At 68.5% G+C, this 53,677-nt stretch carries 48 protein-coding genes (1 of these 48 cut by a window edge); 29 read left to right on the forward strand and 19 right to left on the reverse strand.

Going from position 1 to position 53,677, the window contains the following annotated elements:
• Positions 1-619 carry the 5' portion of an LPS export ABC transporter permease LptG gene (gene lptG, locus AX750_RS21775; RefSeq protein WP_066724891.1) on the reverse strand. 470 nt of this gene lie to the left of the window's left edge, so the window shows 619 of its 1,089 coding nt (coding positions 1-619); it begins with the start codon at positions 617-619; its stop codon lies off the left edge, out of view.
• Positions 619-1,812: an LPS export ABC transporter permease LptF gene (gene lptF, locus AX750_RS21780; RefSeq protein WP_245282484.1), complete on the reverse strand. Its 1,194-nt coding sequence runs from the start codon at positions 1,810-1,812 to the stop codon at positions 619-621. Before lptF ends, lptG begins: the two co-directional genes overlap by 1 nt.
• A gap of 159 nt (positions 1,813-1,971) precedes the next feature.
• Here lptF and AX750_RS21785 point away from each other — a divergent pair, with 159 nt between their 5' ends.
• The 4 genes from AX750_RS21785 (at position 1,972) to AX750_RS21800 (ending at position 4,641) form a co-directional block, all read left to right on the forward strand.
• The gene (locus tag AX750_RS21785; protein ID WP_066725010.1) at positions 1,972-3,465 is read left to right on the forward strand and encodes a leucyl aminopeptidase; all 1,494 of its coding nucleotides are present in this window, start codon (positions 1,972-1,974) and stop codon (positions 3,463-3,465) included.
• Between the two features lie 50 nt (positions 3,466-3,515).
• The gene (locus tag AX750_RS21790) at positions 3,516-3,968 is read left to right on the forward strand and encodes a DNA polymerase III subunit chi (protein WP_066724893.1); all 453 of its coding nucleotides are present in this window, start codon (positions 3,516-3,518) and stop codon (positions 3,966-3,968) included.
• The gene (locus AX750_RS27000) at positions 3,965-4,387 is read left to right on the forward strand and encodes a hypothetical protein (protein ID WP_245282485.1); all 423 of its coding nucleotides are present in this window, start codon (positions 3,965-3,967) and stop codon (positions 4,385-4,387) included. Before AX750_RS21790 ends, AX750_RS27000 begins: the two co-directional genes overlap by 4 nt.
• A 74-nt stretch (positions 4,388-4,461) precedes the next feature.
• Positions 4,462-4,641, forward strand: coding sequence for a hypothetical protein (locus tag AX750_RS21800; RefSeq protein ID WP_066724901.1), 180 nt, complete (start codon positions 4,462-4,464; stop codon positions 4,639-4,641).
• 95 nt (positions 4,642-4,736) lie between these two features.
• Here AX750_RS21800 and AX750_RS21805 read toward each other — a convergent pair whose 3' ends face one another.
• The 3 genes from AX750_RS21805 to AX750_RS21810 form a co-directional block, all read right to left on the reverse strand.
• Complete coding sequence (locus AX750_RS21805) at positions 4,737-5,081, reverse strand: hypothetical protein (RefSeq protein ID WP_066724903.1); 345 nt, start codon at positions 5,079-5,081, stop codon at positions 4,737-4,739.
• A gap of 8 nt (positions 5,082-5,089) precedes the next feature.
• Positions 5,090-5,497 carry a hypothetical protein gene (locus AX750_RS26290; RefSeq protein WP_156446656.1) on the reverse strand — a complete coding sequence of 136 codons (408 nt, stop codon included), beginning with the start codon at positions 5,495-5,497 and terminating at the stop codon, positions 5,090-5,092.
• Between the two features lie 72 nt (positions 5,498-5,569).
• Positions 5,570-7,444, reverse strand: a complete 1,875-nt coding sequence (locus AX750_RS21810) for an ABC-F family ATP-binding cassette domain-containing protein (RefSeq protein ID WP_066724904.1) — start codon at positions 7,442-7,444, stop codon at positions 5,570-5,572.
• 152 nt (positions 7,445-7,596) lie between these two features.
• On the opposite strand from AX750_RS21810, the gene AX750_RS27085 reads away from it, so the two are divergent.
• From AX750_RS27085 to dnaE, 7 genes are all read left to right on the forward strand, one after another.
• The gene (locus tag AX750_RS27085) at positions 7,597-7,719 is read left to right on the forward strand and encodes a hypothetical protein (RefSeq protein WP_280939919.1); all 123 of its coding nucleotides are present in this window, start codon (positions 7,597-7,599) and stop codon (positions 7,717-7,719) included.
• A gap of 117 nt (positions 7,720-7,836) precedes the next feature.
• Positions 7,837-9,921: a methyl-accepting chemotaxis protein gene (locus tag AX750_RS21815; RefSeq protein ID WP_066724906.1), complete on the forward strand. Its 2,085-nt coding sequence runs from the start codon at positions 7,837-7,839 to the stop codon at positions 9,919-9,921.
• 56 nt (positions 9,922-9,977) lie between these two features.
• A complete protein-coding gene (gene coaD, locus AX750_RS21820; protein WP_066725012.1) occupies positions 9,978-10,490 on the forward strand; it encodes a pantetheine-phosphate adenylyltransferase in 513 nt (170 codons plus the stop codon).
• Between the two features lie 122 nt (positions 10,491-10,612).
• On the forward strand, positions 10,613-11,944 hold the full coding sequence (proS, locus tag AX750_RS21825; protein ID WP_066724908.1) for a proline--tRNA ligase: 1,332 nt from the start codon (positions 10,613-10,615) through the stop codon (positions 11,942-11,944).
• Complete coding sequence (locus AX750_RS21830; RefSeq protein ID WP_066724911.1) at positions 11,941-13,239, forward strand: lipoprotein-releasing ABC transporter permease subunit; 1,299 nt, start codon at positions 11,941-11,943, stop codon at positions 13,237-13,239. The genes proS and AX750_RS21830 overlap by 4 nt, the downstream gene beginning before the upstream one ends.
• A 6-nt stretch (positions 13,240-13,245) precedes the next feature.
• The gene (locus AX750_RS21835) at positions 13,246-13,944 is read left to right on the forward strand and encodes an ABC transporter ATP-binding protein (protein ID WP_066724914.1); all 699 of its coding nucleotides are present in this window, start codon (positions 13,246-13,248) and stop codon (positions 13,942-13,944) included.
• Between the two features lie 355 nt (positions 13,945-14,299).
• A complete protein-coding gene (gene dnaE / locus AX750_RS21840) occupies positions 14,300-17,776 on the forward strand; it encodes a DNA polymerase III subunit alpha (RefSeq protein ID WP_066725015.1) in 3,477 nt (1,158 codons plus the stop codon).
• A 21-nt stretch (positions 17,777-17,797) separates the two neighbouring features.
• On the opposite strand, the gene AX750_RS21845 is transcribed toward dnaE, so the two are convergent.
• Positions 17,798-18,964: a GGDEF domain-containing protein gene (locus AX750_RS21845; RefSeq protein ID WP_066724916.1), complete on the reverse strand. Its 1,167-nt coding sequence runs from the start codon at positions 18,962-18,964 to the stop codon at positions 17,798-17,800.
• A 260-nt stretch (positions 18,965-19,224) separates the two neighbouring features.
• On the opposite strand from AX750_RS21845, the gene AX750_RS21850 reads away from it, so the two are divergent.
• The 14 genes from AX750_RS21850 to lpxB all read left to right on the forward strand — a co-directional run bounded on the left by AX750_RS21850 (position 19,225) and on the right by lpxB (position 34,397).
• Positions 19,225-20,235 (forward strand): 30S ribosomal protein S2, encoded by a 1,011-nt coding sequence (locus AX750_RS21850; protein ID WP_066724919.1) that lies wholly within the window; start codon positions 19,225-19,227, stop codon positions 20,233-20,235.
• 185 nt (positions 20,236-20,420) lie between these two features.
• The gene (tsf, locus tag AX750_RS21855; RefSeq protein ID WP_066724921.1) at positions 20,421-21,344 is read left to right on the forward strand and encodes a translation elongation factor Ts; all 924 of its coding nucleotides are present in this window, start codon (positions 20,421-20,423) and stop codon (positions 21,342-21,344) included.
• Positions 21,345-21,499: 155 nt separating this feature from the next.
• Complete coding sequence (gene pyrH / locus AX750_RS21860; protein WP_066725018.1) at positions 21,500-22,207, forward strand: UMP kinase; 708 nt, start codon at positions 21,500-21,502, stop codon at positions 22,205-22,207.
• Between the two features lie 157 nt (positions 22,208-22,364).
• Positions 22,365-22,928, forward strand: coding sequence for a ribosome recycling factor (gene frr / locus AX750_RS21865; protein WP_066725021.1), 564 nt, complete (start codon positions 22,365-22,367; stop codon positions 22,926-22,928).
• A gap of 59 nt (positions 22,929-22,987) precedes the next feature.
• Positions 22,988-23,746, forward strand: coding sequence for an isoprenyl transferase (locus AX750_RS21870; protein ID WP_066724923.1), 759 nt, complete (start codon positions 22,988-22,990; stop codon positions 23,744-23,746).
• Positions 23,743-24,570: a phosphatidate cytidylyltransferase gene (locus AX750_RS21875; RefSeq protein ID WP_066724925.1), complete on the forward strand. Its 828-nt coding sequence runs from the start codon at positions 23,743-23,745 to the stop codon at positions 24,568-24,570. The genes AX750_RS21870 and AX750_RS21875 overlap by 4 nt, the downstream gene beginning before the upstream one ends.
• Before the next feature lie 13 nt (positions 24,571-24,583).
• Positions 24,584-25,762, forward strand: coding sequence for a 1-deoxy-D-xylulose-5-phosphate reductoisomerase (gene dxr / locus AX750_RS21880; RefSeq protein ID WP_066724928.1), 1,179 nt, complete (start codon positions 24,584-24,586; stop codon positions 25,760-25,762).
• Positions 25,763-25,784: 22 nt separating this feature from the next.
• Positions 25,785-26,936: an RIP metalloprotease RseP gene (gene rseP / locus AX750_RS21885; RefSeq protein WP_066724931.1), complete on the forward strand. Its 1,152-nt coding sequence runs from the start codon at positions 25,785-25,787 to the stop codon at positions 26,934-26,936.
• A gap of 445 nt (positions 26,937-27,381) precedes the next feature.
• Complete coding sequence (gene bamA / locus AX750_RS21890) at positions 27,382-29,841, forward strand: outer membrane protein assembly factor BamA (RefSeq protein ID WP_245282486.1); 2,460 nt, start codon at positions 27,382-27,384, stop codon at positions 29,839-29,841.
• A 39-nt stretch (positions 29,842-29,880) separates the two neighbouring features.
• Positions 29,881-30,936: a UDP-3-O-(3-hydroxymyristoyl)glucosamine N-acyltransferase gene (gene lpxD / locus AX750_RS21895; protein WP_066724936.1), complete on the forward strand. Its 1,056-nt coding sequence runs from the start codon at positions 29,881-29,883 to the stop codon at positions 30,934-30,936.
• 99 nt (positions 30,937-31,035) lie between these two features.
• Positions 31,036-31,494, forward strand: a complete 459-nt coding sequence (fabZ, locus tag AX750_RS21900) for a 3-hydroxyacyl-ACP dehydratase FabZ (protein ID WP_066724939.1) — start codon at positions 31,036-31,038, stop codon at positions 31,492-31,494.
• Between the two features lie 46 nt (positions 31,495-31,540).
• On the forward strand, positions 31,541-32,350 hold the full coding sequence (gene lpxA, locus AX750_RS21905) for an acyl-ACP--UDP-N-acetylglucosamine O-acyltransferase (protein ID WP_066724942.1): 810 nt from the start codon (positions 31,541-31,543) through the stop codon (positions 32,348-32,350).
• On the forward strand, positions 32,347-33,210 hold the full coding sequence (gene lpxI, locus AX750_RS21910; protein ID WP_066724949.1) for a UDP-2,3-diacylglucosamine diphosphatase LpxI: 864 nt from the start codon (positions 32,347-32,349) through the stop codon (positions 33,208-33,210). The genes lpxA and lpxI overlap by 4 nt, the downstream gene beginning before the upstream one ends.
• Complete coding sequence (gene lpxB, locus AX750_RS21915) at positions 33,207-34,397, forward strand: lipid-A-disaccharide synthase (RefSeq protein WP_066724952.1); 1,191 nt, start codon at positions 33,207-33,209, stop codon at positions 34,395-34,397. The genes lpxI and lpxB overlap by 4 nt, the downstream gene beginning before the upstream one ends.
• Positions 34,398-34,400: 3 nt before the next feature.
• Here lpxB and AX750_RS21920 read toward each other — a convergent pair whose 3' ends face one another.
• The 3 genes from AX750_RS21920 to gltX form a co-directional block, all read right to left on the reverse strand.
• Positions 34,401-35,336, reverse strand: coding sequence for a tripartite tricarboxylate transporter substrate binding protein (locus AX750_RS21920; RefSeq protein WP_245282491.1), 936 nt, complete (start codon positions 35,334-35,336; stop codon positions 34,401-34,403).
• A gap of 200 nt (positions 35,337-35,536) precedes the next feature.
• Entirely contained in the window at positions 35,537-36,826 is a 1,290-nt protein-coding gene (gene gltA, locus AX750_RS21925; RefSeq protein WP_066724955.1) for a citrate synthase, read from the reverse strand.
• 276 nt (positions 36,827-37,102) lie between these two features.
• A complete protein-coding gene (gltX, locus tag AX750_RS21930) occupies positions 37,103-38,521 on the reverse strand; it encodes a glutamate--tRNA ligase (RefSeq protein WP_066724958.1) in 1,419 nt (472 codons plus the stop codon).
• A gap of 192 nt (positions 38,522-38,713) precedes the next feature.
• Between gltX and AX750_RS21935 the strand changes: the two genes are divergently transcribed.
• Positions 38,714-40,972: a ComEC/Rec2 family competence protein gene (locus AX750_RS21935; RefSeq protein ID WP_066724965.1), complete on the forward strand. Its 2,259-nt coding sequence runs from the start codon at positions 38,714-38,716 to the stop codon at positions 40,970-40,972.
• A 10-nt stretch (positions 40,973-40,982) separates the two neighbouring features.
• Here the strand turns inward: AX750_RS21935 and lexA are convergent, their stop codons facing one another.
• From lexA to AX750_RS21975, 8 genes are all read right to left on the reverse strand, one after another.
• Entirely contained in the window at positions 40,983-41,723 is a 741-nt protein-coding gene (gene lexA / locus AX750_RS21940) for a transcriptional repressor LexA (RefSeq protein ID WP_066724968.1), read from the reverse strand.
• 109 nt (positions 41,724-41,832) lie between these two features.
• Positions 41,833-43,044, reverse strand: coding sequence for a gephyrin-like molybdotransferase Glp (gene glp, locus AX750_RS21945; protein ID WP_066724971.1), 1,212 nt, complete (start codon positions 43,042-43,044; stop codon positions 41,833-41,835).
• A complete protein-coding gene (moaC, locus tag AX750_RS21950) occupies positions 43,044-43,541 on the reverse strand; it encodes a cyclic pyranopterin monophosphate synthase MoaC (protein ID WP_066724974.1) in 498 nt (165 codons plus the stop codon). The genes glp and moaC overlap by 1 nt, the downstream gene beginning before the upstream one ends.
• Entirely contained in the window at positions 43,538-44,365 is an 828-nt protein-coding gene (gene trpC, locus AX750_RS21955) for an indole-3-glycerol phosphate synthase TrpC (RefSeq protein ID WP_066724976.1), read from the reverse strand. Before trpC ends, moaC begins: the two co-directional genes overlap by 4 nt.
• A gap of 7 nt (positions 44,366-44,372) precedes the next feature.
• Positions 44,373-45,386 carry an anthranilate phosphoribosyltransferase gene (gene trpD / locus AX750_RS21960; protein ID WP_066724979.1) on the reverse strand — a complete coding sequence of 338 codons (1,014 nt, stop codon included), beginning with the start codon at positions 45,384-45,386 and terminating at the stop codon, positions 44,373-44,375.
• 54 nt (positions 45,387-45,440) lie between these two features.
• Positions 45,441-46,091 carry an aminodeoxychorismate/anthranilate synthase component II gene (locus AX750_RS21965; RefSeq protein WP_245282487.1) on the reverse strand — a complete coding sequence of 217 codons (651 nt, stop codon included), beginning with the start codon at positions 46,089-46,091 and terminating at the stop codon, positions 45,441-45,443.
• A 36-nt stretch (positions 46,092-46,127) separates the two neighbouring features.
• Entirely contained in the window at positions 46,128-47,639 is a 1,512-nt protein-coding gene (locus tag AX750_RS21970; RefSeq protein WP_066724985.1) for an ATP-binding protein, read from the reverse strand.
• 135 nt (positions 47,640-47,774) lie between these two features.
• On the reverse strand, positions 47,775-48,059 hold the full coding sequence (locus tag AX750_RS21975; protein WP_066724987.1) for a YARHG domain-containing protein: 285 nt from the start codon (positions 48,057-48,059) through the stop codon (positions 47,775-47,777).
• Positions 48,060-48,245: 186 nt separating this feature from the next.
• Here AX750_RS21975 and AX750_RS21980 point away from each other — a divergent pair, with 186 nt between their 5' ends.
• The 3 genes from AX750_RS21980 (at position 48,246) to AX750_RS21990 (ending at position 51,243) form a co-directional block, all read left to right on the forward strand.
• Positions 48,246-48,905, forward strand: coding sequence for an aspartate/glutamate racemase family protein (locus tag AX750_RS21980; protein WP_197426707.1), 660 nt, complete (start codon positions 48,246-48,248; stop codon positions 48,903-48,905).
• 81 nt (positions 48,906-48,986) lie between these two features.
• Positions 48,987-50,732: an ABC transporter ATP-binding protein gene (locus AX750_RS21985; RefSeq protein WP_066724989.1), complete on the forward strand. Its 1,746-nt coding sequence runs from the start codon at positions 48,987-48,989 to the stop codon at positions 50,730-50,732.
• A 118-nt stretch (positions 50,733-50,850) separates the two neighbouring features.
• The gene (locus AX750_RS21990; RefSeq protein ID WP_066724992.1) at positions 50,851-51,243 is read left to right on the forward strand and encodes a hypothetical protein; all 393 of its coding nucleotides are present in this window, start codon (positions 50,851-50,853) and stop codon (positions 51,241-51,243) included.
• A gap of 16 nt (positions 51,244-51,259) precedes the next feature.
• On the opposite strand, the gene AX750_RS21995 is transcribed toward AX750_RS21990, so the two are convergent.
• Complete coding sequence (locus tag AX750_RS21995; RefSeq protein ID WP_066724995.1) at positions 51,260-52,531, reverse strand: amidohydrolase family protein; 1,272 nt, start codon at positions 52,529-52,531, stop codon at positions 51,260-51,262.
• Between the two features lie 109 nt (positions 52,532-52,640).
• Complete coding sequence (locus AX750_RS22000; protein WP_066724997.1) at positions 52,641-53,378, reverse strand: GntR family transcriptional regulator; 738 nt, start codon at positions 53,376-53,378, stop codon at positions 52,641-52,643.
• Positions 53,379-53,677: the final 299 nt, after the last annotated feature.

The raw sequence follows: 53,677 nt of genomic DNA on the forward strand, positions 1-53,677 counted from the left end.
AGCCCGGATGGAGCACGGCCTGACGTGCATCGACCCGCTCGCTGAAACCGCCGCCCGGCGAGAAGCTGAAGATCGCCACATTGGCGAGGCCGTTGCCCTCGGGAAGGGAGCCGGCGGCCCGGATGATCGCCTGGCCGTCGATGCTGCGTTGCCGCAGCCAGATCTCGGGCGAATTGCTGGTCGCGGCCCCGCGCACGAAGAGCCGAGTCTCGAGCGCCGTCGCCTTGCGCTTCAGCTCGGCCGCGACGGGGTTGTAGATCAGGATCGAAACCAGCCCGATTGCTCCTGCGACCACGGCCGCCGGCTGCAGAAACTGCCAGGCCGAGACGCCGACCGAGCGGGCGACGACGAGTTCGAGCTTCCGGCTCAGCGTCAGCAGCGCGAACATGCCACCGAAGAGCACGGCGAAGGGGAAGATCTGTTCGGCGACGCTCGGCACGCGGAACAGGGCGAGCTGCACGATCAGCGGCGTGGTCGCGGCCGGAGAATCGCCGGCGCGACGCATCAGTTCTACGAAATCGAGTGTGCCGATCAGGAAGAAGAAGGTCCCGAACACCCCCAGGATGGAGCGCGTGAACTGCTTCGTGAGATAGCGGCCGAAAGTGGTGACGAGCAGCATCAGGCGCGCCTGAAACGGGCCGTCAGCCCTGCTAGGGGCAGCATCAGCGGGGCCGTCGCCCGCGCCAGCAGCGGCCGGACCGTCTGGCCGTGCAGAATGACCGCAGATGCGAGCGCGATCGCCCCGATCGGCAGAATGTAGAGCATGGCAGCGGCCAGCGGCGAGCGCACACTGGCGGTCCAGGCCATATAGGCCCCGATGCGCGTCGCCGCGACGATCAGGATGGCCGACTGGATCGCGAAGGCGCGGCCCTGGCGCGTGGTTCTCGCTTCTCCGATACAGGCGAATGCGATCAGCATGAAGGCCAGCGGATAGAGCGGCGCCGACAGCCGGTTATGCAATTCGGCCCGGAAGCGGCCCGCTTGCAGCTTGTAATAGGGCTCGTTCGGATCCTGGTTCAGCAGCTGCCAGGTCGTACGCTCGCGCGGCTTGTAGATCGCCTTGTCGCCGTCGCCTTCGCCGGCCCCTCCGGTCGGATCGCCGGACAGTGCCGAGAGATTGAGCGCATAGCGCTCGAAGGAGATGATCGAACTCGTATCCGTCCGTTTCGTCTCGCGCTGGATCGTGCCCTTCTCCAGCATCAGGAAGCTGTTGCCATCGACCTCGACGGTGCGCCCGCGCTCGGCGATGTAGATCGAGGGCTGGTTCGGGTCGCGCCGGTCCTGCATGAAGATGCCGACCAGCGCGTCGCCTGAGCGTTCGCGGTAGTGGAACGTCACGCCAGAATCGAGCGCGACGAACTGGCCCTCCTTGACGACATTGGCGACGAAATCGGCGCGGATCAGCGTGATCAGGTCGCGAAGCATGCGAAAGCCGGCGGGCATGACCGACAGTGTCATCCACCCGACCAGCAGCGAGGTCGCGATGGTCAGCACAATGAACGGCCGCGTCAGGCGCTGCGGCGCGACGCCGGCCGCGTTCATCACGATGAGTTCAGAATCGCTGTTCAGCCGGTTCAGCGTGTAGAGCGTCGCCATGAACAGGGCGACGGGCGCGATACCGGCGATCAGCGCCGGGAGCGATAGCAGTGTGACCGTGAAGAAGATCAGAACGGTCTGACCCTTGCCGGTGATGAGATCGACCTCCCGCAGCGCCTGCGTGACCCAGATCACGCTGGTCAGGCCGATCAGCAGCACGATGGCCGCGATCGTCGCCATCTTCAGGATGTAGCGGTCGAGACGCTGCAGCAGCACGCTTGTCGTTCCGGTGGGGCGGCGCGGGACGAAAATCCGCGTCGGTGTTCGCGCCGAACAACCCTATGGTATAGGCGCAATCAAGGCGCAAACAGGAATCGTTTGCGGCAGCCGCGTTTCGCCCGTTCCACGCCCCATCGCAAGATCGTGAGTCTCCTCATGTCGCAACGCCTGAAGCTCGAGAGCAAAGCCCTCGGCGAGATCACGGGTCAGGATCTCGTCATCCTGCTGTCGGACACGCTCGCTGTGCCGGCTGAGGCTGACGAATGGATCGATGCCGAGACGAAGGCCCTGCTGGCGCGCGCCGCCAAGGCCGAGCGCTTCGAGGGCAAGGCCTATGGCGCTCTGAACCTTCTCGCGCCCGAAGGCGCGGGCTTCGAACGGCTGATCGCCGTCGGGGTCGGGCCCGAGGCCGATCGCGATACGCTCGACTTCGTGAAGCTCGGAGGCGCCATCGCCGGCCGGCTCGGCCGCGGTCGCAGCGCCGATGTGGTGCTCGCCTTGCCGGAGGGCGAAATCTCGTCCCGGCAGGCCGCCGACATCGCGCTCGGCCTGCGCCTGCGCGCCTATGCCTTCGATCGCTACAAGACGAAGACGCGCAAGCCCGAGGACGCCGAGCCGCTGGCGGTGACTCTTCGGCTGCCAGACCCCGCCGCCGCAAAAAAGGCGATGAAGGTGGCCGAGGCGCTGGCAGGCGGCGTCGAGATCGCGCGCGACCTCGTCAACGAGCCGCCCAACGTCCTTTATCCCGAAGAGTTCGCCGACCGGGCGTCGAAACTCGCCAAGCTCGGCGTCGAGATCGAGATTCTCGATGAGAAGCAGCTCAAGAAGATCGGCATGCGTGCGCTGCTCGGCGTCGGCCAGGGCTCGCGGCGCGAGAGCCGCGTGGCGATCATGCGGTGGAACGGCGCCAAGGAGAGCGTCCAGCCGGTCGCCTTCGTCGGCAAAGGCGTGACCTTCGACACCGGCGGCATTTCGCTGAAGCCCGGCGCCGGCATGGAGGACATGAAGGGCGATATGGCCGGCGCGGCCTGCGTCGTCGGTCTGATGCATGCGCTCGCCGCGCGCAAGGCCAAGGTCAACGCGATCGGCGTGATCGGCCTCGTCGAGAACATGCCGGACGGCAACGCGCAGCGGCCTGGCGACATCGTCACCTCGCTATCGGGCCAGACCATCGAGATCATCAATACCGATGCCGAAGGCCGCCTCGTGCTGGCGGACGTGCTCTGGTACACGCAGGAGCGCTTCAAGCCGCGCTTCATGATCAATCTCGCGACGCTGACAGGCGCGATTATGGTGGCGCTGGCGCAGGAGCATGCCGGCCTCTTCACCAACAGCGACGAACTGGCGGAGCGGCTTTCGGCCGCGGGCAAGGCGACCGGCGAGACGGTCTGGCGCATGCCGCTCGGCAAGGCCTACGACAAGATGATCGATTCGAAGTTCGCCGACATGAAGAACTCGGCCGGACGCCATGGCGGCTCGATCACGGCCGCCCAGTTCCTGCAGCGCCATGTCAATGACACGCCCTGGGCGCATCTCGACATCGCCGGCACCGGCATGGGCGCCAAGGACAGCGAGATCAACCGCTCCTGGGGGCCGGGCTGGGGCGTGCGCCTGCTCGACAGGCTGGTGGCGGAGCATTACGAGGGCTGATTCGATTTGGCAGCCTCGCCGCTCAACCCATTGTCGCGCAAAGGCTCCTGATGGCCGAGATCCTGTTCTTCCATCTCCAGTCGCGGCCGCTCGAACAGGTGCTGCCGACGGTGCTGGAGCGCGCTCTGGCGCGGGGGCAGAAGGTCGTCGTCCAGCTCTCCAGCCAGGAGCGGCTGGGCGTCGTCGACGATCATCTCTGGACCTATGCCGATGACAGCTTCCTGCCACATGTCACGGCGATGGAAGCCGATGCCGCCGCCAATCCGGTCGTGCTGACAACGCTCGACCACAATCCCAACGCGGCTCAGGTCCGCATCTGCGCCGAAGGGGTCCGCATTCCCGACGCAATGGGCGATTATGAGCGTATCGTTCTGGTATTCGATGGTGACGATCACGACGCGCTGACCGCGGCGCGCGAGGATTGGAGAAAGGCCAAGGCTTCGGGCCATGCCGCCAGCTACTGGCAGCAGGACGAGACCGGCCGCTGGGAGAAGAAAGCGTGAGACTGTCCGTATTGCTGCTCTGTGCCGCCACGCTCGGCGGCTGCTCCGTCGACATGGGCGGCTTCGCCTTCACCTCGGAGACCCGCGAGGGCCGCTCCGGCCCGGTAACCACCACCACGACCAGCAGCATCACGGCCCGCGCCTCGACGCAGGAGGCGATGCTGACGCCCGAGGGCGAGTGTAGCGCCGGCGTCTCGCTCGACCCCTCGACCCGCCCGCTGCCGCCCGCGATCGCCGAGGGCATCACCGAATGCGAGCTGGTGAAGATCAAGGGCACCAAGCCGACCGACGTGCTGATCGGCGACAGCGGCAAGGGCCAGCGTGAGGTCCAGGTGCTCTATTCCGAGCCCGGCGGCCGCGAGATCTACCTCTTCACCGACAACCGCCTCAGCCGGATCGTCAGGCCGGGGCAGGGGTGAGACGGGGCGAAGGCCGGAACGTCTCCTGAGCCTGCCCGCCGATTCGTCGTCCCTCGAACAGCCAGGAGCCGGTCATGGCCGAGCGTTTCGAACGTCATCGCCAGCCCTGGACGGGCGAGGAACTCGACAAGCTGAAGACGCTCGCCAAAAAGGGCATGGCGCTGAAGGCGATCTCGAAAGCGCTGACCCGCAGCGAGGAATCGATCAAGGACCGCGCCAAGCTCGACGGAATCGGGATCGCGAAGTTGCGATAGGAGCGCCTGGCGCGCACTCGAGCTTCAGGACGAGCGCCGAACGCGAAGCGCATCGGTCAAAGCCGTCGGTTGCAGCCGCAACGTCGCGAGGCCTATCACCTCCGCAAACCGGCATTCGCTGCGTCGCCTCCGACCAGAAGGTGGCTGATGGTCGCTGGCACGGGAAAGCCATAGCCATCGCCGGGGTCCAGCCACCGCAATCGGCCTGATCGGTGGTAGTCGCTCGTGTAGATGTCGGTGCCGATCGCCTGCATCGCCAGCAACAGTGCCTGCGTGGCGTCGACTCCGTAACCGGCCCCCGTATAGGGCCCGTCCGGCCAATCGATCCGATAGAGGCAGGACCAATCGCGGTCACCTTGTACGGGGAGATCGATAGAGATCGGGATCTCGATATTGCCCCGGGCCGACGAATAATGAAGGATCCTCTCGAGGATTTTCATATGGCCACTCAATAGTTGAACGGCGGAATCGGCTGGCGAGCCAGACAAGACGCGTAGCGCTGATAGGCCTGCTCATAGCACGATCGGAGCCCCACCATCCGGCATTGGAAGATGTCTCGATCGAGCTGAGCTTCACAAACGGCACGCAAGCCACGGTTTGTCGCGGCAATGAGCGATTGCAGCGGGTTGCCGTCTGATCCAGGGCCAACAGAAGGTTCTCCCGACGTCCATTGTCCCGCATCGGGACCTCCTGCTGGAACGCGCGGCTGGTCCGGGTTGAAGCCGTCTTTGGCGATGAGTCCGCAGAGACGATCGAATGCCGCCATCATGCGGTCGCCCGCAAGTCGTGAGGCCAGTCCGAGATCGCGCCCACAACCGATCAGCCGACGATTCGAGGCCGCTCTTATTTTCTGCATGGTCTGACTCCGAAAGGAACCCGACCTCGGAATACATCAGCTTGCACCACGCGGGGATAAATCGGCGACTGGCTACGCGCTCTCCAACTCCGCGCTCAGCTCCAGCCACTCTTCCTCCGCGGCCTCCAACGCCGCGGCGAGGTCGGCGCGCTGGCGTGACAGCGTCAGCGCCTTTTCCGGATCGCGGGCGAAGGCCGCGCCATTGCCGAGCACGCCGTCGACCTTCTCGATCAGCCCGGTGAGCTTGGCGATCTTGGCCTCTGTCAGGTTGAGCTTCTGGCGCAGCGGCCCCTGCGCCATGCGCTTCGTCGCCGCCCCCTTGCGTTCCTCGGTCTTGGGCTTGGCGCCCGACGCCTCGGCCGCCTTTTCGCGCCGAGCCGCCTTGCCGGCACCGAGCACCAGCGCACGGTAATCCTCCATGTCGCCGTCGAAATTCTTCACCGTCCCGTCGCCGACGATCCAGAGCCGGTCGGCGCAGGATTCGATCAGGAATCGGTCGTGGCTGACCAGGATCACCGCGCCGGGATAGTCGTTGATGGCGTTGACCAGCGCCGTGCGGCTGTCGATGTCGAGATGGTTGGTGGGCTCGTCGAGGATCAGCAGATGCGGCCCCGCGAAGGCCGCCAGCCCCAGCATCAGCCGCGCCTTCTCGCCACCCGAGAGGTTCTTCACCGGCGTGTCGGCCTTGGAGGCGGGAAAGCCGATCTGCGCCGCCTTGGAGCGGACCTTCGCCTCCGGCGCGTCCGGCATCAGCTCGCGCAGATGCCCGACCGGCGTGTCCTCCATGCGCAGTTCGTCGAGCTGGTGCTGGGCGAAATAGGCCGTCTCCAGCTTGGCCGACTTGCGCATCGTCCCCGACAGCGGTGCGAGCCGCCCGCCGATCAGCTTGCAGAAGGTCGATTTGCCATTGCCGTTCGAGCCGAGCAAGGCGATCCGGTCGTCCGGCAGCAGCGTCAGGTTCAGCTTCGAGAGCACCTTGCGCTCGCCATAGCCGGCGCTGGCGTCGTCGAGCACGATCATCGGCGGCGCCAGCGGCCGCTCGGGACCGGGCAGGCTGAAGGGCTGGACGTCGCGGTCGACGATCGTCGCGATCGTCTCCATCTTCTCCAGCCGCTTGACGCGGGATTGCGCCTGGCGCGCCTTGGTCGCCTTCGCCTTGAAGCGGTCGACGAAGGCCTGGAGATGCTTGCGCTCGGCGTCCTGCTTCTCCTTCGCCTTGGCGAGCTGCATCTGCTTTTCGGCGCGCTGCTTGGCGAAGGAGGTATAGCCACCGCGATAGATCGTCAGCTTGCCCTGGTCGAGATGCAGGATGTGGTCGACGCAGGTGTCGAGCAGCTCGCGGTCATGGCTGACGACCAGCACGGTGTGCGGATAGCGCTCGAGATAGTCGTAGAGCCAGAGCGTGCCCTCGAGGTCGAGATAGTTGGTCGGCTCGTCGAGCAGCAGCAGGTCGGGCTGCGAGAACAGCACGGCGGCGAGCGCCACCCGCATCCGCCACCCGCCGGAGAAGTCGGAGCAGGGGCGCTGCTGCGCCGCTTCGTCGAAGCCGAGGCCATAGAGCACGGTCGCGGCCCGCGCCGGGGCCGAATGCGCGTCGATATCAGCCAGGCGCGTGCCGATCTCGGCGATGCGGTGCGGATCGGTGGCGGTCTCGGATTCGGCTAGCAGGGCGGCTCGCTCCGTATCGGCGGCGAGCACCACCTCGATCAGCGACTCCGGCCCGCCCGGCGCCTCCTGCGCGACCCCGCCGATGCGGCGGCCCTTGGGCAGGCTGATGCTGCCGCCCTCGGGCGAGAGATCGCCCGTGATCATCCGGAAGAGGGTGGTCTTGCCGGTGCCGTTGCGACCGACGAGCCCGACACGCGATCGGTCCGGCAGCGAGGCGCTGGCGTGGTCGAGCAGCAGTCGCTCGCCGAGACGATAGGTGATGTCGTTGATCGTGAGCATGCCCGGCTTGTGGCGCGAAGGTCAGGCGAAGGCAATCACGAAAACGTTGGGGCTGCGGCAGCCACGGTTCCGCCATCTTCCCGCCACGAGCCCGCAGGGTGATGGAGTCACGAAAGGTAAAGCGAAGTCTGTCGATTCGCGGAGGAGGTTTCATGCATTTCGACCTGAGTGCTTCCGGCCGCCGCCGCCGCTCCGTTGCTGCCACGATGCTGGTGCTGATCTCGGCCGCGGTAGGCAGCGCGATGGCGCTGCTCGTTATCGTTCCGCATTCGTGAGCGGGGCCTTTCAGTCATCCTTAACCTGAATCGGTCGTTAATCGCCGCCATCCATTCCGTTGCGGAATTGGGGGGGCGAATACCTTGGCGAGTCTCCGAGTCAGACTTCCTGCGGCCATGCTGCTGCTGGCGTGCCTGGCCGTGCTCGCGGTGGGCCTGTCCGGCTATAGGGCCGTCTCTCTCTGGGCTCAGGAAGCGGTCAACGAGAGACTTGGCGTCCTGGCCGATGGGCGGGCCAAGGCGCTCGAACGGCGCTGGGATCGGCTGCTGGCGGAGCTGGCAGTACAGGCGCACAGCGCCCATCAGGTGTCCAGTCTGGACGAGATCCGCGGCTGGATGGAACTCTCCGAGCATCGCGCGCTGATCCTGAATTATTTCCAGCAGGGCGGGGCCCTCAATGCCGACGAACGGATGCTCCGCGCCGGGCGCGGCCAAAGCCATGGCTACCTCAAGCGCCACCTCGAGTTCCACGACATCTATCTCGCGGCGCTGCGACAGTTCGACTATGCCGACATCTTCCTCGTCGCCCCCAATGGACGTGTCGTCTACAGCGTGACCAAAGGGGCAGAGTTCGGCCGCCAGGTCACGGAGAATGATCTGGCCGGCACCGGTCTCGGGCGGGCCGTGTCGGAGGCGGCGGAGGCGCGCGACCGTCCGGTCTCGGTGGATTTCGCCCCTTACGATATCGCCGGCGGGGCGCCGCGCGCTTTCGTGGCACAGCGCTTCCACAACCCGGCTTCGGGTCAGCCCGTGGGTACCGTCGTTGTCGCCATCGGCGCCAGTTTCGTCGATGCCGCTTTGGCGACCGTGGCTGGAAGCTACCTCGACATCCAGACTTATGTGGTGGGCTCGGACGGCTTCCTGCGCTCGGACCAGGCGACGCGGCTCTCGGGTCGCGGTCCACGCGAAAGCCTCGATCGCAGCCGTCTGACCGGCACCGGCCTGCTGCATCTGACCAGTCGAGACGGCGAGCCGCTGGTGGCGGTCGGCCGTGAGGTTCGTATCGGAGACAACACCTGGCTGCTCTGGCTCGCCAAGCCGCATAGCAAGGCCTTTGCCGTGATGAGGAAGTTGGATCGGGCGATCCTCGTCAGTGCGTTGACCGTGATCGGGCCACTGCTCATCCTTGCCCTGCTGATGGGGCTCTCGGTCACCCGGCCTATCGCCGGCCTCGCCGAGGCCCTGGCGGGCATTGCCGCGGGGCGGACCGATCTCGCCATTCCGGGGTCCCGCCGGCGCGACGAGATCGGCGCCATCGCGGCTTCGGTGGCGAAGATCCGCGAGAACCTGCTCCGCGACGAACGCGAGCGGCTGCGCGAACGGGAGGAGCGGGAGCACGAGGCCTCGGCCCAGCGTTCGACCCTGCTCGCCGATCTCGCCAGCGATCTGGAGCGGTCCGTGCTCGGCGTCACCGCGGCCGTCTCGGCGGCGGCCGAGCAGCTGAGCGTCACCGCCCAGGAACTGTCAGGCGGCGCGAACCGGACGCAGGAGAACGCCATCACCGTCCATGGCGCGGCATCGCGCGCTGTCGACAGCATCCGCTCGATCGAGGGCGCCGCCCAGCAACTGCGCCAGGCGATCGACCGGCTCGACGCAGACGTGCAGTCCTCGGACCGGTCGGCCCGCACGGCCAAGGATCACGCCGATGCGATGGGCAGCGTCGTTGCGGGGCTGGCTGCTGGCGCCGCCCGCGTCTCCGACGTCATCGGCCTCATCTCGGATATCGCGGACCAGACTAACCTGCTCGCGCTCAACGCGACGATCGAGGCCGCCCGCGCGGGCGAGGCGGGGCGCGGCTTCGCCGTCGTCGCCAATGAGGTGAAGGGGCTGTCGGGCCAGACCGCCCGCGCGATCGACGACATCTCGCGCCAGATCAGCACGATGAACGAGGCCACCACCGCGACCGTGGAGGCCATCGGTGGCATTCGGGACATGATCGGCGGCCTGAGCGAGGTCGTGCGGCGTACCGCCGAAACCATGCGCCACCAGCATGGTGTCACCCATGCCATCGCCGAAGATGTCGGCCTCGCGACCAACGAGTTCTCCCGCATCGGCGAGGCGACGAGCCTGGTTTCGGCCGCCTCGCAGCAGACCTCGGAGGCCGCCGCGGCGGTGTCGCGCGCCTCGGTCGAGCTGACCGATCTCGCCCATCAGCTCAAATCCCGTGTCGCCGGTTTCATCGTGCAGGTCAGGGCGGCCTGAGGCGTTCCGCCGGGTCGGCGCTTGTCGCCACGCGAGGCAGCGACTAACCCTTGAACATGACCAGCTCCGCGCCTCGCACCGCCTTCTACACCGGCTCCTTCGACCCCGTGACCAATGGCCATGCCGATGTCATCGCCGGGGCCGCCCGGCTCTGCGACCGGCTCGTCCTCGCCATCGGCGTGCATCCCGGCAAGACGCCGCTGCTTCCGGCCGAACAGCGGGCCGCGCTGCTGCGCGAGATCGCGACACCGCTGCTGGCGGCCTCCGGCGCGACCCTCGACGTGGTCACCTTCGACGATCTGGCGGTCGATGCGGCGCGGCGGGCGGGCGCTACGATCGTCGTTCGCGGTCTGCGCGACGGCACCGATCTCGACTACGAGATGCAGATGGCGGGGATGAATGCTGTCATGGCGCCCGAGATCCAGACGGTGTTCCTGCCTGCCTCGGGAGCGGTGCGCCATATCACGGCCACGCTGGTGCGGCAGATCGCTGCGATGGGCGGCGATGTTTCGCCCTTTGTCCCGGCGGCGGTGCTGCCGGTGCTGGCGGAACGCTTCGCGCGGCGCTGAGCCTCGAAGCGGGCCGCTCCGGCCGGGCGAATTTGGTTTGCATTTTGTGCAAAGCGATGGTGTCTGGGCGAAGTGACTCGGCGGGCCCGCGCGCCCGCCATCCCCCCGATCGAGTGCCCCCGATGCGTCTCTCCCGCTACTTCCTGCCGATCCTGCGCGACACGCCCAAGGAGGCCGAGATCGTCTCGCACCGGCTGATGCTGCGCGCCGGCATGATCCGCCAGCAATCGGCCGGTATCTACTCCTGGCTGCCGCTGGGCCTGCGCGTCCTGAACAAGATCAGCGCCGTGGTGCGCGAGGAGCAGAACCGCTCCGGCGCCGTCGAGGTCCTGATGCCGACGATCCAGTCGGCCGATCTCTGGCGCGAAAGCGGCCGCTACGACGCCTATGGCAAGGAGATGCTGCGCATCAAGGACCGCCATGAGCGGGACATGCTCTACGGCCCGACCAATGAGGAGATGGTCACCGAGATCGTGCGCGCTTACGTCAAGTCCTACAAGGACTTGCCGCTCAATCTCTACCACATCCAGTGGAAGTTCCGCGACGAGGTCCGCCCCCGCTTCGGCGTGATGCGCGGCCGCGAGTTCCTGATGAAGGACGCCTATTCCTTCGATCTCGACAAGGATTCGGCGCGCCACGCCTATAACCGCATGTTCACGGCCTATCTGCGCACCTTCGCGCGGCTGGGCCTGAAGGCGATCCCGATGCGCGCCGACACCGGGCCGATCGGCGGCGATCTCAGCCACGAATTCATCGTGCTCGCCTCCACCGGCGAGAGCGAGGTTTTCTGCCACAAGGACTATCTCGACTTCGAGACGCCGCCCGCCGACACCGATTTCGACAGCGTCGAGGGGCTGAAGGGCATCGTCGACAAGTGGACGAGCCTTTACGCCGCGACCGAGGAGATGCACGACAAGGCGGCCTTCGACGCGCTTCCGGCGGAGAAGCAGGTCTCGGCCCGCGGCATCGAGGTCGGCCACATCTTCTATTTCGGCACGAAGTACTCCGAGCCGATGGGCGCGAGCGTCACCGGGCCGGACGGCCAGCAGGTGCTGCTGCATGGCGGCTCCTACGGCATCGGCCCGAGCCGTCTCGTCGCCGCGCTGATCGAGGCCGGCCATGACGAGGCCGGCATTGTCTGGCCCGAGGAGATCGCCCCCTTCGACGTCGAGGTGATCAATCTGAAGGTCGGGGACGCCGCCACGGACGCCGCCAGCGAGCAGCTTTACAAGCACCTGTTGGCGAAGGGCTATGACGCACTCTACGACGACACGCAGGAGCGGCCGGGCGGCAAGTTCGCGACGGCCGATCTGATCGGCGTGCCCTGGCAGATCATCGTCGGCCCCAAGGGGCTGGCCGAGGGCAAGGTCGAGATCAAGCGCCGCGCCGGGGGCGAGCGCGAGATGGTCTCGCTGGAGGCTGCGCTCGACCGGTTCAAGGGCAAGGCGGCGTGAGCGTCGCCACAGAAACCGACCGTCAGGGCGAGGCACCGAGCGGCACACGACCCTTCGCCGGCTTCGAATGGCTCCTCGCCGGGCGCTATCTGCGCACGCGGCGGCGTGAGGGCTTCGTCTCCGTCATCGCCGGTTTTTCCTTCCTTGGGATCCTGCTCGGCGTCGCGACGCTGATCATCGTGATGTCGGTGATGAACGGCTTCCGGAAAGAACTGCTCGAGAAGATCGTCGGCGTGAACGGCCACATCTTCGCGACCCCGATCGACCGCCCGCTCGACGATTACGACGTCGTGTCGCAGCGGCTGCGCTCGATTCCCGGCATCAAGATGGCGATCCCGCTGGTGGAGGGGCAGGCGCTCGCCTCGTCACAGACGGGCAATGGCGGCGTGCTCGTTCGCGGCATCCGCGAGGCCGACATCAAGGCCATTCCCTTCATCGGGGGCAATGTCCGACGCGGTACGCTCGACGGCTTCGACACCGCCGGCGGCGTTGCCGTCGGCAAGCGGCTGGCGGATTCGCTCGGGCTGCAGGTCGGCGATTCCATAAACATCATCTCCCCGAAGGGGGCTTCGACGCCCTTCGGCACCGCGCCGCGCATCAAGGCCTATCCGATCCAGGCGGTCTTCGAGATCGGCATGACCGAGTTCGACGCCTCCTTCGTTTTCATGCCGCTCGGCGAGGCGCAGGCCTATTTCAACCGCGACGGCGATGTGAACGTCATAGAGATCTTCGTCGACAATCCCGACCGCACCCAGGTGGTGCGCGACGCCATCGAGGCGGATGCGCCGCGCCCGCTCGTCCTCTCCGACTGGCGCCAGCGCAACCGCAGCTTCTTCAACGCGCTCGAGGTCGAGCGGAACGTGATGTTCATCATCCTCACGCTGATCGTGCTGGTCGCGGCGCTGAACATCGTTTCCGGCCTGATCATGCTGGTGAAGGACAAGACCGCCGACATCGCCATCATGCGCACCATGGGCGCCACGAGCGGCACGGTGATGCGCGTCTTCCTGATCACGGGGGCGGCGATCGGCGTCATCGGTACGATAGCGGGCCTCGCCCTCGGGATCGTCTTTGCCAAGAACATCAAGTCGATCATGGCCGCGCTGAACTGGGTCACCGGCGCCAATCTCTGGGACCCGACGGTGCGCTTCCTGAGCGACATTCCCTCCGTCATCGACTGGGGCGAGGTCACCAGCGTCGTCGTGATGGCGCTCGTGCTGTCGCTGCTGGCGACCCTCTATCCGGCCTGGAAGGCGGCGCGGCTCGACCCTGTCCAGGCGCTCAGGATGGGCTGAAGGCGCATGTCCGACACCCCGCTCCTTGAAACGCCGGCGCTCTTCCTCTCCCAGGTCGAGCGCTACTACCCTCAGGCCGATGCCCCGCTCGAAATCCTCCGCAAGGCGGATTTCGCGCTCTGGCCGGGCGAACTGGTCGCGCTGGTCGCACCCAGCGGCACCGGCAAGTCCACCCTGCTGCACGTCGCCGGGCTGCTCGAACGGCCCGATGGCGGCGAGGTCTTCATCGGCGGCCTGCCGACCACGAAGCTCGACGACAAGGGCCGCACGAGGTTGCGCCGCACCGAGATCGGCTTCGTCTATCAGGCTCATCATCTGCTGCCGGAATTCACGGCACTGGAGAACGTCGTGCTGCCGCAGCGCATCCGCGGTCTCGACAAGGCGCTGGCCGAGGAGAGGGCGGCCGAACTGCTGACCTTCATGGGTCTCGGCGAACGGCTCGACCATCTGCCGGGCGAGCTTTCCGGCGGCGAGCAGCAGCGGGTCGCGATCGGCCGCGCCGTCGCCAACACGCCGCGCCTGCTGCTGGCTGACGAGCCGACCGGCAATCTCGATCCGCACACCTCGCTCCATGTCTTCCAGACGCTGGTCGCGCTGGCCCGCGCCTCGGGACTGGCGGCGCTGATCGCGACCCACAATCTCGAGCTCGCCCATCGCATGGACCGGCAGGTCACGATCCGCGACGGGCATGTTGTGCCGCTCTGACGGCACGGCTCCTCTGTCGGCTCAATTCATCTTCCGTTAACCGTTTGAGGCATGTCAGTTCTGCTGATGACGCATGGATATTGACGAGAACAAATAAGGAACTAAAACGGACATATCGTAAACATGAGGGCTGGACCATGATCGTCGCGCGGAAAGTCGTAGCCGGTATCGCCGAGATCGCCTCGCTCGGGCTGTTCCTCGGCATGGTCTGGGTCTGGGCGGCGCTGTTCTGCGCCCCCGGCATCTGACGATCCACAGCGGCGACCATCGGCGCCATGGCGCCGCTCCGGACGGGGCCGCATAAAGGCGCAGAGGGCGGCCCGCGAGTCGCCCGCGGCAACCCTGCAGGCGGATGATGGCACGCGAACCCGACGACAGCCGCGTTCTCTCCGAGGTCGGCTTCGTCCATCTCCATGTCCATTCGAGCTATTCGCTGCTCGAAGGCGCCCTGATGGTCGGGACGCTGGCCAAGATGGCGGCGGCGGACGGCCAGCCGGCCCTGGCGCTGACCGACACCAACAACCTGTTCGGCGCGCTCGAATTCGCCGAGAAGATGACCGGCGTTGGCGTCCAGCCGATCGCCGGCGTCCAGCTCTCGCTTGATTGCGGCGACGAGACCGAAGCCGGCCGGGGCAGGGCGCTGCCACAGGTCCCGCCCCACATCGTCCTGCTGGCGATGAATGAGGCCGGCTACGGCAATCTGATGAAGCTGGTGACCCAGGCCGCGCTCGCCAGCGGCGGCAGCGGCCAGCCGGTCTCCAATGTCGACGCGCTCGCCGCCCATCACGAGGGGCTGATCGCCCTGACCGGCGGACGCGGCGGACCGATCGACCTCGCGCTGCGCAACAACCAGCTGCCGCAGGCCCGGACCCGGCTCGCGACGCTGGCGCGGATCTTCGGCGACCGGCTCTATGTCGAAATCCAGCGCCATGGCGGCGACGGCGATGCGGCGGTCGAGGCGCATCTGCTGAACCTCGCCTATGAGGCGGATCTGCCGATCGTCGCCACCAACGAACCCTTCTTCGCCAAGCCCGCCGATTATGACGCCCATGACGCGCTGCTGGCGGTGGCCGCGGGCCGGCTGGTCTCCGATGGCGAACGCCGCCGCGTCACGCCGGAGCACTATTTCACCAGCCGTGCCGAGATGAAGCGCCGTTTCGCCGATCTGCCGGAGGCGCTCGCCGCCACCGTCGAGATCGCGATGCGCTGCACCTGGCGCGTCGGCCTGCGCAAGCCGATCCTGCCGCGCTTTGGCGAGGAGGGGCGCGACGAAGCGGAGGAGCTGGAACTCCAGGCCAAGGCGGGTCTGGCCGCCCGGCTCGCCAAGCACGGTCCGGCCGAGGGCTACAGCGTCGAGGATTACGAGAAGCGGCTCGATTTCGAGCTGTCGATCATCACCCGGATGAAGTTCCCGGGCTACTTCCTGATCGTCTCGGACTTCATCAAATGGGCCAAGGATCACGACATTCCCGTCGGACCCGGCCGCGGCTCCGGCGCGGGTTCGCTCGTCGCCTATGCGCTGACGATCACCGACGTCGATCCGCTGCGCTTCGGCCTGCTGTTCGAGCGCTTCCTCAACCCCGACCGCGTCTCGATGCCGGATTTCGACATCGACTTCTGCCAGAACCGGCGCGAAGAGGTCATCGACTACGTCAAGCATCGCTATGGCGAAGAGCGCGTCGCCCAGATCATCACCTTCGGCACGCTGCTCGCCCGCGGTGTGCTGCGCGATGTCGGCCGCGTGCTGGAAATGCCCTATGGCCAGGTCGATCGGCTGACCAAGCTCGTCCCGCAGAACCCGGCCAAGCCGATCTCGCTGAAGGACGCCATCGAGGGCGAGCCCAAGCTGCAGCAGGCCGCGCAGGAGGAGCCGATCGTCGCCCGCCTGCTCGAGATCGGCCAGAAGCTCGAGGGGCTGCACCGCCACGCCTCGACCCACGCCGCCGGCGTCGTCATCGGCGACCGCCCGCTCGAACAGCTCGTCGCGCTCTCGGTCGATCCGCGCACGGGCATGCGCGTCACCCAGTTCAACATGAAATGGGTCGAGCAGGCTGGGCTGGTGAAGTTCGACTTCCTCGGCCTCAAGACGCTGACGACCCTGACGACCGCCGTGAAGCTCATTGCCCAGCGAGGTATCGAGATCGACCTCGCGAGCCTGCCCTTTAACGATCCGCCGACCTACGCCATGCTGGCGCGCGGCGAGACGGTCGGCGTGTTCCAGGTGGAATCGGCGGGCATGCGCAAGGCCCTCGTCGAGATGAAGGCGGACCGCATCGAGGACCTGATCGCGCTGGTCGCGCTCTACCGGCCGGGCCCGATGGACAACATCCCGACCTATTGCCGCCGCAAGCTCGGTCTGGAGGAGCCGACCTATCTCCATCCCGGCATGGCGCCCTATCTCTCCGAGACGCATGGCATCATCGTCTATCAGGAGCAGGTGATGCAGGTGGCTCAGGCGCTCTCGGGGTATTCGCTCGGCGAAGCCGACCTGCTGCGCCGCGCCATGGGCAAGAAGATCAAGGCGGAGATGGACGCCCAGCGCGACCGCTTCGTGAAGGGCGCGATCGCCAACGGGATCAGCAAGGATACGGCATCCGAAATCTTCGATCTGCTGGCGAAATTCGCCGACTACGGCTTCAACAAGAGCCATGCGGCGGCCTATGCGGTCGTCGCCTTCCAGACCGCCTATCTCAAGGCCAACTACCCGGTCGAGTTCCTCGCCGCGTCCATGACGCTCGACATGGGCAACACCGACAAGCTCTCGGAGTTCCGCCGCGATGCCGAGCGGCTGGGCATCAAGGTGCTGCCGCCGGCGATCAACCGCTCCGGCGTCGAGTTCGACGTGCATGAGGGCGCGATCCACTACGCACTGGGCGCCATCAAGGGCGTCGGCCGGGCCGCGGTGGAATCGGTCGTCGCCGCGCGCGCCGAAGGCGGTCCCTTCCGCGACCTTGCCGATTTCGCCCGCCGCATCGACACCAAGCTCGTCAACCGCCGCACCATCGAGGCCCTGATCGCGGCCGGCGCGCTCGACGCGCTCGAGCCCGAGCGAGCCCGTGCCATGGCGGCGATCGACGGCATGCTGGCGCTTTCCAACCGCACCCGCGAGGCCGCGCTCGGCGGCCAGTCAGAGCTCTTCGGCGGGGGCACGGTCCAGGAGGCCTTCCGGATTCCGCCGGTCGAGCCCTGGGCGCCGGCCGAGCGGCTGAAGCGCGAGCATGATGCGGTCGGCTTCTTCCTCTCCGGCCACCCGCTGGACGACTATGAGCATGTCTTGAAGCGGCTGCGCGTCCAGCGTTTCGCGGATTTCGCCCAGACCGTGCGCGCCAACGGCACGGGCGTCGCCAAGGTTGCGGTCTCCGTGATCGACCGCTCAGAGCGGCGCACGAAGTCCGGCTCCAAGATGGGCATCGTCAACCTGTCTGATCCGAGCGGCCAGTTCGAGGCGATCCTGTTCTCGGAAGCGTTGCAGCGCTACCGCGACCTGCTGGAGCCGGGCCGGGCGCTGGTCCTGCGCCTCTCGGCCGTGCTGGACGGCGAGGATGTCCGCCCGCGCATCGAGGATGTCGAGGTGCTCGACGAACTCGCCGCCCGGCAGAAGCAGGACCTGCTGGTCTATCTGCGCGACGACAAGGCGCTCGCCTCGATCGCCGAACGCGTCCGCCCGCGCAGCGACGGCATCAAGGCCGACGGCAAGATCGCCCTGGTGATGATCCTCAACGACGGCGCCCAGGAGGTCGAGATCGAGCTGCCCGGCCGCTACCCGGTCAACCAGCAGATCGCCAACGCGGTGAGGGCGGCGCCGGGCGTGGTCAGCGTCGAACTGCGGTGAAAGGGCGAGGGCGGCGCCGGCTCATCTCGCGCGCTCCTCCTGCCGCGCCTGCACGCGGTCTCGGCCGAGGCGCTTGGAGCGATAGAGCGCGCTGTCGGCGTCTGCGAGCATCCGGTCGAATGGCAGCGAGGCTGTGTCACCTTCCGTGACGCCGATGCTGAGTGTCGATGTGCCTGGCAGGCCGGGACGCGCGGTGAGAGCGGTGGCAAAGGCCAGCCGCAGTCTTTCTGCGACGCGCATGCCCTCATCCAGTCCCAGCCCCGGCAGCATCACCACGAACTCATCGCCGCCATGGCGCGCCACCACGTCGCCCTCGCGCAGCTGGCTCCGGGCGACATCGGCGAACAGTCTCAGGATCTCATCGCCGGCCGCGTGGCCATGAGTGTCGTTCAGCGTCTTGAAGTGATCGATATCGACCAGCAGCAGTGCTGCACGCCGCGGGTGGTCGCCATCGCGGGCGAGGGCGGTGACGGCCTGTTCGAGCCCGCTGCGGTTCTTGGCTCCCGTCAGCGGGTCGTGCTGGGCGAGCGCCGCAAGCTGTCTCTCGCTGCGTTCGGTCGCGAGCAGCAACAATGCGTTGCCGCGGGCCAGGACGATCGCGGATCCGGCCACGGCCGTCCAGTGCAGCGGCACCGGATCGGGCGGGAAGAGTTCCTCGCCGAAATGGCCGTGCCAGGCCAGCACGGCGCGGGTAAGGAAGAGCAGGCTCGTCGGCAGGTAGAGCGCGACCAGGATCCAGGCCGAGCGCAGCCCACTACGGGTCGCGAGGCGGTAGCCCTCGCGGGCGACGGCACCATCGCAACAGGCCCAGAGCAGAGCCACCAGCGCCGCACGCTTGGGGAAGCCGCCCGGCTCCATCCACGCCACCAGCAGGATCATCGGCGCGATCACGCCGATGAGATAATGCGAAAGCCTGGTATGCAGGCCTGCGAAGCTGCGCACGCTGACGAGGACGAGCAGATAGCCCGCCCAGGCCAGCGTGTTCGCCAGCGCCATCGTGACCTCGTCCGGCAGCGTCCCGCGTAGAACGACGAGCACGACGCCCGTGCCGATCAGAAGGCTGCTGAGCCCCCACCAGAGCGGCCAGCGGCCGAAACGCCCGGTCGCGAAGGCACCGAGCTGGAGCAGGCCGAGGATGATCGAGGTGGCGGCGGCCACCGCATAGATCGTTCGCAGGTCGAGAGGCACAGGCGGCTGTCCGGTCGGGCTTCGCCTTCTCTAGCGGAAGGCTTGCGAATGGTCTTGCGTCTTTCGTCGCTGCCGACCTCTCGCAGAAGGCGACCGCATTTGCCGGCGCGGGCGCCTTGCATTCGCGGCGCTTCCCCTGTATGGCGCAGCCCATCCCACATGGGGAGCATCGCCTCGTTCTCGAGGCGTTCCGGTGACGCGGCAGCTCATGCCCTGTTCATTCGCACCCCAGAGGCTCAACCGGAAGGACGATCGACACCATGGCTCTGCCTGATTTTTCCATGCGCCAGCTCCTCGAGGCCGGTGCCCATTTCGGCCACCAGGCTCATCGCTGGAACCCGAAGATGTCGCCCTACATCTTCGGCACGCGCAACAACATCCACATTCTCGACCTGTCGCAGTCGGTGCCGATGCTGGCCCGCGCGCTGCAGGCGGTCTCTGACACCGTCGCCCGCGGCGGCCGCGTGCTCTTCGTCGGCACGAAGCGCCAGGCGCAGGATGCCATCGCCGATGCGGCGAAGCGCTCGGCCCAGTACTATGTCAATTCCCGCTGGCTCGGCGGCATGCTGACCAACTGGAAGACGATCTCGGCCTCGATCCAGCGCCTGCGCAAGGTCGACGAGCTGCTCGCCGGCGGCGGCAGCGGCCTGACCAAGAAGGAGCGCCTGATGCTCGCCCGCGAGCGCGACAAGCTCGAGAAGGCGCTCGGCGGCATCAAGGACATGGGCGGCACGCCCGACATGATCTTCGTCATCGACACCAACAAGGAAGCGCTCGCGATCAAGGAGGCCCAGCGCCTCGGCATCCCGGTCGCCGCGATCATCGACTCGAACTCGGATCCGGACGGCATCACCTTCCCGGTCCCGGCCAATGACGACGCCGGCCGCGCCATCCAGCTCTATTGCGACCTCGTCGCGCGCTCGGCGATCGACGGCATCTCCCGCGCTTCGGGCGACCAGGGTGTGGATCTCGGCGCCGCCGAGGCTCCGGTCCTCGTCGAAGAGGCGCTGGCCGAGCCGGCCGCCGCCGATGCAGGCGTCGCCTTCGAGCTGCTGACCGCGCCGCGCGGCGCGCCGGACGACCTGACCAAGCTCTCGGGCGCCGGTCCGGACGCCGTGCAGAAGCTCAACGACGGTGGCATTTTCCACTTCTGGCAGCTCGCCGCCGCCTCGCCGGCCGAGGTGACCAAGCTCGACCACGACCTGAAGCTCGGTGGCAAGATCGAGCGCGAGGGCTGGGTCGCCCAGGCGCGCGAACTCGCCGACGCCTGAGACCAACCATCCGGATGCGGCGCGTCATCGGCGCGTCGCAAACCGGCTGCTGATGAGACGAGACGAATGCCGGCCAGCGCCGACGACCGGAAACGGGGCGTCGGCGTTGCCCCATGAGGGGGCCGGCCGGGCAGACACCGCGGCCGCCGCCCTCCGGTGCCGCACGACAGACAAGGAAAACGACAATGGCCGCGATCACCGCCGCTCTGGTGAAGGAACTCCGCGACAAGACCGGCGCGGGCATGATGGACTGCAAGGCCGCGCTCTCGGCCAATGACGGCAACCTCGAAGCCGCCATCGACTGGCTGCGTGCCAAGGGCCTGTCCAAGGCCGCGAAGAAGGCCGGTCGCGTCGCGGCCGAAGGTCTGGTCGCCGTTGCGGTGCAGGGCACCAAGGGCGTGGTCGTCGAGGTCAACTCCGAGACCGACTTCGTCGCGCGCAACACCGACTTCCAGGCGCTCGCCAGCACCATCGCCAAGGTCGCGCTCGAGAAGGGCGGCGATGTCGAGACGCTGAAGGCTGCGGCCTATCCGACCGGCGGCACCGTTGAGGAGGCGATCGCCAACGCCATCGCCACGATCGGCGAGAACATGACGCTGCGCCGTGCCGCGCCGCTCCAGGTCTCGGCCGGCGTGATCGGCTCCTATGTCCATGGCGCGATCGCCGACGGTCTCGGCAAGATCGGCGTCATCGTCGCGCTGGAATCGACCGGCAAGGCCGAGGAACTCGCGGCCCTCGGGCGCCAGCTCGCCATGCATGTCGCGGCGACCAACCCGGTCGCGCTCGACCTCGCCTCGGTCGACCCCGAGGTGCTGGCGCGCGAGAAGGCGATCCTGGCCGAGAAGAACGCCGGCAAGCCGGCCCATGTGCTCGAGAAGATCACCGAGAGCGGCCTGAAGAGCTACGCCAAGGAATACTGCCTGCTCGAGCAGACCTATATCCACGACGGCTCCAAGTCGGTCGCTCAGGTGCTCAAGGAGATCGAGGGCAAGGTCGGCGCGCCGGTGAAGCTGACGGGCTTCGCCCGCTATGCTTTGGGTGAGGGCATCGAGAAGGAAGAGCAGGACTTCGCGGCCGAGGTCGCTGCCGCCGGCGGCACCACGGGCTGAGCGCTCCGCTCCGAAGAATGATGAAAAGGCCGCGCATCGCGCGGCCTTTTCTGTAGGAAGGTGTGCGGCCCGCGAATCGCGGGCCCTCCCGCGCAGCGGCACCTCGCGTCCGGCGCGACGACACCGCCGGCAACGACAAGAACGGAGACGATCCGATGAGGCCCCAGCGCGTTCTCGTAAAGCTCTCCGGAGAAGCCCTGGCCGGGCAGGCCGGGTCCGGCCTCGACGGGGCGACCCTCACGGCGCTCGCCGCCGACATCGCCCATGCGTCACGTGAGGGCGTGGAGATCGCCATCGTCGTCGGCGGCGGCAACTTTTTCCGCGGCGTCCAGGGCCTGACCAAGGGCCTCGACCGCACCAGCGCCGACTCAATCGGCATGCTGGGGACGGTGATGAACGCGCTCGCGCTCGAACATGCGATTGAGAGCGCCGGCGCGCCGGCCCGTGCCATGTCCGCGGTGCCGATGCCCTCGCTCTGCGAGAGCTATGCCCGCAAGCGCGCGCTGGACCACCTCACCAACGGCAAGGTCGTGGTGCTCGGTGGCGGCACGGGCAACCCCTACTTCACCACCGACACCGGGGCTGCCCTGCGCGCGGCAGAGCTCGGTTGCAGCCACCTGCTCAAGGCGACGCAGGTCGATGGCGTCTATTCGGCCGATCCGAAGAAGGACCCGGCCGCGACCCGCTATGACACGCTGACCCATGCCGATGCCATCGCCCGCGACCTCAAGGTGATGGATACGGCCGCCTTCGCTTTGGCGCGGGATGCCGGCCTCACCATCGTCGTGTTCTCGATCGCGGAGTCCGGCATGCTGGCCGCGGTGCTGCGCGGCGAGGGCCGCGCGACCTATGTCACGCCGTAACCGCTTCGCGTCACGATGTTCTTGACCCTGAACGGCCTCGCCGCCATGGTCGCGCCGGGTTTCAGAAATGCCCGGCACGCATAATCGATCCCGCATCGCCGCCGGCGGCCGGCCCGCCCCTTGCCCGGCGATGCACCAGTTCAAGGTCCAGAAGACGATGCCCCAGACGACGTTCGATCTCGCCGACGTGAAGCGCCGCATGCAGGGCGCTCTGCAGTCCTTCAAGGGCGACCTCGCCTCGCTGCGCTCGGGCCGCGCCTCGGCCAACATGCTCGACCCGATCCAGGTCGAGGCCTATGGCGCGCGCCAGCCGCTGTCCCAGCTCGCCACCGTCAGCGTTCCCGAGGCCCGGCTGCTCAGCGTGCAGGTCTGGGATCGCAGCATGGTCGGCCCCGTCGAGAAGGCGATCCGCGAATCCGATCTCGGCCTCAACCCGCAGACCGAAGGCCAGGTCCTGCGCATCCGCATCCCGGAGCTGAACGAGCAGCGCCGCAAGGAAATGGTCAAGGTCGCGCATAAATACGCCGAGGAATCGAAGATCGCGGTCCGCCATGTCCGCCGCGACGCCATCGACACCATCAAGAAGGTCGAGAAGGAAGGCGCCTTCACCAAGGACGACGTGACCCGCCAGTCCGACCTGGTGCAGAAGGCGACCGACCAGCACATCGCCGAGATCGATCAGGCCCTGGCGGCCAAGGAGAAGGAAATCCTCAGCGTCTGACGCTGCCGGCGCCGCGGCGCCATCTCACCCGGCGCGAGGCCGAACGAGGCATATCCAGAATGTCAGCAGGCCAGCGCCCGGGTCGCTCCACCCCTCCAGCCCATGTCGCCATCATCATGGACGGCAATGGCCGCTGGGCGCAGATGCGCGGCTTGCCCCGTCAGGAAGGCCACCGGCGTGGGCTCGAGGCACTGCGCGCCGCCGTGCGCAATGCCGGCGATCTCGGCGTCCGGATCCTGACGCTCTACAGCTTCTCCACCGAGAACTGGCGCCGCCCCGCGACGGAGGTCTCCTTTCTCCTCGGCCTGCTGCGGCGCTTCGTCGAGAAGGATCTCGGCGAACTCCATGCGGCGGGCGTGCGGGTCCGCATCATCGGCGGCCGCGACGACCTCGCGCCGGATCTGCGCCGGCTCGTCGAGCATGCCGAAACCCTGACCCGTGACAACGACCGCATGACGCTGGTCGTCGCCTTTAATTACGGCTCCCGCGACGAACTGGTCCGCGCCGCCCGTAGCCTGGCGACAGAGGTGGCCGCGGGGCGCCTCGATCCCGCCGCCATCGACGAGACGGCGCTCGCGGCGCGGCTGGATACCGCCGATCTCCCCGATCCCGAACTCGTCATCCGCACCTCCGGCGAGACGCGGATCTCTAACTTCCTGCTCTGGCAGGCGGCCTATGCCGAATTCGTCTTCACGCCGGTCCTCTGGCCCGATTTCGACCGCGCCGCCTTTGAGGAAGCGCTGGCGGAGTATGGCCGCCGCGAGCGCCGCTTCGGCGGTCTGGCCGAGCCGGTCGATCGCTCGGTGGGCGCGGCATGACAGGGCCTGCCGCCGGGCAGCCTCGAACCGGCCAGGGCGAGCTGCGGCTCAGGGTCATCTCCGCGCTGGTGCTGGCGGCGGTGGTGCTGCTCGTCACAGCCTGGGGCGGCTGGCCCTTCCGGGTGGTCTGGACGCTGGTTGCCGGCCTCGTCGCCTTCGAATGGCTCTCGATCGCCGCCACCCGCGACCATGCGATCGCAGCCGCGGTCGGGGTCGTGATCGCCGGTCTGCTGCTCGGCTTCGCGCCGGTCAGTCAGCCGGCACTGGCCGGCGTCGCGGCACTCGCCGCTCTGGCCGGCGCGGTACTCACGCCGCGGATGCGTGGGCGGCTGCCGCTGGAGCTTTGCGGCGTCGCCTATGCGCTGGCCTTTTCCCTGATTGCCCCGGCGCTACGGGCTCAGCCCGGCATCGGCCTGTCTCTCGTCATCTGGAGCTTCGCCGTCGTCTGGTTCACGGACATCGCAGCCTATTTCACCGGTCGGCGCCTCGGCGGTCCCAAGCTGATGCCCAGCGTCAGCCCCGGCAAGACCTGGTCGGGCGCGATCGGCGGGGCCGTCGCCGGGACGCTCTGTGGCTATGTCGTCTGGGCGCTGACGCCCGCAGCCCAGCAGCTCGTCGGGCTTTGGCCGGTCATCGCCGGTTCGCTCGCGGCCTCCGTCTTCAGCCAGATGGGCGATCTCTTCGAATCCGCGCTCAAGCGCCGCTTCGGCGCCAAGGATTCGAGCCGGCTCATTCCCGGCCATGGCGGTTTCCTCGACCGTCTCGACGGGTACTGGGCGGTATTGGTCTTCGCCGGCTTCGTCCTCTTCCTCGCTCATCTCTGACGCGGAACCGCGCATGCTTCGCACCGTTACGCTTCTCGGAGCGACCGGATCCATCGGCAAGTCGACGCGCGCCGTCGTGGCGGAGAATCCGGAGCGGCTGCGGATCGGGGCCGTGGTGGCCGGCCGCGATGTCGAGGCGCTGGCGCGGGTCGCGATCGAGACCGGCGCCTCTTTCGCGGCTCTCGCCGATGCAGCCGCCGGGCCGGCGCTCGCCGAAGCGCTGGCCGGAACCGGCATTGCTTCGGGTGCTGGCCTTCCGGCCGTGCTGGACGCCGTCGCGCGCGACGCCGACATCGTCGTCAGCGCGATCTCGGGGGCGGCGGGGCTGCAGGCGACCTTCGCGGCGCTGACGCCAGGCCGCGTCGTCGCGCTGGCCAACAAGGAGAGCCTCGTCTGTGCCGGGGCCGCCGTGATGGCGCGGGCTGCCGCTGTCGGTGCGCGCATCCTCCCGCTCGATTCGGAACACAACGCCCTGCACCAGGTGCTGGGGGCCGAGCCGATCTCGGCGATCCGCAGCATGACGCTGACCGCCTCCGGCGGCCCGTTCCGGACCTGGAGCGCCGAGCGGATCGCCGCCGCCCGACCGGAAGAGGCGCTGGCCCATCCCAACTACGCCATGGGCGCGAAGATCACGATCGACTCCGCCAGCATGATGAACAAGGGGCTGGAACTGATCGAGGCCTGCTTCCTCTTCGGCCTGAGGCCGGACCAGCTCGAGGTGCTGGTCCACCCGCAGCAGCTCGTCCACGGCCTCGTCACCTTCCGCGACGGCTCGGTCAGCGCCGGCATGGCGCTGCCGGACATGCGCGTCGCCGCCGCCCACTGCCTGGGCATCGACGGCCGGCTCGACGCTCCGCCCGCCCGCTTCCTCGACCTCGCGCTCTCGGCGCCGCTGACCTTCGAGCGGCCAGATCTCGCGCGCTTTCCGGCGCTGGGCCACGCCATCGCCGCACTGGCCGCGGGCGGGGCGATGCCGGCCGTGCTGAACGCCGCCAATGAGATCGCCGTCGCCGCCTATCTGGAGCGGCGCATCGGGTTTCCCGGCATCGCCGCGCTGGTCGAGGCGGTCTGCGCCGAATCCGAAGCAGCACGCGCGGCGCCGGCCGATGTGGCGGAGGCTCTCGCCATTGACCATGAGGCGAGAAACCGCGCGCGGGCGCTCTTGTCGCGGCCGCCCTTCGCTGTCACCTAGGGGCGAGCAGCAGGAGCTTGAGATGGACTTCGTGACGACCCTCTGGAACGGCGGCGGCTCGCTGCTGAGCTATGTCGTGCCGTTCCTGTTCGTGCTCACCATTGTCGTCTTCGTCCATGAGCTCGGCCATTTCCTCGTCGCGCGCTGGTGCGGCGTCGACGTCAAGGTGTTCTCCATCGGCTTCGGGCGCGAGCTCTTCGGCTTCAACGACCGGCGCGGCACGCGGTGGCGTTTCGCGCTGATCCCGCTCGGCGGCTATGTGAAGTTTTCCGGCGACGCCGACGCGGCCTCCGCCGGGACCGATTCCGCCGAATTGCGCGCGATGACGCCGGAGGAGCGCGCGCGCTCCTTCCCCGCCCAATCGATCGGCGAACGGGCCGCGATCGTCGCCGCCGGGCCGATCGCCAATTTCCTGCTCGCGATCCTGATCTTCGGCGCCACCGTCTACGCCTTCGGCAAGCCCGTCCTGGCCCCGCGCGTCGACCGCGTCGTCGCCGGCAGCGCGGCCGAGCGCGCCGGGCTGCAATCGGGAGACCTCGTCATCTCGATCGAAGGGCGTCCGGTCAAGAGCTTCGCCGAGATGCAGCGCGTCATCTCGGCCCGGCCCGACGAGACCCTCTCGATCGTCGTCGACCGCGCCGGCAGCCTGCTGACCGTGCCGGTCACGCCGGCGCTCGTCGAACAGAACACGCCGCTCGGCAAGCAGCGCCTGGGTGTGGTCGGCATCCAGGCCTCGCGCCAGCCGAGTGACTGGACCACGCAGCACTACGGTCTGCTCGAATCGGCGCAGGTCGGCATCAGCGAGACCTGGTATGTGGTCGAGCGAACCTACGATTATCTTTCCAAGCTGGTGAGCGGACGGGAATCGGTCGACCAGCTCTCCGGCCCGATTCGGATCGCGCAGGTCTCGGGTGTCGTCGCCCATAACTCCGGCCTGATGGGGCTGATCAACCTCGCCGCCATCCTGTCGGTCTCGATCGGGCTGATGAACCTGTTCCCGATCCCCATGCTCGACGGCGGCCATCTCGTCTTCTACGCGATCGAGGCGGTCCGCGGCCGGCCGCTCAGCGACCGTGCCCAGGAGATCGGGTTCAGGCTGGGTCTCGGCCTCGTGCTGATGCTCATGCTATTCGTCACCTGGAACGATCTGCTGCATGTCCGCTCGTTGCTCTGAAGGCAGGCGTCCCGGGTCGTTCCCAGCCATCGGGCGAGGGCTGTTGGGCAGGGGCGGAGTCTTGCTCGGGCCTTAACGAATTGCGGAGTTCTCGAGCCGTCGCCACGGCCGATCCGGGGCGAGGGCGTTCGTCCCCAAGGGATTGCCGGTCCGCTCGCGCGTGGTTTTCCCGTTCGCTTTGCGGCAGAATCACGGCAAAGCGCGTGACCTCCGAGCAACGAGCGCTTCGAAAATATTTTGTTAACGACAATGCCCGTTTGCACCCTGCAGGAAACTTTGTAGAAGCGAATGGACTGCAATGTCGCCATGCGCCTCCCTGTCGGGTGGGTGCCCCCGCGAGCGGGGTGGTGACCTGAGAAATGGAATAGGCGACCCGATGACGTCGACCCAAAAGAGCCGGTCCATCAGAACGCGGCTCTCTCGATCAGTCGGACTTTCGGCCTTCATGGTGGCCGTGAGCGGTGGCGTGGTGTTCGCGCAGGCCGTGATTGTCCAGGGCAACCGGCGCGTGGATGCGGAGACCATCCGCTCCTATGCCGCCGGTCAGACCGCGCCGGAATCGATCCGGGAGAGCCTGCTGGCCACCGGCCTCTTCACCAGCGTCCAGGTGAGCCGTCGTGGCTCGCAGACCGTGATCTCGGTTCGCGAGGGCGATTCGATCAACCGCGTCGCCTTCGAAGGCAACCGTCGCCTGAAGAGCGAAGTGCTGCTCCAGCAGGTGCAGTCGAAGGCTGGCGGTCCGATGAGCCAGCAGCTCATCGATGCCGACGTCGCCCGTCTGCGCGAAGTCTATCGTCGCGCCGGCTACGGCCTGTCCTCGGTCAGCGGGCGCATCGCGCCGCTGCCGAACGGCCGGTCGGACGTGGTCTTCACGATCAACGAGAGCGGCAAGACCGGCGTCAAGTCGATCAATTTCGAAGGCAACCAGGTCTATTCGGATGGCCGCCTGCGCGGTCTGATGACGACGACCGAGTCGAACTTCCTGAGCTGGATCAAGACCTCGGACGTCTACGATCCCGAGCGCATCGCCTCGGACCTCGAACTCGTGCGCCGCTTCTATCTGAAGAACGGCTATGCCGACTTCCAGATCCTGAGCAACACCGCCCGCTTCGACGAGACGGCCGGCGGCTGGGTGATCGACGTCACCGTTTCCGAGGGCGCCCAGTACAAGGTCGGTAACGTCGCGGTCGATTCGAGCCTGCGTGATATCGATCCCGGCGCGCTGCAGGGCTATGTCGTCACCTCGGTCGGCGACACCTACAATGCCGAGGCGGTCGAGAAGTCGCTGGTCAACCTCACCACCGAGGTGTCCCGTCGCGGCCATCCCTTCGCCCAGGTCCGCCCGCGTGGCGACCGCGATGCGAACGGCCGGCTCATCGGCATCACCTATGTCGTCGACGAGGGCCCGCGGGTCTATGTCGAGCGCATCAATGTGCGCGGAAACACTCGCACGCGCGATTACGTCGTGCGCCGCGAACTCGATCTCGGCGAGGGCGATGCCTACAACAAGGTCATGGTCGACCGCGCCGAGCGTCGCCTGAACAATCTCGGCTTCTTCAACAAGGTGCGCATCACCAACGAGCCCGGCTCCGCGCCCGATCGTGTGGTCGTGAACATCGATGTCGAGGACAAGGCCACCGGCTCGTTCTCGATCTCGGGCGGCTACTCGACGTCGGACGGCATTATCGGCGAAGTCGCGCTGTCAGAGTCGAACTTCCTCGGCCGCGGCCAGTTCGTCCGCATCGCGGGCACGCTCGGCCAGCGCACCCAGGGCGTCGATTTCTCCTTCACCGAGCCCTATTTCCTCGGTCGCCGCATCGCAGCCGGCTTCGATCTGTTCTCGAAGTTCAGCGACAACTACAACACCGGCCGCTTCGAGAGCCGCGTCACCGGCGGCACCGTCCGCCTGACCTTCCCGATCACGGAAGAGTTCTCGATCACGCCGCGCTACTCGATCTACTCGACCGAGATCGAGATCCCGAACACCAACACGCGGCCCTATAACGATTGTACCTTCCCGATCGCGGGCATCACGCCCGGTACGGCGGGTGCGATCGGCGCCAGCAGCACGATCAACTGCCTCACCAATGGCGAGGCGACGATCGCGGTGAAGGAAGCGCAGGGCACGACGCTGACCTCGCTCGTCGGCCTCGGCTTCAACTACAACTCGCTCGACAGCATCCAGAACCCGCGCAACGGCTTCGTCGCCGAGATCAAGCCCGAGATCGCCGGCCTTGGCGGCGACTCGAAGTTCCTGCGCATCTCCGCTGATGCGCGTTACTATCGCGAGATCTTCGATGACGTGGTCGGCTTCGTCCGCGTCCAGGGCGGCCATGTCCAGGCGACCAGCGGCAATCTCCGCATGATCGATCACTACTTCCTCGGACCGACCCTGGTGCGCGGCTTCGCCGCCTCCGGCATCGGCCCGCGCGACGTGCTGAACGATCCGACGGCCAACGCGCTCGGCGGCACCACCTATTTCGGTGGCACGCTGGAAGTGCAGTTCCCGATCTGGGGTCTGCCGCGCGATCTTGGCCTGCGCGGCGCGGTCTTCGCGGATGCGGGTACGCTGTTCAACTACGACGGCGGTTCGAGCGTGATCACCAACGGGGCCTTCACCGGCTGTCCGGCGGGCTCCGTGGCCCGTCAGTTCAACGTGGCGACCACCTCGGCCTACCAGAACAACGTGGCCTGCGTGCGCGACAAGAACGTCATCCGCTCCTCGGTCGGCGTCAGCCTCCTCTGGCAGTCGCCGCTCGGCCCGATCCGCTTCGACTATGCCTATGCGCTGTCGAAGGATGACGGCCAGTTCGGCACGGCGATCATCAACGGCCAGGCTGTCACCGCGAAATACGGCGGCGACCGCACCCAGGCCTTCCGCTTCTCGGGCGGCACCCGCTTCTGACGAGGCGGGGTGCCACCGCACCCCGCTCCGGACCCAACGATGTCAGAACCCCAATTCTTTCCGGCCGCGACCTCGCTCGACTTCGGCGAGGTCGCTTCCATTTCAGGGCTCACCCTTCCCGAAGGCGTCGACGCTTCGCGTCGCGTGACCGGTGCCGCCGCGCTCGAACATGCCGGCCCGTCCGACATCGCCTATATGGACAATCCCAAATACACCGAGGCGCTGGCGTCCACCGCCGCCGGGCTCTGCCTGGTGTCGCCGCGCTTCGCGGAGCGGGTTCCGGCCGGCACCACGGCGCTGATTTCGCCGGCGCCCTACCATGCCTTTGCGAAGGTCCTGGCGCGCTTCTTTCCGGCCGCGCTCAAGCCCGGCTCGGTGTTCGGTTCGCAGGGCGTCGCGCCCGGCGCCTTCGTTCACGCCACGGCGGTCCTTGAGGCCGGCGTCACGGTCGATCCCGGCGCGGTCATCGGGCCCGGCGCGGAGATCGGCGCCGGCACGGTCGTGTCCTCGCATGCGGTGGTCGGGCCGCAGGTCCGCATCGGCCGCAACTGCTCGATCGGGGCGGGCTGCACCCTTCAGGCGGCGCTGATCGGAAACCGCGTCATCATCCACCCGGGCGTGCGCATCGGGCAGGATGGGTTCGGCTTCGCCATGAGCCCGAGGGGCCACATGAAGGTGCCGCAGATCGGTCGCGTCATCATTCAGGACGATGTCGAGATCGGCGCCAACAGCTGCATCGACCGCGGCGCCAGCCGTGACACGGTCATCGGCGAGGGCACCAAGATCGATAACCTCGTCCAGATCGGCCACAACGTCGTCGTCGGGCGCCACTGCGTCATCGTCTCCCAGGTCGGCATCGCCGGCTCGTCGACGCTTGAGGATTTCGTCGTGCTCGGCGGCCAGGTCGGCCTCGCAGGGCACCTGACGATCGGCATGGGCGCCCAGGTCGCAGCCCAGAGTGGCGTCGCCGGCGACGTGCCGCGGGGCGCGAAATATGGCGGCTACCCGGCTCAGCCGGCGCTGAACTGGGCTCGCGAGAGCGCGATGCTGAAATCCCTGCTGGCCAACCGCGGCAAGGGCAAGTCCCAGGGCTGAGCCGGCGAGACGGCATGGCCCGGCAGTTGGCCTCGCCGTCTCTGGCGGCTAGAAGCAACCGGTGATGCGGAGCAGGCTCCGCGCGGGAGAGACGAAACGATGACCGAGGCGACGACGACGCTGGGTGTGGCCGACATCCAGAGGATCATGGCCTGCATTCCGCATCGCTACCCCTTCCTGCTGGTCGACCGCGTCGTGGAGATCAACGGCGACGAATCGGGCGTCGGCATCAAGAACGTGACGATCAACGAGCCGCAGTTCACCGGGCATTTCCCGGAGCGGCCGGTATTTCCCGGTGTGCTGATGATCGAGGCCATGGCCCAGACGGCGGGCGTCCTCGTCGTCAACGCCCGCGGCAGCGAGGACACCGCCGTCCGCAGCGTGCTTTTCACCACCATCGACAAGGCCAAGTTCCGCAAGCCGGTCGGGCCTGGCGACACGCTGCGCTTCCACCTCACCAAGGTCGCCCGCAAGCGCAACATCTATTTCTACCGCGGCGAGGCGCGCGTCGATGGTGCGCTCGTGGCCGAGGCCGATCTCTCGGCGATGGTCGTCTGATGAAGGTCCGCGAGAGCAGGACGGCCGCGGCCGTGAGTGTCAGGTCATGAGTGCAACGATCCATCCCATGTCGGTGGTCGACCCGGCCGCGAAGATCGCGGCCGGCGTTACCATCGGCCCGTTCTGCTCCGTCGGTCCCGATGTCGTCCTCGAAGAGGGCGTCGAGCTGATCAGTCATGTCGCCGTGGCCGGCCGCACCACGGTCGGTGCGCGCACCAAGATCTATCCCTTCGCCTCGATCGGCCACCCGCCGCAGGATGTGAAGTACAAAGGCGAGCCATCGACGCTGACGATCGGCGTCGACTGCCTGATCCGCGAAGGCGTGACGATGAATCCCGGGACCGAGGGCGGCGGCATGAAGACGACGGTCGGTGACCGCTGCTTCTTCCTGGCGAATTCGCATGTCGCGCACGACACATCGATCGGCGACAACGTCATCTTCTCGAACAACGTCATGTGCGCCGGCCATGTGAAGGTCGGTAACTTCGTCATCGTCGGCGGCGGCACCGGCCTGCACCAGTTCATCCGGGTCGGCGACCATGCCTTCATCGGCGGCGGCGCGGGCGTGATGCACGACGTCATTCCCTTCGGGCTTGTGCGCGATAACCCGGCTCATCTCGCCGGGCTCAATTTGGTCGGCTTGCGCCGCCGCGGCTTCACCCGCGAGCAGATCCACGAGTTGCGCCGGGCCTACCGTCTGCTCTTCGCGGACGAGGGCACGCTGTCGGAGCGGGTCGAGGACGTTGCCAATGAATTTGCGGCCCACCCGCTGATCCACGAGATCCTCGACTTCATCCGCAGCGGCGGCGAGCGCGCCATCTGCGTGCCGCACGACGTCAACGCGCCCGATCGGTGAGCGAGACTCAGGCCGTCACGCCGTCGACGCGCGGCCCGCTCGCCATCATCGCCGGGGCGGGCGATTTTCCGCCGCGTCTGGCCTCGATCGCGGCCGGGCAGGGGCGGCCGGTCTATGTGGCCGCTCTCGACGGCGCGGCCGATCCGACGGCCTTCGGAGCGGCCGAACTCAACATCTATCGGCTCGGGCAGCTCGGTCGCCTTCTCGATGAGCTCCGGCGCCGCGAAGTGGCCGAGCTCGTCCTGATCGGGAGCCTGCCGCGGCCAAGTTTCGCCGCGCTGCGTCCCGAAGCCTCCACGCTGAAATACCTGCCGCATTTCGCGAAGGCGTTTCGGGGCGGCGACGATCATCTGTTGCGCGGCGTCGTGAGCTTCTTCGAAGGACAGGGCTTTACCGTCCAAGGCCCGGCCGACATCGCCCCGGCCATGACCGCGCCGGCCGGCGCGCTTGGCCGCCGAGCGGCGTCGCCGGACCAGAAGGCGCTGATCGCGCGCGGCTTCGAGCTTTTGGCCGCGCTTTCACCCTTCGATGTCGGCCAGGCGGCGATCCTCGCCGACCACCGCGTCATTGCCATCGAAGCGGCCGAGGGCACGGATGCCATGATCCGCCGCGTCGCGGAGATGGTCGCCTCGGGCCGGCTGCGCATCGCCAAGGGCGACGGCGTGCTGGTGAAGGCGCCCAAGGACGGGCAGGATCTGCGCGTCGATATGCCGGCGATCGGCCCGCAGACGCTGCGCCTCGTCTCGGAAGCCGGGCTCTCGGGCATCGGCCTGCGCGCCGGGCGTGTTCTGATCGGCGATGGTGCGGCTCTGGGCAAGCTGGCCGACCAGGCGGGGCTTTTCGTCGAGGGCGTGCCATGACGACCCCCTTCCGCCTCGCCATCGTGGCGGGCGAGGCTTCGGGCGATGCGCTGGCTCTGCGGTTCCTCGAGACCCTGCGTCGCCGTCTGGCGCCGCGGGAGGTGATCGTGACCGGCGTCGGCGGCGAAGCCCTCATCGCGGCCGGGCTGACGCCGCTCTTCCCGCAGGCCGACATCGCCGTGATGGGCTTCGGACCGGTCGTTGCGCGCCTGCCCCTGCTGCTGCGCCGCATGGAGGATGCCGCTCGCGGCATCACCCGCTTCGCACCGGATCTCCTGCTGACGATTGACGCCCCCGATTTCGGCCTGCGCGTGGCCAAGAAGGTGCGCGCCCGCGCGCCGGACATCGCCATCGCCCATTGGGTCTGCCCCAGCGTCTGGGCCTGGCGCTCCGGCCGGGCGCGGCGCATGAAGCCGCATGTCGACCGCATCCTGGCCCTGCTGCCCTTCGAGCCGGCGGCGCTGGAGCGGCTGCAGGGCCCGCCGACAATCTATGTCGGCCACCCGCTGATCGAGCGGCTGGACGAGCTGCGGCCTGATGCGGCAGAGAGCGCGAGGCGGGCTGACGCCGCATCGCCGGTCGTGCTGGTTTTGCCCGGCAGCCGCCGCTCCGAGGTCCGGCATCTGATGCCGGTCTTCGGCGAGGCGGTCGCCAGAGTCGCCGCCATGCGGCCGGGGGCGCGCTTCGTCCTGCCGGCTGTCTCGCATCTGCATGACGAGATCGCACAGGCGGCGTCGGGCTGGGCCCATCGGCCCGAGATCGTCACCGGCGAGGCGGCAAAGCTCACGGCGTTCCGCAGCGCGCGCGCGGCGCTGGCGGCTTCCGGCACCGTGACCCTGGAACTGGCACTGGCGCAGGTACCGACCGTGGCCGCCTATCGCGGCGCAGGTTGGGAGGCCGCGATCGCGCGGCGTCTGATCAAATTGCCCAGCGTGATCCTGCCCAATCTGATCCTCGGGCGCAGCGTCGTGCCCGAGTTCATCCAGGAGGATGCGACGGCGCAGACGCTGGCGGACCGGCTCGAAGCCGCCCTGGCGGAGGGTGAAGACCGGCACCGGCAACTCGCCGGCTTCGCCGAGGTCGAGGCGATCATGCGCTCGGCCGGGGAAAGTCCGGCTGCCAACGCGGTCGAGGCCGCGCTGGCGCTGGTGGCAAGCCGCGGGCCGGGCGGCCCGCGCGGCGGTTGAGCCTCACTCGAGCGCGGCGCCCGACGCCTTGGCGATCGGGAACCACTTGGCCACCTCGACCTTGACGTGCTCGCCCAGCGCCTCCGGCGTCGAGCCGACGATCTCGGCGCTGACATCGTTGAGCCGCTGCTTGACCGTGGCGTCCTTCAGCGCGTCATTGGCCGCCTTGTTGAGCTTCGCCACGATGTCGGCCGGCATCTTCGCCGGTCCGAACAACGCGTTCCAGGTATAGGTCTCGTAGCCGGCGAGACCGCCCTCGGCGATGGTCGGCAGATCCGGGAAGGAGGCGACGCGGTCCTTGGTGGTCACGCCGATCGCCCGCAGCTGGCCGTTGCGGATGAACTGGGCGGAGGAGGGCAGGTTGTCGAACATGATCGGAACCGCGCCCGCGACGACGTCGTTCAGGGCAGGGCCGGCACCGCGATAGGGGACGTGGTTCATCTGGACGCCGCCGATCGACTTGAACAGCTCGCCCGAGAGATGCAGCGGCGTGCCGACGCCGGAGGAGGCATAGGAGTACTTGCCCGGATCGGCCTTCAGCACCGCGATGACCTCCTGGACGGTCTTCGCCGGGAAGCTCGGATGCACAACCATGACGTTCGGCACCACAGCGAGCAGCGAGATCGGGGTGAAGTCCTTGACCGGGTCGAAGGTGACGGTCTTCAGGATCGCCGGGTTGAGCGCATGGGTCGAGATCGTCCCCATGAGAATGGTGTAGCCATCCGGCGTCGCGCGGGCGACCGCGGTCGAGCCGACATTGCCGCCGGCGCCGGCGCGATTCTCGATCACGACAGACTGGCCGAGCAGCTCGCCCATCTTCTGGCCGACGAGGCGCGCGACGATGTCGGTCGAGCCGCCGGCGGCGAAGGGAACGATCAGGTTGATCGGGCGAGCGGGGAAAGCGGCTTGGGCCTGCGCCTGGCCGCCGACGAAGGTCAGGGCCGAGGCGCCGGCGAGGAAGCCGCGCCGGGAGAGATCATGCGGATGGGACAAGAGACGGTTCTCCGAGGGTTTGGAGAACTTTAGCGCGAGGCTGCGCTTCGTCACCTGCAGCCGTGCGATCAATCATCTGAAACAATGAAGGGGCGCGACGGCAAGCCGTGGCGCCCCTTCGGAAATTGTCGTCGACGGGTTGCGGCTCAGCGTCGGCCGATCGGCGTGTATTCGCGCTGCGGCGAGCCGGTATAGAGCTGGCGCGGACGGCCGATGCGCTGGGACGGATCCTCGATCATCTCCTTCCACTGCGCGATCCAGCCGACCGTGCGGGCGAGGGCAAACAGCGCCGTGAACATCGAGGTCGGGAAGCCCATCGCCTTCAGCGTGATGCCCGAATAGAAGTCGATATTCGGGTAGAGCTTCTTCTCGATGAAGTAGCTGTCCGACAGCGCGATCCGCTCGAGCTCGATCGCGACGTCGAGCAGCGGATCGTCCTTGATGCCGAGCTCGTTGAGGACCTCATGCGTGGTCTTCTGCATGATCTTCGCGCGCGGGTCGTAGTTCTTGTAGACCCGGTGGCCGAAGCCCATCAGGCGGAAGGGGTCGTTCTTGTCCTTCGCCTTGGCAATGTATTTCGGGATGTTCTCGACCGAGCCGATCTCCTCCAGCATCTTCAGCGCCGCCTCATTGGCGCCGCCATGGGCGGGGCCCCAGAGGCATGCCGTGCCGGCCGCGATGCAGGCGAAGGGATTGGCGCCCGAAGAGCCGGCGAGCCGGACCGTCGAGGTCGAGGCGTTCTGCTCGTGGTCGGCGTGGAGGATGAAGATGCGGTCGAGCGCGCGCGACAGCACCGGATTGACCTTGTACTCCTCCGCGGGCACGGCAAAGCACATGCGCAGAAAGTTCGAGGTATAGTCGAGCGAGTTCAGCGGATACACGAAGGGCTGGCCGACGGTGTACTTGTAGGCCATGGCCGCCAGCGTCGGGATCTTCGCGATCATCCGCATCGAGGCGACCATGCGCTGATGCGGGTCCGAGATGTCGGTCGAGTCGTGATAGAAGGCCGACATCGCGCCGATCGAGCCGACCATGACCGCCATCGGATGCGCGTCGCGGCGGAAGCCCTGGAAGAAGCGGGCCATCTGCTCGTGCACCATGGTGTGGCGCGTCACGCGATAATCGAAATCAGCCTTCTGCGCGGCGGTCGGCAGTTCGCCTTCCAGCAGCAGATAGCAGGTCTCGAGGAAGTCGCCATGCTCGGCGAGCTGCTCGATCGGGTAGCCGCGATAGAGCAGAACGCCCTCGTCGCCATCGATATAGGTGATCTGCGACTCGCAGCTCGCCGTCGAGGTGAAGCCAGGGTCGTAGGTGAACATGCCCGTCTGGGCGTAGAGCTTGCCGATGTCGATGACGGACGGGCCGATCGAACCCGTCTTGATCGCCATATCGACGGTCTTGCCGTCGACCTGAAGCTGGCTGGTGGTTCCGCTCATCGATACCGATCCTTTCAGGCTCGCTGCTTTTCAGGCGGGGTCGCGCTCTGTCCGTTCACGGTCGTCCATGAAACCTGTCCGTCGTCAAAGCGGACCGACATGACGCTGTCGTGTCGGCGCGGGCGCGGGCAGGTGGGCAGAGCGGTTCATCCGACTGATTTTCAAGCAATATTTATGCCCGCTCCGGCTCTCGCCGCAGCGGCCGTGTCCGGCGTCACTAGACCATTTGCAGACCCGGTTCAACCGAGCCGAAAGACGGTCCGCACCGCGTCTTGCTCAGCTCTGATCGGCCAGGCGAGCAAGGGTTTCCTCGCGCCCCAGAACCGCCATCACATCGAACAGGCCAGGCGACATGGCGCGGCCCGTCAGTGCAGCGCGCAGGGGCTGCGCCGCCTGGCCGAGCTTGAGCCCATGCGCCTCGGCATAGCCGCGCACGGCGGCTTCCAGCGCCTCGAGCGACCAGTCGTTGATGGCGGCGAGCGCCTGGGCGAGCCCGGGCAGACGCTGGCGACCGGCCTCGTCCAGCAGGGCCGCTGCCTTGGCGTCGAGCTGAAGCGGCCGGGCCGCATAAAGATAGTAGGCGCTGTCGAGCAGCTCGACGAGCGTCTTGGCGCGCTCCTTCAGCCCCGGCATCGCGGCAAGGAAGCGCTGCTCCAGCTCGGGCGACAGGGTCGGGCCGAGGCCGCGCGCCGGCCCGATCTCAGGCAGGATCACCTTCAGCGCGTCGAGCAGGTCGTGATCGGAGGACTGGCGCATATAGAGCCCGTTCAGGCTCTCGAGCTTGGCGAAGTCGAAGCGCGCGGCCGAGCGGCCGATCGAGCCGAGGTCGAACAGCTCGATCATCTCCTGCGTCGAGAAGATCTCCTGGTCGCCATGGCTCCAGCCGAGGCGCAGCAGATAATTGCGCAGCGCCACCGGCAGGTACCCCATCTCGCGATAGGCATCGACACCGAGCGCGCCGTGGCGCTTCGAGAGCTTGGCGCCGTCCGGGCCATGGATCAGCGGGATATGCGACATGCTCGGGACCTTCCAGCCCAGCGCCTGGTAGATCTGGGTCTGGCGCGCGGCATTGGTCAGGTGGTCGTCGCCGCGGATGACATGGGTCACGCCCATGTCGTGGTCGTCGACCACCACGGCGAGCATATAGGTCGGGTTGCCGTCCGAGCGCAGCAGCACGAGGTCGTCGAGATTCTCGTTCTGCCAGACGACGCGGCCCTGGACCTCGTCCTCCACCACGGTCTCGCCGGTCTGCGGTGCGCGCAGCCGGATCACCGGCTTGACGCCTTCGGGAGCCGTCGCGGGATCGCGGTCGCGCCAGCGCCCGTCATAACGCATCGGCTTGCCGGCAGCCTTGGCCTGTTCGCGCATCTCGTCCAGTTCGGCCGGCGTGGCGTAGCAGCGATAGGCATGGCCACTGGCCAGCATCTGATGCGCCACCTCGCGGTGCCGCTCGGCGCGGGCGAACTGGTAGACGGTCTCGCCGTCCCAATCGAGGCCGAGCCATTTCAGCCCGTCGAGGATGGCGCCGATCGCAGCTTCGGTCGAGCGTTCGCGGTCGGTGTCCTCGATGCGCAGCAGCATCTTGCCGCCATGGCGGCGCGCATAGAGCCAGTTGAACAGCGCCGTACGCCCGCCGCCGATATGCAGGAAGCCGGTGGGCGAGGGCGCAAAGCGCGTGACGACGGCGTCGCTCATGGATGGCAGGGCTCCGGCGGGACCTTGGGAGAAGGACCCTGAAAGGGGCGGGAAAAGATCGAGCGGCACGCCCTGTCGCAGCGCGTACCGAAGCGGACATGACATCCGGCGCGGCCCCTGTAACATGCCTGAGCCGCCGCCGTTAAGGGCCAGTTCGAAGCCCGGCGCGCCGGCGCAGGACGGGGGCAGGCCATGACGGCGAAGCCGCCAGGGCAGGGGGAGCGGGTGCCGCGGCGCGGGGCGCTGGCGGCCGCCCTCGTATGGCACCGGCCGGACGGTCGCTTCGGCGGTATCAGGTTCGGACTGGCGCTGGGCGAATGGCGCGACGCAGTGCTCGCCGCCTTGTCGCGCGAGGCCGAGCGGCGCCGGCTCTTCCTCTGGCTGCCGGTCGCGATGGGCATCGGCATCCTGCTCTATTTCGCCGCCGATGCCGAACCGGCGCTCTGGGCGCCGCTGACGGGGCTCGCGCTTTCCGCGGCTGGCGCGATCCTGCTGCGGGGGCGCCCGCGGCCGGCCTGGGTGTGCCTCGCTGTCGCCGCCCTGTTTGCCGGCTTCGCTGCGGCGGCCTGGCGCACGGCGACGATCGCCGCCCCGATGCTGGAGCGGCCGCGCGTCGGCCAGGTCTCAGGCTTCGTGGAATCGGTGGAGGCGCGCGATGCCGGCGCTCGGCTCGTCATCCGCGTGACGGGGATCGCCGGGCTCGACCGGCCGTTCTGGCCGAAGCGTGTGCGCGTCAACATCCGCTCCGGGACCGTGGCGCCCGGAGACCATGTCGCGGCCGTGGCGCGGCTGCTGCCGCCGCCGGGGCCGGCCCGGCCGGGCGGCTATGATTTCGGGCGCGACGCCTTCTTCCGCGGCATCGGCGCCGTCGGCAGCATCTCGGGCAAGATCGCGCTCAGCCCGCCGCCGCATCCGCCCGACTGGGATCTGCGCCTGGCGGCGGCGATCGACGGCGCCCGCAACGCCCTGACCCAGCGCATTGCCTCGGTCGCCGGCGGGCAGGCAGGGGCGATGGCGGCGGCGCTGGTCACCGGCAAGCGCGGGCTGATCACCGAAACCACCAATGCCGATCTGCGGGCGGCCGGGATCTACCACATCGTCTCGATCTCGGGCCTGCACATGGTGCTGGCCGCCGGGACGATCTTCTGGCTGGTGCGGGCGCTGCTCGCCCTGTCACAGACGGTGGCGCTGCGCCTGCCGGTCAAGAAGCTCGCCGCGCTCGCGGCGATGGCGGGCTCGGTCGCCTATTGCGTCTTCTCGGGAGCGGAGGTCGCCACCGTACGCTCGCTGATCATGACGCTGGTGATGCTGGGCGCAATCCTCGTCGACCGCCCGGCGCTGAGCATGCGCAACCTCGCGCTGGCGGCGATGATCGTGCTGCTGCGCGAGCCCGAGGCGCTGCTGGGGCCGAGCTTCCAGATGTCCTTCGGTGCCGTGGCGGCGCTGATCGCCTTTGCCGAGCGCTGGGAGGAGCGCGGCCGGTTGCAGCCGCCGCCCGCACTGCCCTGGCCGCTGCGCCCGCTCTGGGTCGCCGCATCCGGCATCGTCGTCACGACCCTGCTGGCGACGGCGGCGACGGCGCCCTTCGGCGCCTATCATTTCCAGACCTTCAACCCTTTCGGCCTGCTCGGCAACGCGCTGGCTCTGCCCTTCGTCTCCCTCTTCGTCATGCCGGCCGCCGTCTTCGGGGTGCTCGCCTATCCCTTCGGGCTGGACGCGCCGGCCTGGTGGCTCATGGGCCTGGCCTCGGAGGTGGTGCTCAAACTGGCGCATTGGGTCGCGACCATCGATCACTCGACCCTGGTGCTCGCCGCCTTCGGCCCGGCCGCGCTCGGCTGCTTTTCGGCCGCGCTGCTCTGGGCGACGCTGTGGACGACGAAGCTGCGTCTGCTGGCGATCCTGCCGCTGGTCGGCGGCGTGGCCGTCGCGGCCAAACCGGAGAAGCCGGCGATCCTGATCGAGCGCGACGGCTCGGGCCTCGCGGTGCGCGGCAAGGACGGCCTGCTCGTGATCGCCGGCAAGCCGAGCCGCTTCGTCCTGCAGCAATGGCTGACGGCGGATGGCGACGGCCGCCAGCCCGACGACCCGTCGCTGCGCAAGGGCGCGGCCTGCGATCCGCGCGGCTGCGTGCTGATGACGAGAGAGGGCCACAGCATCGCCTATGCGCAGGACCGGCTCGCCATCATCGAGGATTGCCGCCGCGCCGATGTGGTGGTGACGCCGATTCCCTGGACGGCGGCCTGCCGCGCGCGGCTGATCGACCGGATGACGTTGCAGCGCGATGGCGCGACAGCCCTGGTTCGGACTCGCTCCGGCTGGCAAAACCACGCGGCGCAGGATGCGGGCGACCGGCCCTGGAGCCGCCGGCGTCCCCAGCCCGCGCCGACAACTGCGGGCCCGGCTGGGCCGCCACCGGCCGAGGAGGCGCCCGATACCGAGCGCCTGCCCTAGCGCCGGCCCGTCAGTAGCGCCGCATCAGATTGACAAGCCGACCCTGGATCTTGACCCGGTCCGGTCCCAGCACCCGCGTCTCGTAAGCCGGATTGGCTGCCTCCAGCGCGATCGAGGAGCCCCGCTTGCGCAGCCGCTTCAGCGTCGCCTCCTCGTCGTCGATCAGGGCGACGATGATGTCGCCGGTATTGGCGGTGTCCTGGCGCCGGATCACCACCGTGTCGCCGTCGAGAATGCCGGCCTCGACCATCGAGTCGCCGCGGACCTCCAGCGCGAAATGCTCACCGGAGCCGAGCATGTCGGCGGGGAGGGCGACGCTGTGGCTGCGGCTCTGGATCGCCGAGATCGGCGTGCCCGCCGCGATGCGGCCCATGACAGGGATCGCGATCGTGTTGCGGGCGTCTTCCGGCATCGCCTCCACCGGGCGCGCCCGGCCGGGCAGCCCGTCCTTGGCCGGCGGCGTCTCCTTGCCGAGCCCGCCCTGGACGATGGAGGGATTGAAGCGGCGCGCGCCGCCCTGGAGGCCACCACCCGCGCCATCCGGCAGCTTGATCACTTCGAGCGCCCGTGCCCGGTTCGGCAGGCGGCGGATGAAGCCGCGTTCCTCGAGGGCCATGATCAGGCGGTGGATGCCGGATTTCGACTTGAGGTCGAGCGCGTCCTTCATTTCGTCGAAGGAGGGAGGGACGCCGCTCTCGCGCAGGCGCTCATGGATGAAGCGAAGCAGTTCGAACTGTTTGCGTGTCAGCATGATCCCCGCCGGCGCTCTGAAATCTGCCGATCATCGCAGATTCGAAACAAATCACGAACACCATACCCGTTCGCGTTGTGTTCCGCAAGCCGATGCGCCAGCCCGCGACCTATCGCAGACGAATGAAGCGGCAGGGATCGCCCTTGCGGGCCGCCGGCGCGAAAACCGGGCGGATCGCCAGCGCCTGCGCCCTCGCGAGCAGGCCGAGCATCGAGGAATCCTGCCTCTCGAACGGCGTCGCCTCCCAGCCGGCCTCGGTCAGGACGAGGCTGGAGCGCAAATAATCCTCGCGCTCGTCATTGGCCGGCATGTCGCGCCCGAGCAAGCCGGGCTCGCTGCGGTCGCGCTCGGGCGAGGGCATGCCGAGCAGGGCCTCGATCACCGGCACCACGAAGAGATGCCCGCAGACGATCGAGGAGACGGGGTTGCCCGGCAGGCCGATCGCGACCATCGGGCCGAGCCGGCCGGTCATCATCGGCTTGCCCGGCCGCATCGCGATCTTCCAGAAGCCGAGATCCATGCCGGCGCGCTTCAGCGCCTCCTGGACGAGATCATGGGCACCGACGGAGGCGCCGCCCAGCGTCACCAGCACATCCGCGCCGGCGTCCCGCGCCTGCCCGATCCTGGCGGCGAGATCGGCATGGTCGTCGCGGGCGATGCCGAGATCGAGCACGCTCCCGCCCGCCTGCTCGACCAGCGCGGCCAGCGCAAACGAGTTGGAGGCGACGATCTGGTCGGGCCCGACCGGCTCGCCCGGCAGCACGAGCTCGTCGCCGGTGGCGAGGATCGCCACCAGCGGCTTGCGGCGCACCGCAAGCGCGGGGTGGCCAGCGGCGGCGGCGAGCCCGAGCGCGGCGCTGTCGAGCCGGGTGCCGGCCGCGAGCAGCTGGTCGCCCTCGCTGAAGTCGAGCCCGGCCTTGCGAATGAATTTGCCCTTGGGCGCGCCCTCGCGAACGGTGATCGCGGCCGAGCCGACACCGTCGGCGTTCTCCTGGATCAGGATGGTGTCGGCGCCCTCGGGGATCGGCGCACCCGTGAAGATCCGGACCGCCTCGCCGGCGGCCACGCTGCCGTCGAAGGAGCGCCCGGCCGCGGATTCGCCGAGAACGCGCAGTTCGGCGCCCGGCACGAGGTCGTCGCCCCGCACCGCATAGCCGTCCATGGCCGAATTGGCGAAGGGCGGCTGTGTCCTGAGCGCCGCGAGATCGGCCCCGAGCACGCGCCAGGCGCACTGCGCCAGCGGCAGGGTCTCGATGGGCGTGCGGCCGGGCACGCTGTCGAGCAGCGCGCGCAGCGCGACCGGGACCGGCGTCAGCGCCATCAGACCGGTCCCCCTGGGGAGGCGTCGGCCTGGAACACACCTGACTTGCCGCCGGATTTGTGGGTCAGCCGGATGCCCTCGATCCGCATGCCGCGGTCGGCCGCCTTGACCATGTCGTAGACGGTCAGGCAGGCGATGCTGACGGCGGTGAGTGCCTCCATCTCGACGCCGGTCTGGCCCTTCACCTTGACCTCGGCCCGCACGCGGATGCCGGGCAGGGCCTCGTCGATCTCGAGATCGACCGCGATCTTGGTGATCAGCAGCGGGTGGCAGAGCGGGATCAGCTCATGGCTGCGCTTGGCGGCCATGATGCCGGCGAGCCTCGCCGTGCCGAGCACATCGCCCTTCTTGGCGTCGCCCGCGCGCACGATCGCCAGCGTCTGCGGCTGCATCACCACGCAGCCCTCGGCGATGGCCGTGCGCGAGGTCTCGGCCTTGTCGCCGACATCGACCATATGCGCCTGGCCCTGCGCGTCGAGATGGCTGAGTGCGCTCACGCGGCGCTCTCCTGCGTCTTGGCTTGTGATGTCTGGCCCGTGAGCAGTTCGCGCGTCGCGGCCGTCACATCGGCCTGTCGCATCAGGCTTTCGCCGACGAGGAAGGTCCTGACCCCGGCCCCGTTCAGCCGGCCGACATCGCCATGGCTGAAGATGCCGCTCTCGCTGATGACGATCCGGTCGGCCGGCACGCGCGGCGCCAGCCGCTCGGTCACCGCGAGATCGACGGTGAAATCGCGCAGATCGCGGTTGTTGATGCCGAGCAGGCGGCTCTTCAGCGCCAGCGCGCGGTCGAGTTCGGCGTCGTCATGGACTTCGACCAGCACATCCATGCCGAGATCGAAGGCGGTGGTCTCCAGCGCGCGCGCCGTGGCGTCGTCGACGCCCGCCATGATGATCAGGATGCAGTCCGCCCCCCAGGCCCGCGCCTCGTAGACCTGATAGGGATCGTAGAGGAAATCCTTGCGCAGCACCGGCAGCACGGAGGCCGCGCGCGCCTGCAGCAGGAATTCCGGCCGGCCCTGGAAGGAGGGGCCATCGGTCAGGACGGAGAGGCAGGCGGCCCCGCCGGCGGCGTAGGCGCGCGCCAGCACGGGCGGGTCGAAATCGGCGCGGATCAGCCCCTTGGAGGGCGAGGCCTTCTTGATCTCGGCGATCAGCGCCGGCTGGCCGGCGGTGTGCTTTGCGGCCAGCGCATCGGCGAAGCCGCGCGTCGGCCCGGCGTCACGCGCCAGCACCTCGATCCGGTCCTGCGGGATCGCCAGTTTGGCGGCCGCGATCTCCTGGCGCTTATAGGCCTCGATCTTCGCGAGAATGTCGCTCATCAGGGCCTCACGCGTTCGAGCTGGCGACGAGGGCGGCCAAGGTCGCCTTGGCCTTGCCGCTGTCGAGCGCCGCATTCGCCTGCGCGAAGCCGTCGCGCAGATCGCCCGCCCGGCCGGCGACCAGCAGTGCCGCGGCGGCGTTGAAGGCGGCGATGTCGCGGAAGGCGGTCTTCTGCCCGTCGAGCACCGCACGCAGCGCCTCGGCATTCTGCGCCGGCTCGCCACCGCGCAGATCCTCCGGCCTGGCGCGGGCCAGCCCGACATCCTCGGGCGAGATCTGGAAGCTTTCGATCCGGCCATTGTCCAGCGAGACCACGCGGGTCGGACCCGTCGTGGTGATCTCGTCGAGCCCGTCGGACCCATGAACGGCCCAGACCCGCGTCGAGCCGAGGCTCGCCAACACCTTCACCATCGGCTCCAGCCAGGTTTCCGAGAAGGCGCCGATCAACTGCTTCTTGACGCCGGCCGGGTTCGAGAGCGGGCCGAGCAGGTTGAAGATCGTGCGCGTGCCGAGTTCGACCCGCACCGGCGCGACATGGCGCATCGAGGCGTGATGCGTCGGCGCGAACATGAAGCCGACACCGGCCTGGGCGATGCAGCGCGCCGTCGCCGCCGGATCGAGCCCGACCTTGACGCCGAGCGCCATCAGCACGTCGGCGGTGCCGGTCTTCGAGGAGGCGGCGCGATTGCCATGCTTTGCGACCGGCACGCCGCAGGCGGCGGTGATGATCGAGGCCAGCGTCGAGACGTTGTAGGAGCCCGAGGAATCCCCGCCCGTGCCGACGATGTCGATGGCGTCGGCGGGCGCCTCGACCGTCAGCATCTTGCCGCGCATCGCGCCGACCGCGCCGGTGATCTCCTCGGTGGTTTCGCCGCGCACCCGCAGCGCCATCAGGAAGGCGGCCGCCTGCGCATTGGTGACGCCGCCGGAGAGGATGGTGTCGAAGGCGTCGCGCGCCTCGTCCCGCGACAGCGAGGCGCCGGTCGCGACCTTGGCGATGAAGGGCTTGAAATCGTCCATGATGACTCTGCGGAAAACGGGCGATCGGGAAAGGCGGCTTGTGCGGGCCGGCGTTCAGTCGGCTTCGACGAGCGCGGCGGGGGCATGGTCGCGCTGCCATCGCTCCGCGAGGTCGAGGAAATTGCGCAGTATCGTGGCGCCGTGCTCGGAGGCGATGCTCTCGGGGTGGAACTGCACGCCATGGACCGGCAGGCTGCGATGCGACAGCGCCATGATCAGCCCGTCCTCCGTCTCCGCCTCGATCGTCAGATCGGCCGGGCAGGTCTCGCGGGCGACGACCAGCGAATGGTAGCGCGTCGCCTGCAGCGGGCCGTTGATGCCGCGGAACAGACCCCGCGCCCTATGTTGGACGGCCGAGACCTTGCCGTGCATCGGCAATGGTGCGCGCACCACGTCGCCGCCGAAGACCTGGCCGATCGTCTGCAGCCCGAGGCAGACGCCGAAGATCGGCTTGCGTTGCGCCCCCTCGCGGACGAGATCGAGGCAGATGCCGGCCTCGTTGGGCGTACAGGGGCCGGGCGACAGCACGATCGCGTCATGGTCGCCCGCGAGCGCCGCATCGACGGTGAGCGCATCGTTGCGACGCACCTCGACCTCGGCCCCGAGCCCGCCGATCAGGTGGACCAGATTCCAGGTGAAGCTGTCGTAATTGTCGATCAGCAGGATGCGCATCGGCTCGAGCCACGGATTTCGGGCTCCGGTCATGCACGGTCGGGGGCGGGCTGGTCAAGGTTGCGCGCCTCAGACGCGCGCGCCCCGCGGCATCCCGGCGGTGCGGACCGAGCCCTGGCCCGGCGCCGTCTCGATGCCGATCGTCGGCAGAGCGAGCGTCCGCTGCCCGCGGAAATCGACATGGCAGACGATCAGCCCGCGCTCCTCGATATAGGCGATCAGCCGGCGCGCGCGGCTCGGCGAATGGCTGCCGTAGACCTGCGCCAGCTCGGCGTCGCTGGGGCAGGGCGCTCCCTCCATCGCGGCCCGTGCGATGAACAGGAAGAGCCCGTGCAGATCGTCGGGCAGGGAGAGCGAGGCCTCGACCGCCGCCTGCCAGGTCTCCGAGCCGGTGATCTCGTCGCTCGCGCCGGCCTTGGCGACGGCGAGCCGGCGGCGAAACTCGTCGAGGCTGAGCTGTGTCCGGCCGAGCCGGCGCATCCGGCAGCGCACGGTGAAATCCTGGTAGAGCACCGCGACCTGGCGCGAGCGGGCCTCTGGATCGGCCATCAGCTCGCGCAGGATCTCGGCCATGATCGCCTCGCGCTCGGCCGGTTCGATCTCGATCTCCGGCTCGGGCTCGGGGGAAGGCGCCGGGCGGTAGCTCTCGATCTGGCGCAGCGTGTCGTGGACCGCCGGGCGCGGACGGGGAGCCGGGCGCGGCAGGCGGCTCACCGGCGCGGGCTCGTCGGCCCCGGCAGTAAAGATCAGCTTGCCGGCCTCCTCGGGCGCCTGCTCGGGCAGCGGCATCAGCCCCGGCGCGCCGCCGCGGTCGACCGAGGTGACGGAGCCGATCCGCAGCGGCAGCGGCCGCTTCGAAAGGGCGGGACCGAGCGCGACGAACTGCCCGCGCTCGAGGTCGCGGAACATCTCGGCCTGGCGCCGGTCCATGCCGAGCAGATCGGCGGCTCGCGCCATGTCGATGTCGAGGAAGGTGCGGCCCATCAGGAAGTTCGACGCTTCCGCCGCGACGTTCTTGGCGAGTTTGGCGAGGCGCTGCGTCGCGATGACGCCGGCGAGCCCGCGCTTGCGACCGCGGCACATCAGATTGGTCATGGCACCGAGCGAGAGCCGTCGCGCCTCGTCGGAGGCCTCGCCCGCCATCACCGGCGCGAAGAGCTGCGCCTCGTCGACGACGATCAGCATCGGGAACCAGAGCGAGCGGTCGACGTCGAAGAGCCCGCCGAGGAAGGCGGCCGTGGCGCGCAGCTGCTCGTCGGCCTCGAGGTTCTCCAGATTGAGCACGACCGAGACGCGGTGCTGGCGCACCCGCAGCGCCACGCGCTGAAGCTCGGCCTCGCCGCACTCGGCATCGACGACGACATGGCCGAACTGCTCCGCCAGTGAGACGAAGTCGCCCTCCGGGTCGATCACCGCCTGCTGCACCAGCGGCGCGCTCTGTTCGAGCAGGCGCCGCAGCAGATGCGATTTGCCCGAGCCGGAATTGCCCTGGACGAGAAGCCGCGTCGCCAGCAGCTCGGCGAGGTCCAGCAGGGCGGGTTGGCCGCCCTGGGTCAGCCCCATGTCGATCGCCGTGGTCACGCCGTCAAACCGCTCCTCTTGGCGCAGGCCGCCCGCCCGGTCGGATCGGGAGGCTCGCGACCGGCGCTTCTAGCATGGGGAATCGCCGCCGCGCCCCGCCCGGGCCCGGCGTCCACAGCAAAGCGGGGCGGCGTTTCAGCGCGGGCAGCGTCGCGCGCGTTCCTCGCGCTGGATGTCGGCGATGGTGCGGCGCTGCGCGGCCGAGAGCGGCACCTCGTCGGCGTTGTCGTACTGGCAGCCGGCATTGCCGAAGGCCTCGATGCCGCGGCGCGTGCGGAAGCAGTAGCCCTGCGCCTTGTAGATCTCGTTGCGCGCGTACCAGAGATCGTCGCAGCTCTCGGCCCGCACCGGCGCGGGCAACGCTACGATCGCAAGCAGGAGGCCTGATCCGGCGAGGAGGGTGGCAAGGGGGCGCCGCATCGCGAGTCTCCTGGGTCGGCGGGGGGCTGCAATCTGCGCGAGGCCACGGCCCGCGGCAAGCGCCGGCCTGCGGCCAGCCTCGCGTCGGCGGCACGGGACCCATCTCCCGTGATGGCTGGACGCCGCCGCAAGAGCGGCCGATCATCGCGGCCGGCTCCGCTCACCCCCGCTCATGGATTCTCACGCATGACCCGCCGCGCCCGCATCCTCGTGATCAACCCCAACTCCAACGAGGCCGTGACGGAGGGGCTGCGCCAGGCCGTGCTGCCGCTGAGCTATGCCGAGGGTCCCGAGATCATCTGCGAGACGTTGGCCGAAGGTCCCTTCGGTATCGAGACGCAGGAGCATGTCGACGGGGTCGCGATCCCGCTGCGCCGCAAGGTCGAGGCCGCCAATGGCGTCGATGCCTTCGTGATCGCCTGTTATTCCGATCCGGGCCTGCATGTCGCCCGCGAGGGCACGGCGAGCCCGGTCTTCGGCATCGCGGAGAGCGGCGTGCTCACCGCGCTCGCCCGGGCCGACCGGTTCGGTGTGATCGCGATCAAGTCGCGCTCGATCCCGCGCCACATCCGCTATCTTCGCCAGATGGGGCTGATGGACCGCCTCGCGGGCGAGCGCCCGTTGGAGATGTCGGTCGCCGACACCGCCTCGGGCGACCGCACGCTGGAGCGCATGATCGCGATCGGCCGCGAGCTGAAGGAGATCGACGGCGCCGGCGCCATCGTCATGGGCTGCGCCGGCATGGCGCGTCACCGCCGCCCGCTCGAAGAGGAACTCGGCATCCCCGTGATCGACCCGACCCAGGCGGCGGTGACGATGGCGCTCGGGACGCTGGCCGTGCGGTAATCGCCGGGCGATAGCCCGCGACATGGCGGCGTCGCGCTGGAGGGGTGACGCATCGGCCCGCCCAGCTGCTATGAGCGCGTCATGCTGAGAGAATTCTTCGCCTATTACCGGCCTCACCGGGCGCTGTTCCTGGTCGATTTCGGCTGCGCCGTGCTGTCGGGCCTGCTCGAACTCGGCTTCCCGATGGCGGTGAAGGCCTTCGTCGATCTGCTGCTGCCGCGCGGCGACTGGCCGCTGATCCTGCTCGCCGGGCTCGCCTTGCTGGTCGTCTATGCGATCAATTCCGGACTGATGGCGATCGTCACCTATTGGGGCCACAGGCTTGGCATCAATATCGAGACCGAGATGCGTCGGCGCGCCTTCGACCATCTCCAGAAGCTCTCCTTCCGCTTCTATGACGAGCAGAAGACCGGCCACCTCGTCGCCCGCGTCACCAAGGACCTGGAAGAGATCGGCGAGGTCGCCCATCACGGGCCCGAAGACCTCTTCATCGCGATCATGACCTTCATCGGCGCCTTCCTGCTGATGCTCTATGTGCATCCGCAACTCGCCTTGATCACGGCGCTGATCGTCCCGCTCGCCGGCTTCGTCGTGGCGCGCTACGGCGCGCTGATGGCGCAGAACTGGCGCCGACAGTTCGGCCGCGTCGGCGCCTTCAATGCACGGCTGGAAGAGAACATCGGCGGCATGCGCGTCGTCCAGGCCTTCGCCAACGAGGCCCATGAGCGCGCGCTCTTCGCCGGCGACAACCAGCGCTATCGCACCACCAAACTCGAAGCCTACCGCATCATGGCCGCCAGCCAGGCCATCAACTATCTCGGCATGCGCATGGTCCAGCTCGCGGTGATGCTGGCCGGCACCTATTACGTCGTGCAGGGCAGCCTCAGCGTCGGCGGCTTCGTCGGCTTCCTGCTGCTGGTCGGCGTGTTCTATCGCCCGCTCGACAAGATCGCCAACGTCATCGAGACCTATCCGAAGGGGATCGCCGGCTTCCAGCGCTACCAGGAGCTGCTCGCGACCGAGCCCGACATCGCCGATGTGCCCGACGCGATCGAGGCCCCGCCGCTGAAGGGCGACATCCGCTTCGAGGGCGTCGGCTTCGGCTATGCGAAGGAGCGGCCGGTTCTCTCGGGAATCGACCTCTCGGTCGCGGCCGGCGAGACGGTCGCCTTCGTCGGCCCCTCCGGCGCCGGCAAGACCACGCTGCTCTCCCTGCTGCCGCGCTTCTACGAGGTCGATGCCGGTCGCATCACCGTCGACGGACACGACATCCGCGCGCTGACGCTCGCCTCGCTGCGCCGCCAGATCGGCATCGTGCAGCAGGACGTCTTCCTCTTCGCCGGCACCATCCGCGAGAACATCGCCTATGGCCGCCTCGATGCCAGCGAGGCGGAGATCACCGAGGCCGCCCGCCGCGCCCGGCTCGAGACGATGATCGCCGACCTGCCGGCCGGGCTCGACACGGTGATCGGCGAGCGCGGCGTCAAGCTCTCCGGCGGCCAGAAGCAGCGCCTCGCCATCGCCCGCATCTTCCTGAAGAACCCGCCGATCCTGATCCTCGACGAGGCGACCTCGGCGCTCGACACCGAGACGGAAGCGGCGATCCAGCAATCGCTGACCGAACTCGCCGAGGGGCGCACCACGCTGGTCATCGCCCATCGCCTCGCCACCATCCGCCATGCCGACCGCATCGTCGTGGTGACTCAGGCCGGCATCGCCGAGCAGGGCCGCCATGAAGAGCTGCTGCGCGCCGACGGCCCCTACCGGGCGCTCCACGAGGCGCAGGTCGCGCCGCTGCGGCAGGCGATGGGAACGGCGGCCGAGTAGGCGGTAGCCTGTCGGGATGGCCGGCTCGGCGAATGTGACCGGAACCTGTCTGGCAGGGTGGGGTTGAGCCAGGACGGAAGGGCCACAGCTGGCCATCCGGGCTCGGGAGACCATCGACATGCTGCGTGCCGGAACTGCCGCCCTGGCGATGTTTGCCATTCTCTCCGGCCCGACCCTAGCGCTGGGGCAGGGCGTCGGCACGCCCGGCACCGGGCCGCTCGTGCCGGGCGGTCCGCGCCAGGGGCTGGGCCCGCCCTCGCTCACCGACTCGGTGCCGGATCTGCGCCTGCGCTCGGATGGCGGCGGGATCCCCGGCGCCGGCCCGCCGATCGATTATGGCAGGCCATCATCCTCGGGCGTAAGCGGCTATGGTCTCGGAAGCCGCGCGCGCGTCCAGACCGTCGGACGGTTCTGCGCGACGCCGCGCACGACCTGCCGGCTCGGGCGCACGGCCCTGCTCGGCCAGGCCTGTTCCTGCCGGGGTCGGGGTCGGGGCGTCGTCGTTCGCTAGCCCCAGGCGCCACCTCTCAGCCCGCCACGGCTCGCAACGCGGCGCGCGGCTGGCTCGGCGCGTGCAGCTGCGCCGCCGGCCGCGAGAAGCTCTGCCGGCCGTTCTTGAACCCCATGATCGGCTCGGCCAGGCCCGCCAGCGCCTCGGCCTGCGTGGGAGCGTCGAGCACGACGAGATCGGCCGGATTGCCGATGGCGATGCCGTAATCCCTGAGGTTCATCAGCCGCGCCGGCAGCGCCGTCACGAGCTCGATGCAGGCATCGAAGCCCTCCGGGCCGACCTGCGCGACATTGGCGTAGAAATTCGCCATCCGCAGCAGCGAGGCATCGCCGAAGGGCGTGAACGGGTTGAGGACGTTGTTGGTCGCCACCGAGCAGGTCACGCCCTGCGCCAGCAGCCGGTGCGCCGGCGTCAGCCCGCGCGGCACGTCATGGGTCGCCTCCCGGCCGAGCAGGTAGACGTCGGTCGCAGGCAGAACCGTCACCGCGACGCCCGCTTGCGCCAGCCGCCCGGCGGCTCGCGCGAAGGCCTCGGGCGGCAGGCAGGACAGCTTCGTGACATGGCCGATCGCGACGCGCCCGCCATAGCCATGGACGGTCGTCTGGCGGCAGACCTCGTCGAGATGCATCCAGCTGGCATCGAGATCGAAGTCGAGATGAAAATCGAGATCGACATCGAAGCGCGTCGCCAGCGCGAACAACCGGGCGATCTGCTGGGGCGGGTCGGTATCGGTATAGGGGCAGCCGCCGAGCGCATCCGCCCCGTCCTGGAGGGCCCGGACCAGCAGCTCCTCGGTGCCGGGGTCGTTGGTCAGCCCCTCCTGCGGAAAGACGCAGAGCGAGAGGTCGATCGCCCAGGCATAGTCGCGCTTCAGCGCCTTCAGCGCCTCGAAGCTGCGCAGGCCCACGCGCGGGTCGACCTCGACATGGCTGCGCATGCGCGTCGTGCCCTTGGCGATCGCGCGCTCCAGAACCTGCGCGCCGCGCTCGTAGACATCCGCGACGGTGAAATCCCGCTTCATCGCGGAGACGGCGGCGATCGCCGCCTTGAGTCCGCCCTGCAGATGGCCGCAGCGCCCGAGCAGGCAGGCCTTGTCGAGATGGACATGGCTGTCGACGAAACCCGGCAGCACCGCGCGCCCGCCCAGGACCACCTCGGGGGCATCCGCCACGATGACCGGCGCGATGGCGGCGAAGCGCCCCCGCCGGACGCCGATGTCCACGGGCCGCGCCGCGCCGGGAAGGGCCGCCTGCCGGAAGATGAGGTCGAAGGCGCTGTCGTCGGGCATCGGCACAGTGCTGTCGGCAGAGGAACAATCGGCGATCAAACTGTATGCACTTTACATGCCGGCTGCCACCTGTGAAGGCGGCAGCGCACACAGGAGAGGGCGGAGATCGTCAGCCGGCGGCCTTGGTCCGCGCCGGGCGTGCCGGCTCGGCATAGGGGGCCAGAATATCCATGATGTCGCGCCCGCGCGGCCGCGTCTGGGCGACTAGGGCGCGGCTCGCCACCGAATCGAGATGGTGGTGCATCAGCGCCATCACCGCCTCCGCATCGCCCTTGGCGAGCGCGTCGATCAGCAGCCGGTGCTCGTTGATGGCGCATTCGGAGGAATGGGGGCGGCTGAACAGGGACAGCGTCAGGCAGCAGCGATAGGCGATCTCGCTGACATAGCGGATCAGGATCGGGCTCTCCGTCATGCTGGCGAGCAGGATGTGGAATTCGGTCGCGAGCCGGATCGAGATCGCGTCGGGGCCGTTGCGGGCCTCGTCTTCGGCATCGACATGGGCGTGGAGCTCGGCGATCTGCGCCTTGGTCAGCCGCCCCGCCAGCTGCCGCACCACCAATCGCTCGAGTTCGATGCGGATGTCGAAGGCGTCGCGTGCCTCCTGCCAGCTCGGGGTCGCCACCACGGCGATGCGATTGCGCCGCAACTCGACCAGCCCCTCGGCCGCGAGCTGGCCGAGCGCATGGCGCGCGATCGTGCGGCTGACACCGAAGCGCTCGCCCAGTGCATCCTCCGGCAGCTTGGCGCCGGGCTCCAGCGCCTGCTCAATGATCGCGCGGCGCAGCGCACGGCAGATCGTCCCGACCCGATCGGTCGCAGGGCGGCTGCGGTTGTCCTCGCGCGTCATCACCGAAATCCGAATGCGTGAGGTCTCGTCTTAGCCCCGAGGCCGGCATCGCCGCAATCCACGGCTGCACGCCCGTCCGGCGGCGCGGGAAGGAGGTAGGGGGCGAGAAGCGTTCTGCAGCATGGCATCGCTATTGCATGCACTTTGCGGATCATAGGCATGCACTCCTTCCGCGACGGGAAGAGTGATGGCCGTCGCGAGGCGTCGGCTTGGGTCCATCGGCGGGTGTGGCCGGTGCCGTACGGCTTGATGATGTGGACGCCCCCGCCCCACCGGCGGCGCTATGGTGCAGATCCGGG

It is taken from the genome of Methylobacterium sp. CCH7-A2, assembly GCF_001557075.1.
In the GTDB taxonomy this organism is placed as follows: domain Bacteria; phylum Pseudomonadota; class Alphaproteobacteria; order Rhizobiales; family Beijerinckiaceae; genus Allobosea; species Allobosea massiliensis.

Coding starts and splice junctions, on each gene's coding strand:
- AX750_RS21785 (WP_066725010.1), top strand. CDS start 1,972: ATGTCGCAACGCCTGAAGCTCGAGAGCAAAGCCCTCGGCGAGATCACG.
- AX750_RS21790 (WP_066724893.1), top strand. CDS start 3,516: ATGGCCGAGATCCTGTTCTTCCATCTCCAGTCGCGGCCGCTCGAACAG.
- AX750_RS21800 (WP_066724901.1), top strand. CDS start 4,462: ATGGCCGAGCGTTTCGAACGTCATCGCCAGCCCTGGACGGGCGAGGAA.
- AX750_RS21805 (WP_066724903.1), bottom strand. CDS start 5,081: ATGAAAATCCTCGAGAGGATCCTTCATTATTCGTCGGCCCGGGGCAAT.
- AX750_RS26290 (WP_156446656.1), bottom strand. CDS start 5,497: ATGCAGAAAATAAGAGCGGCCTCGAATCGTCGGCTGATCGGTTGTGGG.
- AX750_RS21810 (WP_066724904.1), bottom strand. CDS start 7,444: ATGCTCACGATCAACGACATCACCTATCGTCTCGGCGAGCGACTGCTG.
- AX750_RS27085 (WP_280939919.1), top strand. CDS start 7,597: ATGCATTTCGACCTGAGTGCTTCCGGCCGCCGCCGCCGCTCCGTTGCT.
- AX750_RS21815 (WP_066724906.1), top strand. CDS start 7,837: ATGCTGCTGCTGGCGTGCCTGGCCGTGCTCGCGGTGGGCCTGTCCGGC.
- coaD (WP_066725012.1), top strand. CDS start 9,978: ATGACCAGCTCCGCGCCTCGCACCGCCTTCTACACCGGCTCCTTCGAC.
- proS (WP_066724908.1), top strand. CDS start 10,613: ATGCGTCTCTCCCGCTACTTCCTGCCGATCCTGCGCGACACGCCCAAG.
- AX750_RS21835 (WP_066724914.1), top strand. CDS start 13,246: ATGTCCGACACCCCGCTCCTTGAAACGCCGGCGCTCTTCCTCTCCCAG.
- dnaE (WP_066725015.1), top strand. CDS start 14,300: ATGGCACGCGAACCCGACGACAGCCGCGTTCTCTCCGAGGTCGGCTTC.
- AX750_RS21850 (WP_066724919.1), top strand. CDS start 19,225: ATGGCTCTGCCTGATTTTTCCATGCGCCAGCTCCTCGAGGCCGGTGCC.
- tsf (WP_066724921.1), top strand. CDS start 20,421: ATGGCCGCGATCACCGCCGCTCTGGTGAAGGAACTCCGCGACAAGACC.
- pyrH (WP_066725018.1), top strand. CDS start 21,500: ATGAGGCCCCAGCGCGTTCTCGTAAAGCTCTCCGGAGAAGCCCTGGCC.
- frr (WP_066725021.1), top strand. CDS start 22,365: ATGCCCCAGACGACGTTCGATCTCGCCGACGTGAAGCGCCGCATGCAG.
- AX750_RS21870 (WP_066724923.1), top strand. CDS start 22,988: ATGTCAGCAGGCCAGCGCCCGGGTCGCTCCACCCCTCCAGCCCATGTC.
- AX750_RS21875 (WP_066724925.1), top strand. CDS start 23,743: ATGACAGGGCCTGCCGCCGGGCAGCCTCGAACCGGCCAGGGCGAGCTG.
- dxr (WP_066724928.1), top strand. CDS start 24,584: ATGCTTCGCACCGTTACGCTTCTCGGAGCGACCGGATCCATCGGCAAG.
- rseP (WP_066724931.1), top strand. CDS start 25,785: ATGGACTTCGTGACGACCCTCTGGAACGGCGGCGGCTCGCTGCTGAGC.
- bamA (WP_245282486.1), top strand. CDS start 27,382: ATGGTGGCCGTGAGCGGTGGCGTGGTGTTCGCGCAGGCCGTGATTGTC.
- lpxD (WP_066724936.1), top strand. CDS start 29,881: ATGTCAGAACCCCAATTCTTTCCGGCCGCGACCTCGCTCGACTTCGGC.
- fabZ (WP_066724939.1), top strand. CDS start 31,036: ATGACCGAGGCGACGACGACGCTGGGTGTGGCCGACATCCAGAGGATC.
- lpxA (WP_066724942.1), top strand. CDS start 31,541: ATGAGTGCAACGATCCATCCCATGTCGGTGGTCGACCCGGCCGCGAAG.
- lpxB (WP_066724952.1), top strand. CDS start 33,207: ATGACGACCCCCTTCCGCCTCGCCATCGTGGCGGGCGAGGCTTCGGGC.
- gltA (WP_066724955.1), bottom strand. CDS start 36,826: ATGAGCGGAACCACCAGCCAGCTTCAGGTCGACGGCAAGACCGTCGAT.
- gltX (WP_066724958.1), bottom strand. CDS start 38,521: ATGAGCGACGCCGTCGTCACGCGCTTTGCGCCCTCGCCCACCGGCTTC.
- AX750_RS21935 (WP_066724965.1), top strand. CDS start 38,714: ATGACGGCGAAGCCGCCAGGGCAGGGGGAGCGGGTGCCGCGGCGCGGG.
- lexA (WP_066724968.1), bottom strand. CDS start 41,723: ATGCTGACACGCAAACAGTTCGAACTGCTTCGCTTCATCCATGAGCGC.
- glp (WP_066724971.1), bottom strand. CDS start 43,044: ATGGCGCTGACGCCGGTCCCGGTCGCGCTGCGCGCGCTGCTCGACAGC.
- trpC (WP_066724976.1), bottom strand. CDS start 44,365: ATGAGCGACATTCTCGCGAAGATCGAGGCCTATAAGCGCCAGGAGATC.
- trpD (WP_066724979.1), bottom strand. CDS start 45,386: ATGGACGATTTCAAGCCCTTCATCGCCAAGGTCGCGACCGGCGCCTCG.
- AX750_RS21965 (WP_245282487.1), bottom strand. CDS start 46,091: ATGACCGGAGCCCGAAATCCGTGGCTCGAGCCGATGCGCATCCTGCTG.
- AX750_RS21975 (WP_066724987.1), bottom strand. CDS start 48,059: ATGCGGCGCCCCCTTGCCACCCTCCTCGCCGGATCAGGCCTCCTGCTT.
- AX750_RS21980 (WP_197426707.1), top strand. CDS start 48,246: ATGACCCGCCGCGCCCGCATCCTCGTGATCAACCCCAACTCCAACGAG.
- AX750_RS21985 (WP_066724989.1), top strand. CDS start 48,987: ATGCTGAGAGAATTCTTCGCCTATTACCGGCCTCACCGGGCGCTGTTC.
- AX750_RS21990 (WP_066724992.1), top strand. CDS start 50,851: ATGCTGCGTGCCGGAACTGCCGCCCTGGCGATGTTTGCCATTCTCTCC.
- AX750_RS21995 (WP_066724995.1), bottom strand. CDS start 52,531: ATGCCCGACGACAGCGCCTTCGACCTCATCTTCCGGCAGGCGGCCCTT.
- AX750_RS22000 (WP_066724997.1), bottom strand. CDS start 53,378: ATGACGCGCGAGGACAACCGCAGCCGCCCTGCGACCGATCGGGTCGGG.